Origin of the sequence: Candidatus Poriferisocius sp., from assembly GCF_965214065.1 — a bacterium.
Lineage (GTDB): Bacteria > Actinomycetota > Acidimicrobiia > Acidimicrobiales > Bin134 > Poriferisocius.
This window is the reverse complement of the sequence record NZ_CBDCAT010000028.1, coordinates 567,679-625,349: the sequence shown is the minus strand read 5'-3', so window position 1 is coordinate 625,349 and position 57,671 is coordinate 567,679. Positions and strand designations below refer to the sequence as shown.

Sequence of the window (57,671 nt, the reverse complement as noted above, 5' to 3'; positions counted from 1 at the left end):
CCCCCAAATCGGCCAGCATCATTGCCGCGAACGGCCCCGGCCCGATTCCGGCGATCTCCACCACGCGAATGCCATTGAGCGGTCCCATGCTGCCTCCTGAGCTCTCCACCGCTGGGACAGTACCCGCGTTTTATTCGAGCCGGTCAGCCCAAGAACACCCCTGTTCAGCCCCAGCCCAACTCGTCGAGTCGGTCGTCTTCGATGCCGAAGTGATGGGCCACTTCATGGATGACGGTAACGCAGACCTCCTCCACCACCTCGGCCTCGCTGTCGCACCCTTCGCAGATCGGCAGCCGGTAGATGTAGATGCGGTCGGGCAACACCATGCCGCCGGCGCCATAGTCGCCCCGATCGGTGAGCGGCACCCCGTCGTACAGCCCCCAAATGCCGGGGTCCTCACCCTCGTCCTCCACCAAGACCACCACGTTTTCCATCAACTCGGCCAGATCATCGGGAATCTCATCCAGCGCCCGTCCCACCAACTCCTCAAACCGCTCTCGCGATATCGCCAACATCGCCGCCATCCTCCCACGAACAGGTCAGGCCCACACCTGACGCACGCGGCCGATCTGTTAGATACACGACTCCGGATTTTCTTGTCTTACGGGGTGCAGAGGGATAGATTTGGGCTGCTTCCCCCTTGACCCGTTCAGACGGTAGGGAAAAGAACCATGCAAGCAGCCATTGCAACCCTCATAGGAGTGATGGGAACCGGGCTCATTACCGTGTTCATCCATTTCCTGCGGTCGATACCGGAACGCATTGACCGCCTTGAAGACAAATTCGAGGGCCACATCAGTCGCCTTGAAGACAAATTCGAGGGCCACATCAGTCGCCTTGAAGACAAATTCGAGGGCCACATCAGTCGCCTTGAAGACAAATTCGAGGGCCACATCAAGCGCCTTGAAGACAAGGTCGACGATCTCCGCGATGAGGTACACCAGGGGTTTCGGGAACAAGGCGAGCGCATAGCCCGCCTCGAGAACCCCCCAGACCCCGACGCCCCCGCAGAAGCCGCCTGACAAAACCCCAGCCTCGGTCCGCCAGACCCGGGGCCGCCTCCTGATGTTGTCATCGGCGTCGGTACCTTGGTGGGGTGAGCGTGTTGGAAGGGCTCTTGGATGGGCTGAATGAGCGGCAGCGGGCGGCGGTGGCCACACCAGGCACTCCGCTGTGCATCCGGGCAGGGGCGGGCACCGGCAAGACCAGGGTGCTCACCCGCAGAATTTCCCACCAGGCCAACATTGGGAACATCGACCCCGTGCGCACGCTGGCGCTCACGTTCACCCGCAAGGCAGCAGACGAGCTGCGAGACCGCCTGGCCGGGTTGGGCCTGCGGGATTCGGTGAGCGCGGGCACTTTCCATGGCGCAGCATTCGCCCAACTGCGTACCCGCTGGGCAGAGCGGCGTATTCAGCCCCCGGAGATCTTGCAGAACAAGCGGGGCCTGATAGCCCGGGTGGCCAAGCAGGCGGGCCTGAGGTTGGCCAAGGCCGAGGTGCAGGATGCGGTGACCGAGATCGAGTGGGCCAAGGCCCGCCGCATCACGCCAGACCAATATGGCGATGCGGCTGCCAGTCTCCGCCGATGGCCAGTCTTGGATCCCGCCGCGATCGTAGACCTCTACCAGCGTTACGAGAGCGAGAAGGCCAAACGACGGGTAGTGGACTTCGACGACCTGCTGATCTTGGCGCTGCGGGATATGACCGACGACCCTGACTATGCCGAGGCTCGCCGCTGGAGCTACCGGCACTTCTTCGTCGACGAGTTCCAGGATGTGAACCGGCTTCAGTTCGATCTGCTGCGGGCCTGGCTGGGCGACCGCAGCGATATGTGCGCGGTGGGCGACCCCAACCAGGCCATCTACAGCTGGAACGGCGCTGACTCCGACTACATCGAGAGGTTCGCCGACTGGTTCGCCGGAGCAGAAGTGCTCGACCTTTTGGACAACTACCGGTCCACTCCCCAGATTCTGGCCGCAGGCCGGGCCGTGCTGCCCCGGGGATCGGCCATGCTGATACCCCACAACCTGGACGGGCCCCGGCCGTCGGTGAGCACCCATGCCGACGACTTCGACGAGGCGGCGGCTATTGCCCGATCGCTACGCGACGCCAAGGGTCCCGAGACTGCATGGTCGTCAATGGCCGTTCTAGCCCGCACCAACGCCCAAACCGCCAAGCTGGCCACTGCTTTGGGCAAGTCGGGGATCCCCTATCGAGTGCGCATCGACGCCAACCTTACCGAGGACGACTCCGCAGTCGGCCCACCCAAAAGCTCCGACACCGTAGACGTGGCCACGTTCCACGCCGCCAAGGGGCTGGAGTGGCCCATCGTCCACTTGGCCGGCCTGGAGAAGGGCTTGGTGCCCATTAGCCGAGCCCAGACGCCGGCCGAGGTCGCCGAAGAACAGCGGCTGCTTTACGTGGCCATTACCCGAGCCGAACGCGAGCTCCACTGCCACTGGGCCGCCGAGCGCGCCTTCGGAGAACGCAAAGCATCCCGCTCCCCCTCCCCCTACCTGAACGCCATACTCAGCGCCGCCTAGAGATCGAAGGGGATTAGCACCACCACAACGGTGGTGTCGCAGTCTCGAAGCACCTGCTCCACGCGGTGGCCCAGGAAAGGCCGGTCGCCGACCCGGCGGAGGTTGGCGCCCATGACCACCAGATCAGCCTCTATGTCGCGGGCCAGATCCAATATCTCATCGGCTGGCGAGGTGCCGTCCTTGACCATTGTGCGGACTGTTGCCCCCAGTTCAATGGCGTGTATCTCGGCTTGGGCCACCATCTGCACTCCGACTATGGAGCCGCTGCGGGCAATCATGCGGCGGCTGAACAGCGACGGCAGGCCTGCGGGTTCGCTCCTGACGGTATTGATGTGGGTGAGGTGCAGTTCGGTGCCGAGTTGGGCGCTGAGGTTGAAAGCCACCTCTTGGGCCGCCCGCGACACCGGGCTGCCGGTGACCGGCACCACTGCCCGGCTGAACGCCCCCGGAAGTGGCCGATCCAGATTTCGGGCCCGGCGGACGACCACCACAGGGATAGGACTCTCTGACAACACCCCGTCTACCAGCGGCGAAACCACCTGGTGGGTGTCGGTGTAGTCCTGAGCCCCCAGCCCGATGACGCCGAACCCCAGTCGGCTTTCTTCAATGATGGCCCGCACCGGGTCGTCTCCGCGCACCCGCCGGTGCTCCAAGGAGCGGTCGTGCATCACATTGCGCAGCGGTGTGATATCCACTTCAGCGTCTCGATCGCCCACCGTGAGCACTGTCGCCCCGGCTTCAACCGGCCAGGCGAAATGTAGAACCTGGGCCGCAGCGATCGATTCCGGTCCTCCCTGGCTGGGCAAAAGGAGCCGGGAGGTTCTCACCACCAGGTTGCGGCTCAGCGCTTGCTCCCGGCCAAGCCGCTCCTGCTCATCAGGCGTGCCCTGCCAGTTGTTCACCACGCCCCGCAGGGTGGCCGAGGCGAACAGGGAGGTGAGCACCGGCACCAGCACGATCACCGAGAAGGCGGTGGGACTGAACACCCCAACGCTCAACCCCACCGTGGCGATGACGATCTCCAGCGTCCCCCGGGCGTTCAGTCCGGCCCCCAGGGCCAACCCGGCTCGGTGGGTGCGGCCGGCGAGGCGGGCGCCGCCGTAGGCCCCGGCAAACTTGAAGACGACAGCCACCGCGAGCACGATCAGTGCCCACCAGAAGGCCTCGGCGTTGTTCAACAGGCGGAGGTCCACCTGCAAGCCGGCAGTGGCAAAGAACACCGGCGCCAGCAGGGCGTTTGTAAGACCCTCTAGGTGGTGAATGACATCTTCGTGTTGGAATCGGGACCGGTGCAGCACTACACCGGCCACGAACGCTCCCAATACGGCTTCTACGCCTAGCCACTCGGTGGCCACCCCGAAGGCCAGCATGGTGACCATGCACACCGTCAGCGCGGCGGCAACGCTGCTTCCGGTGCGCCGCACTTGCCGCAACAGCGAGTCCACCAGCCGCTGGCCGACTGTAAGGGCCAGCACCCCGAAGGCCGCTATCCCTCCCAGCGTGGCCAACACCTGTCCGACTGACACTCCACCTGAGGTGGCAAGGCCGGTGAAAACGCCCAGCAGTATCCAGCCGACCACGTCGTTGGCCATGCCCGCGGCCACGGTGATCTGGCCAAAGTCCCGGCGCATCAGCCCCAGTTCGCTGAGGATCTTGGCCACCACCGCCAGAGACGACACGGCGAGCGCCAGGGCCACGAACAGCGTGAACGTGAGCCTCTCGGCATCCTCGCCCAAAAACAGGGATGGCATCAACATGCCAACCACAATGCCGCCTATCAGCGGCACTACCAGGCTGCCCGCGGTGACCAACAGCGCCGACCGCCCCAGCTTGGTGATCAGCCCCAAATCGGTCTCGAACCCGGTCACCACCAACAGCAGCGCCACCCCCACCCAGCTGACCGCGGCCAGATAGGCCCATTGGTCGCCCTGGCCGATCTCTGGCAAGAACCACTCGAAGCCCGACTTCCACACCACCCCGAACACCGACGGCCCCAGCACCAGACCGGCCAACAGCGCCCCCACCACCGAGGGCATCCCCACTCTTCTCATCACCAGACCGAAGAGATGGGAGACGGCCACCAGCACCAGGATGTTCACCCAAAAGACCAGCAAATCAAGGCCGTGGCCAGCCGGATCGGTCGCGGCCAGCGCCGACCACGCACCCATCACCCCTCAAACCCCCTAGCCGCCGACCACTTCCTCATGCGCCTCATCTGCTCCCGGCAGATTCGTCCCAGTCGAAATCCACCACCACCGGGGCATGGTCCGACGGCTTCTCCCCCTTGCGGGCGTTGCGGTCCATGAGCACCGTGGTCACCCGTTGGGCCAAGGGTACAGAAGCCATCACCATGTCGATGCGCATCCCCTGGCGCTTGTGGAACCGCCCCGCCTGATAGTCCCAGAAGGTATAGAGGCCGTCGTCGGGCCAGCGCTGGCGGAACACGTCTACCAGGCCCCAATCTGCCACCGCGCCGAACGCGTCGCGTTCGGGCTCGCTTACGTGGGTCAGACCCTCGAAAGCCGCGATTTCCCACACGTCGCTGTCGGCCGGGGCCACGTTGAAGTCCCCGGCCACCACCACCGGCGCCCCAGCATCGGCATTGGCCTCCAGATGCGACCGGAGCCGGCCCAGCCAGTCCAACTTGTAGTGGTAGTGGTCGTGACCAAGCTCCCTCCCATTGGGTATGTAAGCGCTGGCCACCCGCACACCGGCGCAGGTCGCCCACACAATGCGGGCGTCGGGGTCAGCCTCGCGGCCGTCGGCGAAGCCATTGGCGGGGTCGGCCAGACCCACCCGGCTCAAGACGGCCACACCGTTCCAGCGCCCCTGGCCGTGGTGAACCCACTCGTAGCCCATCGACTCAAAGGCCAAGCCGGGAAAGGCGTCGTCGGCCATCTTGGTCTCCTGGAGGCACAGCACATCGGGTTCGGCCAACTCCAGCCACCCCTGGACTCGGGGCATGCGGGCGTTCAGGGAGTTCACATTCCAAGTGGCCAACCGCACCATCGGTACCCTAGCCCTTCGCTTCTCCTTGGAGGCTATGCGGATGGGCGAGGTGGCGCACCGCATCTTCAGCAGTCCACTGGGGCTCAAGAGGCCTTTAGGTTCCCACGCGCGCACCCCCTTAGACTTTCCCCATGACCACTGACAATGAGCAGCTTGTGGGCCAGAACGCCTGGTTGGTCGACGAGATGCACCGCCAGTATCTGGCCGACCCCGCCTCGGTGAGCGAGAGCTGGCAGGACTTCTTCTCCGACTACCGCCCCGACCGAGCCCTCCCCACCCAGACCGCCCCGGCTGCCGGGCCTCAGACGGCACCCGATCCGCCAGAGAAATCAGAGCCCCTGCCCGGAGATCCGCTGCGGGGCGCGGCGGCCCGAATCGCCCGCAACATGGAGGCCAGTCTGGCCGTCCCAACCGCCACCAGCTTCCGGGAGGTCCCGGCCAGGCTTCTCGAAGTAAACCGCCAGATCATCAACGGCTATCTGGGGCGCACCGGCGGGCGCAAGGTGTCGTATACCCACTTGATCGCCTACGCGGTGGTGCAGGCAATCGCCCACCACATGCCGGTAATGAACTCCACGTTCGCAGACGCCGAAGGCGGCCCCCGGGTTGTGCGCCACCCACACGTCGGCCTGGGAATCGCCGTGGACGTGGAGAAATCCGACGGGTCCCGCTCCCTATTGGTGCCGTGCATCCCCGAGGCGGACACTCTCGACTTCCCCAGTTTCGTGGACCTCTACTACACCATGGTCCGCAAGGTGCGGGCCAACGATCTGAGCCCCGACGATTTCGCCGGCGTCACCGTCAGCATCACCAATCCCGGCACCCTTGGAACCTTGCAGTCGGTGCCCCGGCTCATGCCCGGCCAAGGGGTCATCGTCGGCCTGGGCACCATCGACTACCCAACCGCCTACCAAGCCGCCGACTCCCGCACCCTGGCCGACCTGGGAGTGTCGAAAGTGATAACCCTGTCGTCCACCTACGACCACCGCATCATCCAGGGCGCAGAGTCGGGCATGTTCCTCGGAGCAGTCCACGAACTGCTGCTGGGCAAGCACGACTTCTACGTCGACATATTTCGAGAAGTGGGAGTTCCCTATCACGCGGTGAGCTGGCGGCCCGACATCCTCCCCCTCAACCGGGAACAGGCCATGATCACCAAGCAGGTGCAGGTGAACGCGATCATCAACATGCACCGGATGCGGGGCCACCTCATCGCCGACCTCGACCCGCTGTCGGCCGCCGGGCCCGTGATGCACGCCGAGCTAGACCCCGCCACCTACGGTCTCACCATCTGGGACCTCGACCGAGAGTTCCTCACGACCGGGTTCGGCGGCATCGACTTGGGCCAGCCTGACGGCAAGATGCCGCTAGGCGACATCTTGCATGTGCTCCGCAATGCCTACTGCCGCACAGTGGGCGTGGAGTACATGCACATCCAAGAGCCCGATGAGAAGCGGTGGATCCAAAACGAGGTGGAGGGGATGGTGATGCCCCTGGCGCTCAACGAGAAGCTGCACATTCTTGATCGGCTGAACGCTGCCGAGGCGCTGGAGCGGTTCTTGGACACCAAGTATGTGGGCCAGAAGCGGTTCGGCATCGAGGGCGCCGAGAGCGCCATCGTGGTGCTGGACGCGGTGCTGGGCAAAGCCGCCGACCTGGGCATGGCTTCGGCGATCATGGGCATGGCTCACCGGGGACGGCTCAACGTGCTGGTCAACATCGTAGGCAAGGAGTACGGGCAGCTCTTCGGCGAATTCGAGGGGAATCTGGACGAGTCGTCCACCCAGGGGTCGGGCGACGTGAAATACCACTTGGGCATGACCTCGGAGTTCAACAGCATGGCGGGCAACCAGATACAGGTGGAACTGGCTGCCAATCCTTCCCACCTGGAGGCGGTAAACCCGGTGGTCGAGGGCATGGTCCGGGCCCGCTTGGACCACATCAGCCAAGACCACCCCGAGCACAGCCCGGTCAGCGGGTTGGTGAGGGGCCAGGCCGCGGGCGAGGACAACCGCTATCCAGTGCTGCCCCTACTCGTCCACGGCGACGCCGCCTTTGCCGGCCAGGGCGTGGTGAGCGAGACATTGAACCTGTCTTTGATCCAGGGCTACCGAACCGGGGGCACGATACACCTGGTCATCAACAACCAGGTCGGGTTCACCACCACCGCGGAGTCAGCGCGCTCCAGTTACTACTGCACCGACGTGGCCAAGATGATCCAAGCCCCCATCTTCCACGTCAACGGCGACGACCCAGAGGCCTGCGCCCGGGTGGCCAACTTGGCACTGGCCTACCGCAATCACTTCCACAAAGACGTGGTGATCGACATGTGGTGCTACCGCCGCCAAGGCCACAACGAGGCCGACGACCCCAGCTACACCCAACCGGAGATGTACCGGCGGATCGAGAGCCAACGCTCAGTGCGGAAGCTGTATGTGGAGTCGCTGGTGAAACGGGGGGACATCACCCTCGAGGAGGCTGAGCAGGCCTTGGACGGCTTCCGGGCCAAGCTCCAAGAGGCATTGGAGGGAACCCGAGACCAGGCCGACGCCAAAGGCCCGGGAGAGATTGCTGGAATCGAGACAGCAGGCAAAAGGGAACTCCATCTGTCAATCTCGGGCGGACTGTCGGACCCCACTCCCCTTGTGCCTCCGCCTGCGGACACAACCGTGTCGGAGAAGCAGATAAAGCGGGTGTTCGAAGCCCTGACATCGTTGCCCGAGGAGTTCGTGCTCCACCCCAAGCTGGCCCGCCAATTCGATGCCCGCGACGCCATGATGGCTCAGGGCATGGTGGACTGGGGGCTGGCCGAGGCGATGGCCTTCGGCACCCTGCTCGACGAGGGCACGTCGATCCGCCTGGCGGGCCAGGACTCTCGCCGGGGGACGTTCTCCCATCGCCACAGCACCCTGGTGTGCAACCAGACAGCCCGGGAGCACCGCCCACTGGCCGGGCTGGCCCGCGGTGGGGCCAAGCTGTGGGTGTACGACTCGCTGCTCTCGGAATACGCCGCTTTGGGCTTCGAATACGGATATTCGGTGGGCGACCCCGATGCGCTCGTTCTCTGGGAGGCCCAATTCGGGGATTTCGTGAATGGCGCCCAGATAATCATCGACCAATTCGTGATGTCGGCGGAGGACAAATGGGACCAGCGCTCGGGTCTGGTCATGCTGCTGCCCCACGGATTCGAAGGCCAAGGGCCTGAGCACTCCTCAGGGCGGATCGAGCGTTTCTTGCAGTCGGTGGCCGAGGACAACATCCGGGTGGCCAACCTGTCCACCTCGGCCCAGTACTTCCACCTGCTTCGGGACCAGGCCAAACGCCGGCCTCGCAACCCTCTCGTGCTGTTCACCCCCAAGTCGCTGCTTCGCCACCGGGATGCCCGTTCGCCGGTTTCAGAGCTCGCCGGGGCCCAGTTCTCACCGGTGCTAGGCGATCCCGGCGGACCCCCGCCCGACCAGGTGGCCGGTGTCGTGCTGGCCAGCGGAAAGATCTGCCACGAGGTGCTGGCCGAGCGCGACCGGGCTAGTGCCGCCGCTGCTGTGCTGCGGATCGAGCAGCTCTATCCCTGGCCAGCCAGCGCCTTAGCCGAGGCCCTCGCCTGCTATCCCAAGGCGAACAAGATCATCTGGCTCCAAGAGGAGCCGCAGAACATGGGGCCGTGGAACTACGTCAAGGGCCACATCCACGATGCATTGGGCGACCGATTTGAAATCCTCAGAGCCAGTCGCAGTGAGTCTTCCAGCCCTGCCACCGGCAGCGCCGCCGTACACGCCCAAGAACAATCTGAACTAGTTGCCCGGACGGTCGCGTTGGCGGACTCGAAAAGCTGACCTCGGACGGTTCAGCCAATATCCAGGTTGAGGAGGCGGGCGGCGTTGCCCCTCACCAGTTTGTGGACTACGTCGGCGGGCAGGTGGCCCATCATGTCCTCGGCCACCTTCTTGGTGTGGGGCCACGTAGTGTCGGTGTGGGGGTAATCGGTCTCGAAGGTGACGTTGTCCACCCCCACCTCGTCTAACGACTTCAACCCATGGTTGTCGCGGAAAAAGCAGCCGTAGATCTGGCGGTAGTAGTAGGTGGAAGGCGGCTCAGGAATCGCGTCCCTCACCCCGCCCCAGGCCCGGTGCTCCGACCAGACATCGTCGCAGCGCTCCAAGATATAGGGAATCCAACCGATCTGGCCCTCGGAATAGGCCAACTTCAGCTGTGGAAACCTCACCAGAACCCCGGAGAACAAGAAGTCGCTCATCGACGCGATGGCGTTGTTGAAGCTGAGCGAGGCCGCCACCGCCGGCGGGGCGTCGGGAGAGGCAGCGGGCATCACCGAGGAAGAGCCGATGTGCATACACACCGCGGTGTTGGTGTCCTGGCAGGCAGAGAAGAACGGATCCCAGTAGCCGGTGTGGATGCTGGGCAGGCCCAGATTGGGGGCGATCTCGCTGAAGCACACCGCGTGGCAGCCGCGGGCAGCGTTGCGCTCCACCTCGGCTTTGGCCAGCTCCACATCCCACAGCGGGATGATGGCCAGGGGGATGAGCGCTCCGTTGGAATCGCCGCACCACTCCTCGATCATGAAATCGTTGTAGGCCTGCACGCAGGCCAGGGCCAGTTCCTTGTCATCGGCCTCCAAGAAAGTCTGGCCGCAGAAGCGGGGAAACGTCGGGAACGACAGCGAGGCCTCCACATGGTTCATCTCCATATCTTCCACGCGGGCTTTGGGGTCATAGCACCCCGGTCGCATCTCATCGAAGGTGATGGGCACAGCTTCCATGTCGTCGCGGTCGAAACCCACCGCGGCTACATGGCGCTTGTTGGGGTAGACGAGGTCTTCGTAGAACCACACATCGCCCCACGGCCCGTCTTCCACATCCAGCTCGTAGGTGTACATCTTCGCACCGCCGATGTAGCTGATCGGCCCCACCCTGCGGCGCTCAACCCGCGGGCCTCGCTCCTTGAACCGCTCGGGCAGCCAGCTCTGCCACAGGTGCGCGGGCTCCACCAAGTGGTCGTCCACGCTGATGATCCTGGGAATCTCGGTGCGCACGGCCATGAGCCTACCGGCTGTCCGATTAGTCAGCCTCAGCGAGAGCGGCGGCAACCTCGGGAGGCAGGGAGGACTCAGAGATGCGGATGTGATGTTCTGCGGCCCACGCCACCGTGAGCTCGGCACTGCCTGTGTCAAGCAGCGTCTCCGCACCCAGACGGGGGTGATCCTGGTAATCGGCCCACCGGCCCCGAAGGCCGCGGGGAAACACCGTCCCCATCAGGGTGGCGCCCACCCGGGCCCAGGTCCCCAGTCCGGCATGGTTCTTGCCCACGTCGTGGAGGGCCGCAGCCACCCGTTGGGCATCGTCGGCCAGCGCGGGGCACTTGGCCGAGCGCAGGGCGTGGCTGCGATCAGCCGCTCTCATCTGCCGGTAAAGCTCCGTCTCGGCGTCGGTGAGCAACCCCATCAGCCAGGCTTCACCTGCGACGTCGGGACCTCGATCGACCAGCGATTGGAAAAAGCGCCTAGCCAGATGGGCCCACGAGCTCACCGGTTGAGCACCGCCCGAGGATGAGCAGCCCGATAGGCCTCCCACAGCTTCTCCTTGGAGACCATGGTGTAGACCTGCGTGGTGCTGATGGAGGCGTGGCCCAGGAGCTCCTGCACCGCCCTGATGTCAGCGCCATGGTCCAACATATGGGTGGCACACGAGTGGCGGAACACGTGGGGGGAGACTCTGGCGCCCAGCCCCACCTGCTGAGCCCTCTTCTTCACCATCCCCCAGGCCCCTTGCCGCGATAGGCGGCGTCCCCGTTGATTGAGCCATACCGCTTCTTGATCGTGCCGGGATGCCCAACGCTCGGGCTCCATCTCTCCCCGACCGGCGGGGACAAACCAGGCGGCCAATGCCTCATGAGCGCATCGGCCTAGCGGCAGGACCCGCTCCTTTTGACCCTTGCCCACAACCTGCACGATGGACTCGCCCATATCCACATCGTTCAGCGACATCCCCACTAGCTCGCTGATGCGCATGCCTGTGCCATAGAGAACCTCCAACATGGCCCGATCCCGGCGAGATACCCGATCGACACCGTTCACGGCGTCCAGAATGGCGTCCATTTCAGCCTCGCTGAGCGCCTTCGGCACACCGGTGGGCACCCTGGGGAGTTCTACATGGGAGCAGGGATCATCGTCCCTCAAACCATCCACCACTAGAAACTGGTGAAACGTCCGCACTGCGGTCATAGTCCGCTTCACCGATGCCGGAGCCATTCCCCGGCTTTGCAGATTGCGCAAATGCGCCAAGACGTCTTCCTCGCTAGCCGTTTCGGGACTACGACCCCGGGCAGCCAAGGCTTCGCAGTAGCCGCTCAGGTCTCGGCGGTAGGCCTCACAAGTACGGGGGGCACGACCCCTCTCTAGCACCAGCCAATCCAAGAATTCCTCAACCCCGCTCCCTGCGCTCACCGACGGCGGCACAGGATTCTCACCCCAGCCGCTCGCGGGCCAACATCAGGCCGACGATGGACTTGGCGTCGATCAGCTCGCCAGAGGCCACGAGATCGGGCACGTCAGCCAGCTTGATGCGCTCGATCGCCATGTGCTCCTCCTCGATGCCGTGGGGAAGGCGGTCGGTGTCGGCCAACTCGGTGGCCAGATAACAGTGGGTGACTTCGTCACAGAACCCCGGTGAGTTGTGGAAGACGGCCAGTAGCTCAAGATGGCCGGCTTGTTTGCCGATCTCCTCTCGCAGCTCCCGCCGCGCGGTGAATTCGGGGGGCTCATCGTGGCTGTCCAGCTTCCCGGCGGGGATTTCCAGCATCTCCCGATTCACCGCCGCTCGATACTGGCGGATCATGATGACCTCTTCGCCGTCGAGAGGCACAATCACCGCAGCTCCGGGATGGCGGATGATCTCCCGCTCATATATTGAACCGTCAGGTGCCCTGATCTCCGCAACACTCAGCGACACCACTCGCCCCTGCCACCCCTGGCGTTCTCCTATCGGGGTGAAACCGTTCCTATTGCCCACCGTCGCACTCCCTCTCAACGATGAGCGGCGGGCGAGGCGTCGGCCACCACCTCAACTTGCGCTGAGGCCTGCCCGTCATCAGGCCTCGAACTGGACAAGCCGCCCTGAACAACAGTCAAGCTGCTCTCCCGGCGGTCCAGCGCGGCGTTCACCAAGCCGCAGAATAGCGGGGCGGGCCGATCGGGGCGGCTCTTGAATTCGGGGTGGGCCTGGGTTCCCACCCACCAGGGATGGCTTTCCAGCTCAATAAACTCCACCAGGAGTCCGTCGGGCGACTCCCCGGCGAGCACGAAGTCGGTGCCCTCGAAGCGGCTGCGGAGCTTGGGATTGAACTCATAGCGGTGGCGGTGGCGCTCCGAGACCACTTCAGCGCCATATACCTCGGCAACCTTGGTACCCGGTCGGAGCTTGGCCATGCACGCCCCCAGGCGCATGGTGCCGCCCTTGTCGGTGATGCCGCGCTGGGATTCCATCAAGTCGATGACTGGCCACGGGGTGCGGGGGTCGAATTCGCTGGAATGCGCGTTGGCCAAGCCCAAAACGTTGCGGGCGTAGTCGATGGTCATCACTTGGAGGCCCAGACACAAGCCCAGGCAGGGAATGCGGTTTTCCCGAGCGTAGGAGGCAGCATTGATCTTGCCCTCTATTCCCCGCTCACCGAACCCGCCGGGGATCACAATGCCGTCCAGCCCGCTCATCAGGCTGTCGACCATCAGACCCTCCACGCTCTCGGCCTGAATCCAATCGATCTCCACCGACGCGCCTAGATGTATGGCCGCGTGGTTCAAGGCCTCCACCACCGACAGATAAGCGTCTTGAAGCGTCACGTATTTGCCTATGAGGCCGATGCGAACGGAGCGCTGGGCCCGGGAAATCCGCTGATTCAACATCTGCCAGTTGGTCAGATCAGGATCGGGAACGTCCAAGCGCAAGATGTCGCACACCACGCTGTCGAGGCCCTCGTTGTGGAGCACCAGGGGGATCTCATAGATGCTGTCAGCGTCGGCCGCGTTGACCACCGCCGATACGTCAACGTCGCACAGGCTGGAGATCTTGCGCTTCAACTCATCGGAGATGGGCGACTCGCTGCGGCATACGATGGCGTCGGGCTGAACACCCCGGCTGCGCAGCTCGGTGACCGAGTGCTGGGTGGGCTTGGTCTTCTGCTCGCCGGTCGGGCCGATGAAGGGCACCAGCGTGACGTGGACGTAGCAGACGTTGCCCCGCCCAACGTCTAGGCGCACCTGGCGGATGGCCTCCAGAAAAGGAAGGATCTCGATGTCGCCGACGGTGCCGCCGATCTCGGTGATCGCCACATCCACATCGTCGGACACCAGGCTGGAGATGCGGTTCTTGATCTCGTTGGTGACATGGGGTATCACCTGCACGGTCTTGCCCAGATACTCCCCTTGGCGCTCCGATGCGATGACCGAGGAGTAGATGGAGCCAGTAGTGGCGTTAGAAAGCTTGGTTAGGCTCTCGTCGATGAACCGCTCGTAGTGGCCTAGATCAAGATCGGTCTCTCCACCGTCATCGGTGACGAACACCTCGCCGTGCTCGAATGGGTTCATGGTGCCGGGGTCCACGTTGATGTACGGATCGAGCTTCTGCATGGTCACCCGTAGACCCCGCTGCTTGAGCAAACGGCCTAGGGATGCGGCCGTGAGCCCCTTACCCAATGAACTCGCCACACCGCCCGTGACAAAGATGTGTTTGGTCACGCCTCCTAAGCCTAGCGGGCATCTGCGACGACTAGTGGACCCAGAGAGCCGACTGGCTAAACCCTGCCGCTGCTTTGGGACATCTGTAGGAGTTCGGAAGCATGGCGGCGGGCGCTGGCGCTGTCGGGTGACCCGGACAGCATCCGGGACAGCTCAACTACCCGGTCCTCGCCTTCCAAAGGCACGGCCGACACGGTGGTGGAATCACCATCGTCGTGTTTGACAATGCTCACCTGTTGGTCGGCGCAGGCCGCTACTTGGGGCAAGTGGGTAACGACCAATATCTGGTGATCGGCAGTCAGACGGGAAAGCGCCCGGCCCACTGTCTGGGCAACTTGGCCCCCGATGCCGGCATCTACCTCGTCGAATACCAGCACCGGGGGGCCGGCGCTCACCACCAAGCGCAGGGCCAGCATGACCCGGGCCAGCTCTCCCCCTGATGCGGCCGACGTGAGAGGTAGGCCGGGGGCACCGCTGTTGGCGGCCAGCAGGATGTCCACGTCGTCGCCGGAGTCGCCGCCCACCTCTACGTGCACCTCAGCTCTAGCCATGGCCAGTTCTCTCAAGTGGGATGTCACCTCTTCGCCCAGCCCCTGGGCCGCCTGCCGCCGAGCTGCGCCCACTTGGGCACCGGCTTCAGCCACGGCCTCGTCGCGACGCTGATGCTCCCCGTCCAGGTCTTTGGCCAGACGGTCGAAGTCCTCCAGCTCCGCGAGGCGGGTAGAAAGATCTCGGTAGAACTCAATGACCTCGGCCACGGTCTCCCCATACTTGCGGCGAAGATCAACCAACAGCTCCCGTCGCTGGCGGATCTCGGCCAAACGGGCCGGATTCTCATCAATGGACTCGGCCGCCCGGCGCAATTCAGTCGACAGGTCGCCAACCTCGGCAACCAGGTTGACCAGCCGCTCATACTGGCTCGCCAGCGGCGGTCGGTTCTCCAGGGCTGCGGCCGCTTGGGCCAACCCAGCACCCACTGCGCCATCGGCGCCAAGAGAAACCGCAGCCCGTCGGGCCGCATCCCGGCTGGCCGCGGCATCGGCCAGCACCGCCTCCTCGGCCTTGAGCATCTCCTCCTCGTCGGGGTTATCCAGGCCAGCCTCATCTAGTTCGGTCAGCTGGAATCGACAGAGCTCTATCTCCCGAGCTCGGGAACGCTCATCGCCGCCCAGCTCAGCCCGTCTCCGATTCAGGTCGGCCAGCGCGGAACGCGCCTCCATGAGTGGCACCAAGTCCACATCGCCGTATCGATCCAGCGCTGCCCGCTGGTGGACACGGCGCAAAAGAGACTGGTGGGCGTGCTGGCCATGCAGATCCACCAGCTCTGCGCCCAGTTCAGCCAGGGTGGCGGCCGACGCCAGCCGACCATCGACGTAGGCCCGAGCCCGTCCGTCGGCAGGCACCACCCTCCGCAACACGACCTCCTCCCCCTGGTTGTCAAACCGGCCCTCGACTACTGCCTCATCGGAGCCAAACCGCACCAGTTCCGAGTCGGCACGGCCGCCCAAGAGCAGGTCAACCGCCGTTACCACCAGGGTCTTTCCCGCACCTGTTTCCCCGGTCAGCGCGGTCATGCCCGGACCCAGCACCAGATTGAGCCGTTCGATCACCCCCAGGTTCTCTACTGCGAGCTCAGACAGCATTTTCTCGGGTCCCAGTCAGCGGTCGGACAGGCCGAAGGAAGTCTTGAGCGCTTGATGGAACCCTCGTTGGCCAAGAGTGACTAGGCGTGCGGGCTTGTCGGAAACTGAGACGGTCAGGCAACCTCCATCCCCCAGCTCCCCCAGCGAGCGGCCGTCCACTGCTACCGCGGCCGAACGGTCGCCCAACACCTCGATGACCAACTCGCTAGACGGAAGCAGCACCAGGCTGCGGTCGAACAGCGTGTGAGGGGCCACCGGGGTCAAGATCACCGCGTGCATGGTCGGGGCCAAGATGGGTCCACCAGCCGACAAGGAGTAGGCCGTAGATCCGGTAGGAGTGGCGGCGATCAGCCCATCGGCGGCGTAGCTGGTGAAGAACTCCCCATCAATGTGAACGGCCAGATTGACGGTGCGCCCGCTGTCAACCTTCTCCACGATGGCCTCATTGAGGACGCTTACCTCCGTGCCGTTTCCCAGTCGACAGCGCAGCCGGATACGCTCTTCGATGACGTAGTCCCCGGCCAAAAACTGCTCTATTGCCTGTGGTGCGGTATCCGGCTGAATGCCGGTGAGGTAGCCCAAAGAGCCGTAGTTGACCCCTAAGACTGGCACGCCGTCATCGGCAACGGCAGTTACCGCCCGGAGCATGGAACCGTCTCCTCCCAAACTCACCGCCAAGTCCAACTTCTCTCCGATGCAGCCTTCGAGATGAGCGAGGTCGGAGCGGCCAACCGCTTCGGCGGGCTCGGGAGGCAAGCAGATTTGATGACTGTCGCCTTCCAATCGGTCAATGAGTTCGGCCGCGAGCTTGAGGGCTTCCGGCCGATCAGCGTGAACAAAGAGGGCGATTGCAGCCACGGAGTCAGGCTATTCGCCTCTGGGGACAACTTGGGCCACCAATTCGGCAGAATCCACTTCTGAAGGCGTACCGCCTCTCACCAGGTGCAAGAAGAATTCCACATTTCCCTGCGTACCCTTCAGCGCTGATGGGACGGCGGCTTGGAGGGCAAGGCCGGCCGCCGCTGCCGATTCCAGCACTCGGTCGAGCGCGACCCGCCATAGCTCGGGGTCGCTGATTACGCCCCGGCTTCGGCTGGCCTCTTGACGCCCCACTTCGAACTGGGGCTTTACCAGAACCACCACTGGAGCGTTCTGCGCCACCAGCTCGGTCAAGCAGTCCATGACCGAAGTCAAGGAGATGAAGGACACATCGGCAGTTACCAGGTCGAACGGTGCCCCGATTCCGTCCGAATCGACGTCGCGGACATCGGTTCGCTCATACAGTGTCACCCGGGGGTCGGCAGCCAAGCGCTCATGCATCTGGGCCCGGCCTACATCAACGGCAACAACACCCGCGGCTCCCCTCTGCAAAAGGCAGTCGGTGAATCCACCAGTGGATGCACCTACGTCACAGCACCCCAGTCCGGAGACATCCAGATTGAATGCTGCCAGCGCGCTCTCCAACTTCTCTCCGCCCCGGCTCACATAGCGGTCCGGAGGGCCCGAAAGTTCCAGGGCGTCGCCGGGCAGCACCAAACGGGCCGCCTTTTGCGCCACGGCTCCGTTCACCGTGACCCGACCCGAGGTCACCGCCTCCCGGGCCCGATCCCGGCTCGCCACTATGCCGCGGCGGACCAGCTCTGCGTCCAGCCTCCGGCGCGAGCCTTTCATCCCACCTATTCAAGCCCCATCTGATCGACCAAGGCGGCCAGATCGGGAGTACAATACTGCGGCTCTGGTGACACCGGCAGATCGTCGGCCCCGACCACCCCGCTCAGCACGAGCGCGAACTCGTATCCCAGAGCCCGGGCGAATAGTCCGTCGGAGTCGGGGCGGTCCCCCACCACCACGCCGGATTCGCCAATTCGGTCGCGCACGCAATCGACGATTGGCTGGTTGGGCTTGCCCGCCATTATGGGCACTGCCTCCGCGGCGGCCGCCACCGCGGCGAGAAGAGACCCGCCCCCCGGCTCCAGCCCGCGCTCGGTGGGGTAGCTGGGATCGTGGTTGGTACCGATCAGCCGAGCGCCGCCGCGCACAGCCCGCATGGCCCGGCTAAGGGTGTCGTAGTTGAAGCTGGGGTCCATGCCCACAACCACCGCGTCAGAAGGAGCCGAAGTGCAGACCTCAGCGCCCGCCGAATCCACCGCCTCGTCGATGCCCCGACCCCCTACCACCAGCACCCGCTCGCCAGGGTGGATGAGCTGGCCCGCGGCGGTGGCCGAGGTGATCACCGAGCCGGCGGCGTCGATCCCGCAGTCGGCCAGCTTGGCCTCCTGGTCAGCCACCGTCAGCGCGGACATGTTGGTGACGAACACCACTGGGGCGCCTGATCGTTGCAAGCGCTCGACGGCCCCAGCCGCACCGGGTACCGGGGTTCCTCCCACCCAGACCACCCCGTCCAGATCGAGCACCCAGCCCCGAGGGGCGGGTCGCCCGGACGAAGAACAGGCGTTGCTCAGGAGACTTCCCAGGTGGGCCGGGAATGCAGCAAGGCCTCAAGGTCGCCGGGGCCGGACTGCTCCTGGGCCATGGCGAGCTGCTTGCTGGCCTCGCCGGCGTACTCGGCCCGTTCCGCCGCCCGATAAACCCCGATCGGGGTGGGCTCGAAGGGGCCGGCCGAGAGCCGGGACAGGGCAAAGGCCAGGCTGGGATCTTGGCGAGTCTCGTCGTGAACCAACAGGGCCGATTCGCCGACGTCGGCCACGTCGACCACCTCGGCGCTCCCTTGGGGATTGATCCGCACGCCCTTCTCGTTGTCCTCGCCGAAGCGGATGGGCTTGCCGTGCTCGAGGGGGATGAGCATGGAGGCCCGCTTGTCCTTTTTGGTGATGGCCCCGAACGCACCGTCGTTGAACACGTTGCAGTTCTGGAACACCTCCACGAAGGAGGCGCCGGGAAAGTCGTGGGCCCGCCGGAACATGTCCATCATGTGCTGGCGGTCCATGTCGTGGGTGCGGGCCACGAAGCTGGCCTCGGCCCCGATGGCCACCGACACGGGGTTGAACGGCTCGTCGATGCTTCCCGCCGGAGTGGACTTGGTGACCTTGCCGATCTCGCTGGTGGGCGAGTACTGGCCCTTGGTCAGCCCGTAGATCTGGTTGTTGAACAACAAGATGTTGAGGTTCACATTGCGGCGAAGGGCGTGCAGCAGGTGATTACCGCCGATGGACAGCATGTCGCCGTCCCCGCCCACAACCCATACGTGCAGCTCGGGCCGAGCCATGGCCAAGCCGGTAGCCAGAGCAGGGGCCCGCCCGTGTATGCCGTGCATCCCGTAGGTGTTCATGTAGTAGGGGAACCGGGCGGCGCAGCCTATGCCTGAGACGAACACCGTGTCCTCGCGGCGCACACCTAGGTCGGGCATGAGCATTTGAACCGCGGTCAAAATGGAGTAATCCCCGCAGCCAGGACACCAGCGGACCTCTTGGTCGCTGGTCCAGTCGGCCTTGGTGGTGGTGGGCACGTCAGTCATCAAGGACTCCGTTGATGTGGCTGTGAAGTTCGGCGGCGGTAAAGGGTATCCCCTCCACCTTGGCCACCGATTGGGCATCGACCAAGAACTCGGCTCGGATGATGCGGCAGAACTGGCCCAGGTTCATCTCCGGGACCAGCACCTTGGGATAGCGGCGCACGATGTCGCCCAAGTCTCGAGGCAGTGGGTTCAGGTGGGTGACATGGGCATGGGCCACCTTGCGGCCTTGGGCCCGGGCCCTCATGACTGCACTGGTAATAGCCCCCCAGGTGGAGCCCCAGCCCAGCACCAGCAGATCGGCGTCGTCCACGTCGCCGTCCAACATGGTGAGGGGTATGTCGTTGGCGATGTGGGCAACTCGCTGCTCGCGCAGCTTCACCATGTATCCGTGGTTGTCGGCCTCGTAGTTGATGTTGCCGGTGCCGTCTTCCTTCTCGATGCCGCCGATGCGGTGAGTAAGGCCGGGAGTGCCAGGCACCGCCCACGGACGGGCCATGGTCTCGGGGTCGCGCAAATAGGGCCAGTACGCCTCGGCGCCATCGTCTTCAATGTGATTGGGCGCGGTGGCAAACTCCACCGTCAAGTCAGGCAGGGTCGACACGTCGGGCAGGAGCCATGGTTCGCTGCCGTTGGCCAGATAGCCGTCGGACAACAAGATCACCGGTGTGCGGTATTTGAGGGCGATGCGGGCCGCTTCGATAGCGGCGAAGAAGCACTGCGACGGGGAGTAGGCGGCCACAATGGGCACTGGCGACTCGCCGTGGCGCCCGTACATGGCCTGCATCAGGTCGGCGCTCTCGGTCTTGGTGGGCAGCCCGGTGGACGGCCCGCCCCGCTGGATGTTTATGACTAACAGGGGCAACTCGAGGCTAACGGCCAGCCCGATGGTCTCGCCTTTGAGGGCTACCCCCGGCCCGCTGGTGGTGGTGATCCCCAGATGCCCGCCAAAGGATGCTCCCAGCGCGGCGCACACCGCGGCGATCTCGTCCTCGGCCTGAAGGGTGCGTACTCCGAAGTTCTTGCGCTGGCTCAGCTCATGGAGGATGTCGCTGGCCGGGGTAATGGGGTACGACCCCAGAAACAGGGGAACCTTGGCCTGCTGGCTGGCCCCCACCAGGCCCCACGACAGCGCGGTGTTGCCGTTCACGTTGGTGTAGGTCCCCGGGGCCAGGGCGGCCGGCTTCACCTCATAGGTAAAGTCGAACAGCTCGGCGGTATCGCCGAATGCCATCCCGGCCTTGAACGCCGCTGTGTTGGCATCGGCGATGAGCTGCTGGCGCTTGAACTTCGCCGTAATCCAATCCAGGGTGGGCTGGGCTGGGCGGCTGTAGAGCCACGACAACAGTCCTAGCGCGAAGAAGTTCTTGGACCGCTCAGCGTCGCGGGGCTTCACCCCCAGGTCCTTGCAGACCTCCTTGGTGATGGTGGTCATCGGCACCTTGAAAAGGGTGTAGTTGTCCAGGCTGCCGTCTTCCAGCGGATCGCTGTCATAGCCGGCTTTGGCCAGGTTGCGCTCCACGAAGGCGTCCTGGTTGACGATCACCGTCCCGCCCATCTCCAGATGGGCCAGCTCCTTGCGAAGAGCTGCCGGGTTCATGGCCACCAAAACGCTGGGAGCATCTCCTGGCGTGGTGATGTTGTGGTCGGAGACCTGCACTTGGAAGGCCGACACGCCAGCCAGGGTCCCCTGCGGCGCCCGGATCTCAGCCGGGAACTCAGGCAGCGTGGCCAGGTCGTTGCCGAACAGCGCGCTGGCACTGGTGAAGCGGTCACCGGTCAGCTGCATCCCATCGCCGGAGTCGCCCGCAAAGCGAACCACTAACCGGTTCAGCTCGCGCGTCCCGACGGTACGCGGCACGGTGTCTGTCACGGAATCCTCCTTGATCCCTTGATGGCCACTCGCTGACGCGGTGCCGGAATCCGAGGTTACCTAGTGGTGAACCTCAAGTGGCACATCCTCGGCAGTTGGGATGGCTATTGAGGACTTCAGGCGACGGTTACCGAGTCGGAGAGGTAGACATCTTGGATGGCGTTGAGGAGCTCTACGCCCTCGGCGAGGGGGCGTTGGAAGGCTTTGCGGCCGCTGATGAGGCCAAGGCCGCCGGCCCGTTTGTTGATGACCGCGGTGCGCACTGCTTCGGCCAGATCGCTGGCCCCCGACGACGCACCTCCGGAGTTGATGAGGCCAATGCGCCCCATGTAGCAGTTGGCCACCTGCCAGCGGGTTAGGTCGATCGGGTGGTCGGTGGTCAGTTCGTCGTACACCAGAGGGTGAGTCTTGCCGAACCCGAGGGCGGTGTAGCCGCCGTTGTTCTCGGGGAGCTTCTGCTTGATGATGTCGGCCTCAATGGTCACCCCGATGTGGTTGGCCTGGGCGGTGAGGTCGGCCGCCGCGTGGTAGTCGGTGCCGCCCACCTTGAAGCCGGAGTTCCGCAGGTAGCACCACAAAACGGTGAACATCCCGCACTCATGGGCCCGGTGGAAGGCCTCGGCCACCTCCTGGATCTGACGGGTGGACTCTTCGGAGCCGAAGTAGATGGTGGCCCCTACACCGGCCGCACCGAGATCGTAGGCCTGCTCCACCGACCCGAACATCACCTGGTCGAACTTGTTGGGAAATGTGAGGAGCTCGTTGTGGTTGAGCTTGACGATGTAAGGGATGCGGTGGGCGAAGCTCCGGGAGGTGGCTCCCAGCACGCCGAATGTGGAGGCCACGGCGTTGCAGCCCCCTTCCACGGCCAGCTCTACAATCCCCGCGGGGTCGAAGTAGCGGGGATTGGGAGCAAAAGAGGCCGCCCCTGAGTGCTCGATACCCTGGTCCACCGGCAGGATGGAGACGTAACCGGTACCTCCTAGCCGACCGTGGTCGAACAGCGACTGAAGGTTGCGCAGTACCTGAGGAGACCGGTCGGTGCTGGCCATTACCCGGTCCACGAAATCGGGTCCGGGCAGGCTCAATTCCTCCCGGGGAATGGTCTTGGATTCATGTGACAAGAGCGATTCGGCCTCGTCGCCCAGTAGTCCTTCAAAGTCCACGATCTGCCTCTCCTTCGAGCCAAGTGCCGGTCTTCCTCACGATAGCGGCGCGCCAAAACCTTCGGGGGCATTACCCGGGAGTATTCGCTACCGAAGAGAAGCCAGCCTCTCGACCACGTCCACGTAGAGCTCATCCTGGTCTTTCAACCAGCCGAACAGCTCCCTCGCCCTAGGGATTTCGCCAGCCTGTTCGCACAGATCGGCCAGGGCGTAGGCCTGACGTAAATGGTGCTCTTTGGCCCGCCTAGGACGCTGGAAATTTGCCGACAGTAATTGAACCGCCTCGGTGTAGTCACCGCGATCGCCCAGGGCGCCGGCAGCCACTATTCTCCCCTCGGCTAGTATCGCAGCGCTCGCACCAGAGGCCTTCAGCTCAGCCCACAGCCCGTCGACGTCGGCCCATCGGTGCTGGGCCCGGTGGCAGTCGGCCAGAACCGGGTGGAGGTCGATGCGACCGGTGAGCTCTCGGAAAGCCTCCAACTCCCGGGCGGCCAATTCCCAGCGGCCCAGGCGGTAGAGGGTCAAGCCGGTCAGCTCTCTTACTTCGGGCACCTTGGGGGCATCCTTGGCCATCCCGTCCAAAGCCCTCCACGCTTTGTGGTAATCACCTTGCTCATAGGCCACCTCGGCTCGCTCCAGCCTCTGGCGGTATCGAGGACCGTCTCTGCGCCCCACCGCATCTTCCAGTTGCTGGGCTTTGGGTGACGGGCCGCCCTCGGGCAATGGAGCTCGCCTTCGCCCCCGTTGTTGCTTGCTGGGTGGGTTTTCGGGTTCTTCGCTCAGGTTGCCTCGCTGAACGGCTTCCTTAGCCTCGGCGCGAAGTTGCTGAGTTCTAGCTTGGCGAGCCTCTCGCCGCTCGGCCCGCAATCGGGCCTCTTCAGCCTCCTCCGCCCTTTCTTCGACAACCTCTGGTGGTGCTTTTTCCTCGGGTTCTAGGGGCGGCTCCACCACCTTGGCCGCACCCTTGCGGGCCACAGATCCCATTCCCCGCGGCCCCTTGGGTGGAGGCGACTCGTCCCTTCCCCTGCCTTGAGGTCCCCGGCGATCGGATCTTCCCCTGCCCGGAGGCCCTCTGCGATCAGAGTCCCGCCGATCAGACCTACCCCGCCCATCAGAGTCCCGCCCATCAGACCCTCGATTCGCCGTCCTTCGGCCTCTCGGAGGGCCGCCTTTGCCCTTGCTCTGATGGGTCCGCTGCTGAGGAGGCCTCCTGCGATTGGGAGGCTTGCGGGCAGACCCTCCTCCAGAAGACACCGCCTGAGTCTACCGAGACGGCTGCCGTTAACTGCGGGTAAACGAAAGCGGGGAGCCATATGGCTCCCCGCTTTGGCGAAATCCGGCGGCGACCTACTCTCCCAGGGCGTCTCCGCCCAAGTACCATCGGCGCTGGTGGGCTTAACTTCCGTGTTCGGAATGGGAACGGGTGTGACCCCACCGCCATCGCCACCGAAACCTTTATGTTCTTGTCAATGAGGCGTTGCTTCAAGAACTCCACAGCGAGCACGAACACCCAATTCGACATCGAGTTATTGATGTAGAACCAAGCCCTCGGCCGATTAGTACCGGTCAGCTGAACATGTCGCCATGCGTACACTTCCGGCCTATCAACGTGGTGTTCTGCCACGGGCCTTACCCGGTTTACCCGGTGGGTGATCTCATCTTGGAACAGGCTTCCCACTTAGATGCTTTCAGCGGTTATCCTTTCCGCAGGTCGCTAACCAGCCATGCCCTTGGCAGGACAACTGGCACACGAGAGCTGCGTCCGTCCCGGTCCTCTCGTACTAGGGACAGCCTTCCTCAAATCACCTTCGGCTACAGAGGATAGGGACCGAACTGTCTCACGACGTTCTAAACCCAGCTCGCGTACCGCTTTAATGGGCGAACAGCCCAACCCTTGGGACCTGCTTCAGCCCCAGGATGCGATGAGCCGACATCGAGGTGCCAAACCTTCCCGTCGATATGGACTCTTGGGGAAGATGAGCCTGTTATCCCCGGGGTACCTTTTATCCGTTGAGCGACGGCGCTTCCACACGCAACCGCCGGATCACTATGCCCAACTTTCGTTTCTGCTCGACCCGTCGGTCTCGCAGTCAAGCTCCCTTGTGCCATTACACTCGACGCCTGATTGCCAACCAGGCTGAGGGAACCTTTGGGCGCCTCCGTTACTCTTTGGGAGGCGACCGCCCCAGTCAAACTACCCACCTGACACTGTCCTCAACCCGGATAACGGGCCTAAGTTAGATGCCCAGCATATGCAGAGTGGTATTTCAAGGTTGACTCCACACAAACTAGCGTCCATGCTTCCAAGTCTCCCACCTATCCTGCACAACACATACCAAACACCAATATCAAGCTGTAGTAAAGGTCCACGGGGTCTTTCCGTCCTTCTGTAGCTAACGAGCATCTTTACTCGTACTTCAATTTCGCTGGGTCTATGGTTGAGACAGTGGGAAAGTCGTTACGCCATTCGTGCAGGTCGGAACTTACCCGACAAGGAATTTCGCTACCTTAGGACCGTTATAGTTACGGCCGCCGTTTACTGGGGCTTAGGTTCAGAGCTTTGCCTTACGGCTAACCCCTCCCCGTAACCTTCCAGCACCGGGCAGGCGTCACAGCGTATACAGCGTCTTACGACTTCGCACGCTGCTGTGTTTTTAGTAAACAGTCGCTTTCCCCTGGTTTGTGCCACCCGATCAAGCTCCGGGCGCGAAGCCCATCACTTTACTGGGGTCATCCTTATCCCAAAGTTACGGATGTAATTTGCCGAGTTCCTTAACCATAGTTCTCCCAATCGCCTTGGTATTCTCTACCTGCCCACCTGTGTTGGTTTGGGGTACGGGCGCTGTGAAAGCTCGCTAGCGGCTTTTCTTGGCAGTACAGGATCAGTGACTTCACCTCATGCGGTTCGGTATCACGCCTCAGGCTTTATGGGGACCGGACTTACCTGGGCCCCACCCTACACGCTTACCCCAGGAACTACCGTCGCCTGGGTTCACCTACCTCTCTGCGTCCCCGCGTTGCTGGCCGCTCCGGTGTGGGTCGGTTTCTCCTGTCCCTTTGCGGGACAGGCATCCCCTTAGCAACACCGGTTAAGCCTGGACGCGTTCACAGCGGTACCGGAATATCAACCGGTTGTGCATCGACTACGCCTGTCGGCCTCGCCTTAGCTCCCGACTCACCCTGGGAGGATTAGCCTTCCCCAGGAACCCTTGGGCTTTCGGCGGAAAGGTTTCTCACCCCTCTCTCGCTACTCATACCAACATTCTCACTCGGACTCGGTCCACGTCAGCTCACGCTGCCGCTTCACTCCAAGCCCGACGCTCCGCTACCACTCCTGCCTAATGGCAGAAATCCGCAACTTCGGTTTCTAGCTTTAGCCCCGTTACATTGTCCGCGCAGGATCACTCGACCAGTGAGCTGTTACGCACTCTTTCAAGGGTGGCTGCTTCTAAGCCAACCTCTTGGCTGTCTGTGCAATCCCACATCGTTTACCACTTAGCTAGAAATTAGGGACCTTAGTTGGCGGTCTGGGCTGTTTCCCTTTCGACCCCGAAGCTCATCCCCCGGGGTCTCACTGCTGTGCTCTAGAACCATGGCATTCGGAGTTTGGCTGAGTTCGGTAAGCTTGTCGGCCCCCTAGCCCATCCAGTGCTCTACCTCCATGGTTGAACGCACAACGCTGCACCTAAATGCATTTCGCGGAGAACCAGCTATCTCCGGGTTTGTTTGGCCTTTCACCCCTATCCACAGGTCATCCGCCCAGTTTTCAACCTAGGTCGGTTCGCGCCTCCACGGAGTCTTACCCCCGCTTCACACTGCCCATGGATAGATCACCCGGCTTCGGGTCTACGGCATGCGACTGTACGCCCATTTAAGACTCGCTTTCGCTCCGACTCCCCTTCACAGGTTAATCTTGCCACATACCGTAACTCGTTGGCTCATTCTTCAAAAGGCACGCCATCGCGATCTCAGATTGACGATCCGAAGATCATCGGGTTGAGACGACGCTCTGACTGCTTGTAAACCAACGGTTTCAGGTACTATTTCACTCCCCTCCCGGGGTACTTTTCACCTTTCCCTCACGGTACTAGTTCACTATCGGTTGCCTACATATACTTAGCCTTACGAGGTGGTCCTCGCAGATTCACGCCGAATTACACGGCAACGGCGCTACTCGGGGACACTCAGCGAAGTGTGCAGCAGTTTCGTGTACGGGGCTCTTACCCCCTGCGGCTCGCCTTTCCAGAACGATTCCACTACCACGCACATTTGTAACTTCGTGGAGGATCTGGTGCTCCTCCTCTGAGGCCCCACAACACCGAACCGGCAACGCCACCAGGCTATTCCACCGGCACGGTTTAGGCTATTCCCATTTCGCTCGCCGCTACTAAGGGAATCGCGGTTGCTTTCCTTTCCTACAGGTTACTTAGATGTTTCAGTTCACCTGGTTCCCTCTACCGGTGCTATGTGTTCACACCGGAGTGATACCCCTTTACAGGTATCAGGTTTCCCCATTCGGACATCCCCGGATCGAAGCTCAGTCGGCAGCTCCCCGAGGCTTATCGCAGCCTCTCACGTCCTTCATCGGTCGTAGGCACCAAGGCATCCACCGTTGGCTCTTCGTAGCTTGGAAGATTCATACATCGAAGAACTCTAATTTCGATCAGATGCTCGTGCTCGCTATGCAGTTCTCAAAGAGCACAGGAGGATGCTGAACAAGAAATAAACCGTTCAGGCAGAGCCTCGAGCGTGAAAATCACGCTCCCTCAAAACGGAAGAGAGGACAAGAGAAACCAGTGCATCAACTGGGAGTGTCCGAACTTAATTCCACCATTTGGTGGTATCAAGTGGAAACGGAACTCCTTAGAAAGGAGGTGATCCAGCCGCACCTTCCGGTACGGCTACCTTGTTACGACTTCACCCCAATCGCCAACCCCACCTTCGGCAGCTCCCCCTCAAAAGAGTTAGGCCACTGACTTCGGGTGTTGCCGACTTTCGTGGTGTGACGGGCGGTGTGTACAAGGCCCGGGAACGTATTCACCCCGGCGTTGCTGATCCGGGATTACTAGCGACTCCGACTTCATGGAGTCGAGTTGCAGACTCCAATCCGAACTGAGACCGGTTTTAAGGGATTCGCTTCACCTCGCGGTGTCGCTGCCCGTTGTGCCGGCCATTGTAGCATGTTTGCAGCCCTGGATATAAGGGGCATGATGACTTGACGTCGTCCCCACCTTCCTCCGAGTTGACCCCGGCGGTCTCCTACGAGTCCCCACCATTACGTGCTGGCAACATAGGACGAGGGTTGCGCTCGTTGCGGGACTTAACCCAACATCTCACGACACGAGCTGACGACAGCCATGCACCACCTGTGTACGGCCCCGAAGGACACCATATCTCTATGGCTTTTCCGTACATGTCAAACCCAGGTAAGGTTCTTCGCGTTGCCTCGAATTAAGCAACATGCTCCGCCGCTTGTGCGGGCCCCCGTCAATTCCTTTGAGTTTTAGCCTTGCGGCCGTACTCCCCAGGCGGGGCACTTAATGCGTTAGCTACGGCACGGAACCCGTTGATAAGGCCCCACACCTAGTGCCCAACGTTTACGGCGTGGACTACCAGGGTATCTAATCCTGTTTGCTACCCACGCTTTCGCTCCTCAGCGTCAGTACCGGCCCAGAGTGCTGCCTTCGCCGTCGGTGTTCCTCCTGATATCTGCGCATTTCACCGCTACACCAGGAATTCCACACTCCTCTACCGGACTCTAGTCATAGCAGTATCGGATGCAATCTTAGGGTTGAGCCCTAACCTTTCACATCTGACTTACCAAACCGCCTACGAGCTCTTTACGCCCAATAATTCCGGACAACGCTCGCCCCCTACGTGTTACCGCGGCTGCTGGCACGTAGTTGGCCGGGGCTTCTTCTGCAGGTACCGTCAATTTCGTCCCTGCTGAAAGGGGTTTACAACCCGAGAGCCTTCATCCCCCACGCGGCGTTGCTGCGTCAGGCTTTCGCCCATTGCGCAAGATTCCCCACTGCTGCCTCCCGCAGGAGTCTGGGCCGTGTCTCAGTCCCAGTGTGGCTGATCGTCCTCTCAGACCAGCTACCCGTCGATGCCTTGGTGAGCCGTTACCTCACCAACTAGCTGATAGGCCGCGAGACCCTCCCGAAGCGCCGGAGCATTTCCTCTGCCGATCATGCGATCAGCGGAGGGTATCTGGTATTAGCCACAGTTTCCCGTGGTTGTCCCAGTCTTCGGGGCAGGTTCCTCACGTGTTACGCACCCGTTCGCCACTTGGTCATTGCCCGAAGGCGACCTCGTTCGACTTGCATGTGTTAGGCACGCCGCCAGCGTTCGTCCTGAGCCAGGATCAAACTCTCCGTCAATATCTCCAGCAGCTCCTCCCCGAGGGGTTTCGCCGCCTTTGATCATGTGCTCGTCTCACTAATTACCTCGGCGAGACGAAGCGATTCCGGAAAGTCAAAAGGGCCGAAACCCTTCCTGACTGATATTCCTTGGAATTGTGTTAGGTCGACGACTTGAACGCGAGGTGCGCCAAGACGTCGCCCGCACTGGCTTATCCGTCCTCTCTTCCGTTTTCAAGGAGCGTGAGGCGGTGACCCTGACGGGAGAACCGCATCGGTCCAGACAAGCCAAACCGTGCTCTGCCGCTGCGGGCAGCCCGAGAGCTACCCGTTTCAGAGGCGGGTTGTAACGCTACCGGCGCTGACCAGCAACGTCAACTCATCCAGGGGATTCGTTTCCCCTCACTCGCAGCAGGTGGTGGCGGCGCTTACCCCGCCGAAGCAGCAGGTAGCGGCCATGCAGCAGGCGGTCGACAGCAACGGTCGGGTCTTCGCCGGAAACCCGCACGTTGTTCACATACACCGAGCCCTCGGACAACCCCCGGCGGGCATCGCCTTTGGAGGTGGCCAGCCCGGTTTTGGCCAGCATCTCAACTAGGTCGAAGCTGTTCGAGCCGGCGTCGAACCCACCGCCGCCAGCAAGGGAGATGTCTGAGGTGGGCACCTCCTCGGCGACCGTCTCAAGAGCGGCCTCGTCCATGTCGTCCACCGGAGAGCCGAACAGGATTCGAGCGGCTTCAGCAGCAGCAGCAGCCGCGCCTGGGCCGTGCACCAGTGAGGTGACCTCATTGGCCAGGGTCCGCTGGGCATCCCGGCGTCCGGGGTCGCCCTGGTGGGCCTCTACCACTTCGGCGATATCCCCCACCGGCAGCATGGTGAACTGGAGCAGGCTGCGCTCCACATCCTCGTCGGGTACCTGCACGAAGTACTGGTGGAAGCGGTAGGGGCTGGTGCGATTTGGGTCCAGCCACACTGCCCCCTCCGCGGTCTTGCCGAACTTGGCCCCGTCAGACCGGGTGAGCAACGGCCAAGTGAGGCCGTGGGCCTGGACCCCGGAGCGGCGGCGAATGAGATCCACACCAGCGGTGATGTTGCCCCACTGGTCGGAGCCGCCGATTTGGAGCTCGCATTGATGGTGTGAGTGCAGCCACCAGAAGTCGTAGGCCTGCAAGAGCATATAGGTGAACTCGGTGTAGGAGATTCCGCTCTCGCTCTCCATGCGGCTGCGCACCGAGTGCTTGGCCGCCATCTGGTTCACGGTGGCGTGCTTGCCGGTGTCTCGCAAGAACTCGATGAGGGTGAGGTCGCGGGTCCAATCGTAGTTGTTGACCAGCTCGGCGTCGCCGTCGAAGTCCAGGAGTCTTTCCAGTTGGACTCTTATTCCAGAAAGGTTGGCCGCCAGCGTGTCATCGTCCAAGAGATTGCGCTCATCGGAACGACCGCTGGGGTCACCCACCATTCCGGTGGCCCCGCCGACCAACGCGATGGGCCGGTGGCCGGCCTCCTGGAACCGCCGCAACACCAATACTCCGATGAGGTTGCCCAAATGCAGGGAACTGGCCGTAGGGTCGATGCCGTGGTACACCCCGATCGGACTGTCGTTCAGCCGCCGCGCCAGCAGTTCTCGATCGGTGGTGTCGTGTACCAGGCCGCGAGATTCGAGTTCTTCGAGCACCGGGCACAGGCTACGGGAGTCAGCGGCAAAGGGAGAATGAATACGTGACCGGCAGACAACTCGGCCTGACTATCGGCATCTCAGTAATAGTGCTGTTCGCCGTGTTCTGGGTCGGGGCCACGATCTGGTTCTTCGGCGACGGCAACCCCGACCGCCTCGAAGACCGGGAGTGGGTAGCCGACGCTGAGGCCCGATGCGCCGAAGCCCGAGACGTGCTGGACCGCCTCCCCCAGGCCCGCGAAGCAGCGAGCACGGAAGAACGGGCTGGCCAGATCGAAGCCTCGACCGCAGTGCTGGCCGATATGACAGCCGACTTGGCCGCCTTCGCCCCCGGGGGCGAAGACGGAGAGCTTGTGGGGTTGTGGCTGAGGAGCTGGGAGACCTACATCGGCGACCGCCTGGCCCACGCCGAGGCCCTCCGGGCCGGAGAAGACCGCCAGTTCAGAGTGAGTGTGGAGCGGGGAGAAGGGGTTGACGCCTTGTTGGACGCCTTCGCCGACCGCAACCGGATGCCCTCCTGTGGCGACCCGCTGGACATCGGCTAGCAGCGACGAGGCGCGACGCACATGCCGGGCTACAGCCGCAAGCGACCCCCGGGCCTGAGTTCGTTCCTCTTGGGGTCCACCACCATGCCAGTTGACTCCAGCGCCGTGAGTCCCAGCAACGGCTCAGAGCCGGTATCGCCGAACAGGATGCACCCGCCCACCACCTCATCCATGAACTCGATTTGTGCCACGCCGTAATCAAATTCACATTCGCTGCCGTCGGCCAGCCAGTAGGTCCGCCTTCCCTGCTGCTCAATGCCGATGGCCTCTGCCTGTGCTCGGGGCATGACGCAATCCATAGCTCCGGTGTCCACCAGAAACCGCCCTTGCCAAGCCCTGTCAGGCTCACGCGGGTTCCGTACTGTTGCAGATACGTATGTCTCGCCCATGGCCGACTCCCTTCGCTCCGACCCCATCAGCAGGGCCGAAAACCAAGTATAGGCCGACCCTTGTCGGATGTATCAATATGAGAGGTATCCAAATTATTCGAAATATAATTTAGATTGACCTCGAGAATGCCAACCGCTGGGCGCCCAGTTCGGCCAGGCGAAACAAGCCGGGATCGCTGGTCAATTCAGTCAGGGCGTCTAGGGGTACCCATCGCATATCTCTAGACTCGTGGTTTGGCTTCGGCTTAGCGTCGGCGGGGGCCCGCACCAAGAACCGGACGTCGTAGTGCAGGTGGGTGTCTTCACCGGGGGGATCCACCTCGTGTATGTCCAGATGCAAGGGCTGAGGCCAGATGCGCAGCCCGTAGATTCCGGTTTCCTCGGTTGCCTCCCGCAGCGCCACTGCGGCCAGGTTGGCATCGCCATCGGCGTGACCTCCGGGCTGAAGCCAGCGGCCCAGCTTGGCGTGGAGCATTAGCAGCGTTTTGGCACCCGCGCTATCCACGACAAGCGCCGAGCCGGTGAGGTGTCCGGGTCGGCAGGTTCGCTGGCAGGCGTCGGGGTAGCTGTCGATTAGCGTTCGGTAGCGGTCCCCCAGATCATCGTGGAACCTGGCCAGAAGCTCTCGAGCCACGGCCAGGTCTTTGCTGGAGGCCAATTCAGCATCTTCACTGCTCACCCAGGCCATATCTGCTCTTCTTCAGCCCTTGCGGGATAGATCGGGACAACCGGGAACGTACCAGCGCCATGGAAGGTCGGTACCGGCGCTGAGGCCTATGCGAACCGAGCGGCCCGGATCAGCAGGGGGCGCAGTGCCGTCATCGAGCAGCTCAATCCCCGAATCGGCGGTCACCAGATCGGCGCCGTTGCCCGCGCCGTCGATGCCCAAAGCGGCGGTGAGCTTGGCCGGCCCGCTGCACAGATCCCGGTCGCGGCGGGCCTTCGGCCGCCGCTCTCTCATCTGGTCGAGGCCAACCAGCGGGGTCAGCGCCCGCAACAGCACCGCTGCACACTCTCCTTCGACCCCGCACACCACGTTGGCGCACCAGTGCATCCCGTAGGTGAAGTACACGTACAGCTTCCCCGGCGGCCCGAACATGACCTCGGTGCGGGGGGTCATCCCCCGATAGCCGTGGCTGCCCGGGTCGTCGGCGCCGCCATAGGCCTCCACCTCCACGATCCGACCCCGGCACCCCCCGGCCACCAGCACCTTGTTCAGCAGGTCCGGGGCCACTTCCCTCGGGTCACGGGCATAAAAGTCCCGCTCCAGTGTCACGGTCGAGCACCTTAGAGCAGCCCGCTCACGATCTCTGCTACCCGCATTCCCACGCCCGGCGCAGTCTGCACTCCGGTGCCACCTAGGCCGGCGCACCAGATGAATGTGGGATCTTGCCGGTGGGGCCGGATGACCGGCTGGCGGTTCGGTGCGAAGACGCGGAGGCCCACATACCAGGACCAAAAAACAGGGCACACATCAATCTGATATGAGAGTTTTTTCTGGTTGATTTTCGATCAGAGGAACTCTTGGCTTTCATTCAGACGAGGTCGAACCTTTCAATTGGCCGTGGACAACAGTTACAATCGGCCGATGAGCGCTGCTCTGTTCTACCCGCGCCACGTTCGTAGTCGGCTGATTGAGGCTCTCGAGGATTCTCCTGCGGACGGATCGAGGGCTTCTCGGGCAACTGACTGAGACCTTCGTTTACACCGAACTGCGACGCCAGGCGAGCGGGCATCACCAGAACCTGCGGTTCTTCCACTTCCGGGACAAGGACGGCGCCGAGGTGGACATCGTGATCAAGGGGCGTGGCGGCCTCGTCGCCGGAGTCGAGGTCAAGGCCGGCTCCACGGTCACCAATTCGGATTTCGGTGGACTGCGCAAACTCGCAGCAGCCACCGGCGAGCGTTTCGCCGCCGGGGTCGTGCTCTACGACGGCGAGATCAGCGCCGGCTTCGGTCACCGCCTCCGGGCCGTCCCGATCCGCAGGCTGTGGGAGACAGCGTGAGGGTCTCGTCGGGTTCGGTGTCGGTGTCGTCGGCGACGGGCAGGGTGATTTCCAGTTCGGTGTCGCCGGGGTTGAGGGTGAATTGCTGGTGTGGAAGGTGGGAAGTAGAACTCGGCCTGCTTGTCAGAACCGGGTAGCGTCGGCGTCGAGTTGGGCGCGGAAGCGTTTGATCTGTGCGGCTACGGCGTGGGGGCCAGCGCCGCCGGGGGTGGTGCGGCGGGTGACGGGGACACCGGGGGCCAGCAGGGCTGCGGCGGTCTCCCCCAGGCGGGGGTCGGCCCGAACCAGATCGGCCAGCGAAGCCGCGCCTTCTAGCGAGCGGCGCACGAGATCGCCGACGATGGCGTGGGCGTCGCGGAAAGGCACGCCGTCGGCCACCAGGTGCTCGGCCAGATCTGTGGCGGCCGAGGTGGGGGCGTCGGCGGCCGCGGCCATGGCATCGGTGTTGAAGCTGATGGTTGCCATCAGCCCGGTCATAGCCCTCACGCCGAGGCGCACTTGATCTACCGCGTCGAACAGGGGTTCCTTGTCTTCTTGGAGGTCGCGGTTGTAGGCCAGCGGCAGGCCTTTGAGAGTGGCCAGCAGACCGGTGAGGTTGCCGATGATCCGGCCAGCCTTGCCTCGAGCCAACTCGGCGATGTCGGGGTTCTTCTTTTGGGGCAGCATGGAACTGCCGGTGGCGTAGGCGTCGTCTAGGGTGGCGAAGCCGGCCTCCTCTGAGGTCCAGAACACGATCTCCTCGCCGAGCCGGGACAGGTGTATTGCCACCATGGCCGATGCGAACAGGCTCTCGGCTGCGAAGTCCCGGTCGGACACTGCGTCCATGGAGTTCTCGAACCGGGCGGCGAAGCCCATATCGGAGGCAGTCATGTCGGGATCCAAGGGAAGCGAAGACCCGGCCACCGCGCCCGCCCCCAGCGGGCTCACGTCCAGCCGGGTGCGGGCGTCGGCCAGCCGGTCCACATCCCGGGACAGCGCCCAGCCGTGGGCCAGCAGGTGGTGGGCCAAAAGCACCGGCTGGGCCCGCTGGAGGTGGGTGTACCCCGGCAGGTAGGCATCGCCGGCGGAGGCGGCCCGGTCCAACAGCACCTGTTGGAGGGCGATCACGTCGGCGGCCATGGCGGCCAGCTCCCGCTTGGCGAACAGGCGCAGGGCCGTAGCCACCTGGTCGTTGCGGCTGCGCCCGGTGTGGAGCTTGGCCCCGGCCGCTCCGGCTAGCTCGGTTACCCGGCGTTCGATGGCGGTGTGGATGTCCTCGTCGCTGGGCGCGAATTCGAAGTCGCCAGAGGCCAGCTCGGTCTCAGTCTGGTGCAGCGCGGCCAGCACGACGTCTACCTCTGAGTCGGAGAGCAGCCCGACGCGGCCCAACATGCGCACATGGGCCCGCGAGCCGGCGACGTCGTCGGGCGCCAGCCTCACGTCGAAGCCGATGCTGGCGGTATAGGCCATCAGTTCCTCGGCGGGATCGCCTTCGAACCTCCCGTGCCAGAGCGTGCTCATGACGGGCCTGCCCGCTGGGCCAGGGTGCGCAGCCGCAGGGCGTGGAGCTTGATGAACCCCTCGGCGTCGGCCTGTTCATAGGCGCCCTGGTCCTCTTCGAAGGTGACCACCGCCTCGTCGAAGAGGCTGTCGTCGGAACGCCGCCCGGTCACGGTCACGTTGCCCCGGTAGAGCTTGAGCCGCACGGTGCCGTTCACCCGCACCTGGGAATGGTCGATGGCGGTTTGGAGCATGAGGCGCTCGGGGCTCCACCAGTAGCCGTTGTAGATCAGCTGGGCGTAGCGGGGCATCAGCTCGTCTTTGAGGTGGGCCACCTCCCGGTCGAGGGTGAGGCTCTCCATGGCCCGGTGGGCCTTGAGCATGATGGTGCCGCCGGGGGTCTCATAGCAGCCCCGCGACTTCATGCCCACGTAGCGGTTCTCCACCAGATCTAGGCGGCCGATGCCGTTGGCCCCGCCGATGCGGTTCAGCTCGGCCAACACGGAAGCCGGGCTGAGGGGCTGGCCGTCGATGGCCACGATGTCGCCGCCCTGGAAGCCGAGCTCGATCTCGGTCGGGGTGTCGGGGGCGCTCTCGGGCGATGTCGACCAGCGCCACATATCCTCGGGAGGCTCGAACCACGGGTCTTCCAGCGGGCCGCCCTCATAGGAGATGTGAAGCAGGTTGGCGTCCATTGAGAACGGGGAGCCGCCCTCCCGCTCAGCTTCGATGGGGATGCCGTGCTCGGCGGCGTAGGCCACCAGCTTCTCCCGGGAGCCCAAGTCCCAGATGCGCCACGGGGCCACCACCGAGATGTCGGGGTTGAGGGCATAGGCCCCCAGCTCGAAGCGCACCTGGTCGTTGCCCTTGCCGGTGGCGCCGTGGGACACCGCGTCGGCGCCCGCCTCGGCGGCGATCTCCACCAGCCGCTTGGCGATGAGCGGGCGGGCGATGGATGTGCCCAGCAGGTACTCCCCCTCGTAGATGGCGTTGGCCCGGAACATGGGATACACGAAGTCGGCGGTGAACTCCTCGCGCAGGTCTTCGATGTAGATCTCCTCCACGCCCATGGCCTCGGCTTTGGCCCGGGCCGGTTCCAGCTCCTCGCCCTGGCCCAGGTCGGCGGTGAAGGTGACCACCTCGCAGTCGTAGGTGTCCTGCAACCAGCGCAGGATTACCGAGGTGTCCAGCCCGCCGGAGTAGGCCAGCACGACTTTGCTCAAGTTCTGGTTCACGAGTTCTCCTCCAACGGGGCAGGTTCCCCATATTCGTTGAGTCCGGCGAGCGTGCAGAAGAAGTCGGCCACCCGATGGCCGCCTGTGTCTTCTGTGGCCACCACCAGCACGGTGTCGTCACCGGCGACGGTACCCAGCACGCCGTCCACCGCCGAGCGGTCGATGGCCGAGCCCACGACGTGGGCCGATCCCGGCGGGGTGTTGAGCACGATCAGGTTCTGGGAGAAGCCCACGGCCACCACCCACTCCCCCAGCACCCGCCGGAGATGGTCGTCAGGGGCGACCTGCTCGGTAGGCAGCTCGGGGATGGCGTATACCGATCCGCCTCCGGTGGGGACCTTGACCGCGCCCAAATCGTCGAGGTCGCGCGACACGGTGGCCTGGGTGGCGGCCACCCCCTCGGCGGACAGCAACTGCACCAGGTGATCTTGGCTGGACACCGACTCCTGCTTCAGGATCTGGGCTATCCGATGCTGGCGCTGGTTCTTTCCCAGCCTCATGTCGCCCCCAACAAGAACGCGAGCAGGCCGCGGGCGGCGTGCATCCGGTTTTCGGCCTGCTGCCATATCAGGCTCTGGGGGCCGTAGAGCACATCTTCGGTTGCTTCGAGGCCAGGGTGGGCGGGAAGGCAGTGCAGGAAGACGGCGCCGGGGACGGCCCGGGCCATCAGCTTCTCGTCCACGGTGTAGCGGGCGAAGGCGGCCATTTTCTCGTCGGTCTCGGCCTCTTGGCCCATGGAGACCCACACATCGGTATACACCAGATGGGCGCCGTCCACCGCGGTCTCGGGATCTTCCACCACATGGGCTTGTTGCCCGCTGTTGGAGATGCGGCTGAGGTCTGCGGCGTCGAATCGGTATCCGGCAGGGCTGGCGATGACGAACTCCGCCCCGGCAAGGCCAGCGGCGATGGCCAGCGACCGGGCAACGTTGTTGGGATCGCCCACATAGGCGATGCGCCGGCCGCTGATCTCCCCGAAGACCTGCTTCACAGTCAATATGTCGGCCAAAGCCTGCAAGGGGTGGGCCTGGTCGCTCAACATGTTGACCACCGGCACCGGGCTGACCGCGGCCATGCGCTCAACCACAGTGTGGTCGAACACCCGGGCGCCGATGGCCGCGTGATAGCAGGCCAAAGTCCTGGTGATGTCCTCGGCCGACTCCCGCTGGTCGATGCCCACCTCGGCGCCGGCGATGGACACCGGGTGGCCGCCGAGCTGCACCACGGCCATCTCCATGGAGTGGCGGGTGCGGGCCGAGGGCTTCTCGAACAGCAAGGCCATGCCCTTGCCCTCCAACACCCGCGAAGGGGCAAGGTCGGCGGAAAGCTCCAACACCGTGGCCAGCTCGGCCGCAGTGAGGTCATCGACCTCCAGCAGGTGGCGGACCGGATTCATGGCTTCAACGCCTTGTCGAGGACGGCGACGCCGTGGGCGATCTCGTCGTCGCTGATGATCAGGGGCGGGGCGATGCGCAACGAGGTCGCACCCGCGGTGCCCAGCACCAAGCCTTCGGCCATCCCCGCGCTCACTACCTCGGCGGCGGGCCGCTCTCCGGCCAGCTCCACGCCCAGCAACAGGCCCCGGCCCCGCACGCTGGCTACTCCGTCGAGCGCCTCCACGGCCGCCCGCATCGCCCCTCCGGCTCGAGCGGCCTTGGCAGGCAGGTCGATCTCCTCCATCACCTCTAGGGTGGCCTTGGCCGCCGACGCCGCCAGAGGCTGGCCGCCAAAGGTGGTGGCGTGGTCGCCCGGTTTGAAGGCCGCAGCCACCTCTGCCCTGGCCCAACAGGCCCCGATGGGCATGCCGTTGCCCAGCGCCTTGGCCATGGTCACCACATCGGGCTCAACGCCGTCGTGATGGTGGGCAAACCAGCGCCCGGTGCGGGCCAGCCCGGTTTGCACCTCATCGAGCATGAACAGCAATCCCCTTTCGTCGCACAGCTCGCGCACCGCTTGCAGATAGCCGTCGGAGGGCACGTTTATGCCCCCCTCGCCTTGGATGGGCTCCAACAGCACCGCAGCAGTGGTGTCGTCGATGGCCTTCTCCAACTCGGCGATGTCATCCCAGGGGACGTGGCGAAAGCCTTCGGGCAGGGGCTGGAAGGCCTCGTGCTTCTCGGCTTGGCCGGTGGCGTGCAGGGTGGCCAGGGTCCGGCCGTGGAACGACCGGCCGGCGCTTATCACCGTGTAGCGGCCATGACCGGCCCATTTGCGGGCCAGCTTGATGGCGCACTCGTTGGACTCAGCGCCGCTGTTGGCGAAGAACACCTGGCCGGGCGGGCCGCCGACAAGGCGGTCGATGGTGCGGGCCACGTGCATCTGGGGGTCGGTGGCGTACAGGTTGGACACATGGCACAGCGTGCGGGCCTGCTCGGCGACGGCCTCGGCCACCCGGGGATGGGCGTGGCCCAGGCTGCACACCGCGATGCCGCTGAGGAAGTCCAGGTAGCGGGTGCCGTCGCGGTCCCACAGCCAGCACCCCTGGCCCCGCACGAACATGACCGACGGCGGGCCATAAGTGGGCATAAGCGGACAGGGCCCGGCGTCAGAGCCCACCGCGTCGGTGTGGGTGGTCATGGAGAGATCTCCTGTTCTTGATCGGAATCGGGGCAGACCATGGTGCCCACCCCGGCATCGGTGAACAGCTCCAGAAGAAGCACGTGCGGGGTGGTGCCGTTCACCATGTGGGCTGAGGCCACCCCGTGGCGCACGGCGTGGACGGCGGCCTCGACCTTGGGAATCATGCCTCCGGCCAAAGCCCCGGTGCCGACCATCTCGTCGAGAGCCGAGGGAGTGGTGGCACTGATTAGGGTGGACGGGTCGTCGGGATCGGCCAAGAGCCCCTCCACGTCGGTGAGGAACACCGCCTTGGCCGCGTCCAGTGCTCCGGCCAGGATTCCGGCCACGGTGTCGGCGTTGATGTTGAGGGCCTGGCCGGTGGCGTCGGCGCCGATGGTGGACACGACCGGAATGAGGCTCTCGTCCAACAGCCGGTCGATGATGGCCGTGTTGACCGTGTCCACCGTCCCGACATAGCCCAGCTCTGGGTTGTCGGCCCGAGCCTGGATCAAGCCGGCGTCCTCCCCGGACACGCCCACCGCCAAAGGGCCGTGCACGTTGATGGCTGAGACGATGTCGCGGTTTACCCGTCCCACCAGCACCATGCGGGCGATGTCGAGGGTCTCGGCGTCGGTGACCCGCAGCCCGTCCACAAAGCGTGGCTCCAACCCGAGCCGTCCCATCATCTCGCCGATCTGGGGGCCGCCGCCGTGAACCACGATGGGCCGGATGCCCACCGAGTGCATGAGCACGATGTCGGCTGCGAACCTGGCCAGGTGGTCGCGGTCCATGGCGCTGCCGCCGTACTTCACCACCACGGTGGAGCCGGAGAATCGCTGGATGTAGGGCAGGGCCTGGGTAAGCACCGCGGCGGTGGCTTCAGGGGTGAGGCTCATGACGTCCCCATGTTCTCGTCGATGTAGGCGTGGGTGAGGTCGGTGGTGATGATCCGGGCCTGCCCGTCGCCCATGCCCAGATCGACGTGCAGGTCGAGGCGGCGGCCGGTCATGTACTCAGCCAGCTCGGGGGGGTGGGTGGGCTCACCGTGGTCGTACACCACATGGGGTCCGTAGGCGATTGTCAGCTTGGTGTTGTCGAAGGCCACCCCGGCGGCGCCCATCTCCGAGGCGATGCGGCCCCAGTATGGGTCTTGGCCGTACCAGGAGCATTTCACAAGCTGGCAGTTGGCCGTGTCCCGAGCGGCTTTGGCCGCCTCGGCGTCGGAGGCTGCCCCGGTGACCCGCAGGAAGACCGTCTTGGTGGAGCCCTCGGCGTCGTCGGCCATCTGGAGAGCCAGGCTCTCACAGGACGCGGCCACCGCCTGGGTGAGAGCATCGGGATCGACCGGCCCGGCCTGGCCATTGGCCAGGATCAGCACGGTGTCGTTGGTGGACTCGGCGCCGTCCACAGTGAGGGTGTTGAACGTGCCGGCCACCCCCTCCCGCAACGCCTGTTGCAGGGTGTGGGGGTCGGCGGCCGCGTCGGTGACCAGCACCGCCAACATGGTGGCCATGTTGGGCTCGAGCATGGCCGCTCCCTTGGCCATGCCCCCCACGGAGAAGCCGTCGCCGGCGACGAGCACCTGTTTGGGCACGGTGTCGGTGGTCATGATGGCCTCGGCTGCATGGGGGCCGGCGTCAGGGGTGAGCGTTTGAGCGGCCGCAGCTATGCCGGCCGTGACTTTGTCCATAGGCAGGACGTAGCCGATCAGCCCGGTGGAGCAGACCAACACCTGCTCGGGGGCAATTCCCAGGGAGGCGGCGGTTTCCTCGCACATCTGGCGGGCGTCGGCCATGCCTTGCGTCCCCGTGGCGGCGTTGGCGTTGCCGCTGTTAAGGACCACCGCGGCGGCCCTTCCCCCAGTTGTGGCCAAGTGCTCTTGGCACACCAGTACCGGGGCCGCGGTCATCTTGTTGGAGGTGAACACCCCGGCCGCGCTGACCGTCGAGCCATCAGCGGTGGCCACCAGGGCCAAGTCGGGCTTACCGCTGGGCTTGATGCCGCAGGTCACCCCCGCGGCTAGGAATCCTGCGACGTCGGTCACGCTCATGGATACACCCCCAGTGCGGTCAGCCCGGCGGTCTCGTCCAGCCCGCTGACGAGGTTGGCGCACTGCACTGCTTGCCCAGCCGCCCCCTTCACCAGATTGTCGATGGCGCACAACGCCACCACGGTTTGGGTACGGGCGTCGTAGCGGACGGTGAGATGGGCGGCGTTGGAACCCAGCGTGGCCTTGGTTGACGGAGGGCGTTCAGACACGACGATGAACGGCTCATCGGCGTAGGACTCGGCCAGCGCACCGAGCAGCGAGTCGGTGGATGCCTCCCCTGCTGGCTTGGCGTAGCAAGTGGCCAATATGCCCCGGTTCATCGGAGCCAGGTGGGGGGTGAACAGCACCGACGCCCCGGCGGCCTGCTCTATTTCGGGGGTGTGGCGGTGGTTGAGGAGCCCGTAGGCGGTGAAGTCCTCGTCCACCGCGCAGAACGTGGTGTGGGCCTTGGGAGGCCGTCCTGCACCGGATACCCCGCTGGCCGCGTCCACGATCACCCCATCGGTTTCTATGAGCCCCATGCGGACCAGCGGGGCCACTGCCAGCGCGGCGGCGGTGGGATAGCAGCCGGGAACGGCCACGGCCGCGGCACCGGCCAGCTCATCCCTGAACAGCTCGGGCAATCCGTAGGCGAACTGCCCGAGCAACTCGGGCGCCTGGTGCGGCTCCCCATACCACTGCTGGTATTGCCCAGCGTCGGTCAGTCGGAAATCGGCGGCCAGATCGATAGTAGCCTTGTCCCGAGCCAAGATTTCGCCAGCCAGCGCCATGGACTGGCCATGGGGAAGGGCCAGAAACGCTAGGCCCACATCGTCCAACAGCGTGGGGTCGTACTTCACGAACTCCTGTTCGGTGCCGATGGCAGCCAAGTGAGGATAAAGATCGGCAACTGGTTGCCCTGCCTGGGTATCGCCGGTTACGAAGCGCACGTCGAAGCCGTCGTGGTGAGCCAGCAACCGCATCAACTCCGCACCCACAAACCCCGACGCCCCAATGATCCCCACAGGAATCTTCTGTCCCATGGGACCAATTATGCATATTTATGAATAAGTATTCAAGTCAATTGCGGCGGTACGTCACCCACGAAGTGAGGCGTTGTGGGTGGTGGTGACGGCTTCTATGCAGGATTGGCGGGCGGCGGCGACTTCGGCGTCGTTGAGGGTGCGGTCGGCGGCCTCGAAGCGGAGGGTGAAGGCCAGGCTGCGGCGGCCCTCGCCTAGTTGGTCGGAGCGGAACACGTCGAACAGGGCCACCGAGGCCAGCAGCTCACCTCCGGCTTGGGCGATGGTGGACGAAACCTCGTCGGCGGACACTTCGTCGGGGACAGTGAAGGCCAAGTCGATGTCGCTGGACGGGTAGCGGCTGGGGGCTCGATAGGGCGCCAGCCCCCGGTCAGCGTTCAGCAGCGCCCCGAGGTTGACCTCCAACCAGGCCACCCGCTCGCCGATCTCATAAGCATCGAGCGCTTGTGGATCGATCTCGCCCAAGGACCCCACTGGCTGGCCATCGGCCAATACCTGCCCGGACCGTCCAGGATGCAGGCCGTCTACTGGGCCGTTGACCACACCTGGATTGGCAACAGCCAGGTTGCGGGCCAAGCGGCGCCACAGCGTGGTGACCGCAGTGGCCTCTTGGCCGGCCAAGATCACGGCCAGGTGCTCGTGCTCATCGGGGAGATCGCCTCCCCCGCCAGGGTTCACCCGCCCGATCTCGAACAGAGACACTCCGGTGGTGCGCCGGGCCGCGTTGTAGGCCACCGCCTTGAGCAGGCCGGGGCGCAGCGAGGTTCGCATGATCGATTCCTCGGCAACCAGCGGATTGGCAACGGTGATGCCGTCGCCGCCGAGACCAGCTCGAGCCAGATCGCCGGGGGCCAGGAAGGGCAGGGGCATGGCCTCGGTGATCCCCATGCCGGTGAGCAGCGCGCGGATGCGGCGGCGGTCTTGCTGTTGGGATGTAAGGGCACCAGCCTGCTCGGTAACCGGCACGGTGCGGGCGATCCGGGAGTAGCCGTGCATCCGGCCTACTTCCTCGATCACGTCGATCTCGGTGGCCGAATCGCGCCGCCACGACGGGATGGCGACATCAAATTCCCGGTCGCCCTCTCCTGCATCGCAGGCGAAACCAATCGGCTCCAGCAGGGCGGTCATCTCTTCGGTGTCCAATTCTGTGCCCAAGATAGAGTTCACCCGCTGAGGGCGAACTCGAACGGTGATCGATCCAGGTCGGTTGCCGGCAGTGTCGATAGTGCCGGGGGCGGTGGTGGACCCGAGGGCGCCAGCCAGCTCAGCGAAGCGGTCCAGCGCTATGGGGATGATGTCGGGATCGGCCCCCCGCTCGAAGCGGGCTGATGCCTCGCTGCGCAGGCCTAAACGGCGGGCGGTTCGGGCGATGGTCATGGGGTCCCACCAGGCTGCTTCCAGCAGCACCGAGCGGGTGTCAGCCGAGATCTCAGTGGAAGCTCCGCCCATGACGCCGGCCAGGCCGATGGACTCGTCGTCGCGGTTGACGATCACCCCGTCGGCCTCAGTCAGAGTGCGCTCCACCCCGTCGAGGGTGGTCATCTGCTCGCCAGGACGGGCCATGCGCACCCCCAGCTCCCCGCCGGGCACCAAATCCAGATCGTAGGTGTGGTTGGGCTGGCCCAGCTCGAACATCACGTAGTTGGACAGGTCGACCACTGCGTTGATGGGGCGCTGGCCCACGGCCAGCAGCCGGTTGGCCAACCAGCGGGGCGACGCACCCGACGGCACGTTGTCCAGCACCCGCACCCCGAAGCGACCGCACAGGTCGGGGGCGGCGATGCTCACCGATGCCCGCTCGGCCGCAGGCTGGCCGGCTTCATCGACTCGGGGGGCGGCCACCGAGAAGGGCACTCCGAGGCGGGCGGCCAGGTCTCGGGCCACACCCATCACCGACATGGCGTCGGGCCGGTTGGGGTTCACCTCCAAGTCGAACAGCACGTCGGGGTGGATCCCCAGTGCCTCGGCCAGGGGAACGCCCAGCGTCAGGCCCTGCTCCAAGATCAGGATGCCCTCGTGGTCGTCGCCCATGGCGATCTCAGCCCCCGAGCACAGCATCCCGTTGCTCCATTCGCCCCGCATCTTGCGGCGGGCAATCTCCATGCCGTTGGGCATGGTGGTGCCCACGGTGGCCAGCGGCACCCGGTCGCCCACCGCCATGTTGAAGGCTCCGCAGCACACCTGGAGGGCCTCGCCGTCGCCCGCGTCCACGTCCACCAATTGGATGCGGTCGGCGTCGGGATGGGGACGGGTGGCCAGCACCTCGGCCACCACTATGCCCTCCAGACCTCGCCCAGTGTGGCTCATCTCCTCAACGGCCAGTCCCAAGTCGGACAGAGTCTCGGCCAGGTCTTCAGGGTCGCCGTCTATGTCGGGGGCGAATTCACGCAACCAGCTCAGCAAGACCTTCATCGCGCCGTCGCCTCAAGAATCAGGGTGCGGCCCATCAGAACTGCTCCAGGAAGCGGACGTCGTTGGTCCACAGCTCGCGCAGGTCGTCGATGCCGAACCGGATGAGCGCCAGGCGGTCGATGCCGAAGCCGAAGGCGAATCCCTGCCACTGCTCAGGGTCGATGCCGCAGGCCTTGAGCACGTTGGGGTGGACCATGCCGCACCCTCCGAGCTCCAGCCAGGTGCCGTCGGGGCGCTGGATGTCGAATTCGGCCGATGGCTCGGTGAACGGGAAGTAGGAGGGCCGCAGCCGAGAGGTGAACCCAGGGCCGAAGTAGGCGGCGGTGAACGCCTCGATGGTCCCCGCCAAGTCACCCAAGGTGGTGTCGCGGTCTACCACCAGGCCCTCGATCTGGTGGAACACCGGCATGTGGGTGGCATCGGCGGTGTCCTGGCGGAAGCAACGGCCGGGGGCCACCACATAGATGGGGGGCTTCTGGTTCTCCATCACCCGGGCCTGCACCGGTGAGGTGTGGGTGCGCAGCAGGGTGCTGCCCGGCTCGCCGTAGTCCACATACAGCGTGTCGTACATGTCCCGGGCCGGATGCCCTAAGGGGAAGTTCAGGGCGCCGAAGTTGTACCACTCGCTCTCGATTTCGGGGCCTTCGGCCACCCGATAGCCCATGCCCACGAACACGTCCTCGAGTTCCTGCCAGGTCTGGGTGATGACGTGGAGATGGCCGTTTGCAGGCTGTTCGGTTACCTCGGTGAGGTCGAGCCGCTCGGCGGCCAGCTTCTCGGCTCGGGCGGCGGCCGCTAGTTCGGCTTCGCGACTGGCCAAGACCTCGTCGATGGCCGACTTGGCCGCGTTCAGTGCCTGGCCTGCCTCCCGTCGGGCCTCGGGATCGAGGCCGCCGAGGGCTTTGCGGGCCGCCACCAGCGGTGAGCGCTTGCCGCTCACCGTGGTCCGCACCTTGCTCAGTTCATCAAGGGTGGTCGCGGCCGCCGCCTGCCGTTGGGCCTCGACCACCAATTGCTCTGGCTCAGCCATCGGACTCCACTATGGCAACCCCCGCCCATCAACACCGCATCAAATACGCACGGTAGGTCTGCCGATTCTGCTTCAGAGCCGAGTCGGATTCAGGGTAATTTTCCCCCTAAGGTTCAGCCATGGCTACAGGAGATTTGCTGGTTCGCGGGGGAACGGTGGTAGACGGCACCGGCGCAGCCTCGTTCGAGGCAGATGTGCGGGTGCGCTCGGGGAGGATTGCCGAAATGGGGCCGGGGCTGCGGCCCGACGGCGAGCCGGAGATCGACGCCGGCGGTGCTCTGGTGACGCCGGGGTTCATCGAGCCCCACACCCACTACGACGGCTCCCTGTGGTGGGACCCCCATATCGACCCCATGCCGTCGCACGGCACCACCAGCGTGGTGCTGGCCAACTGCGGGCTGGGCTTGGCCCCGCTGCGGGAGGCCGACAGAGGCCAGCTCATCGAGCTGATGTGCTTCATTGAGGACCTGCCCACCGACGCCTTCGAAACGGCCATCCCCTGGACGTGGGAGACATGGCCCGAGTACCAGGCTGCCAATGACGAGCACCCCACCGCGCTCAACGTGGCTGCCTTCTTCCCCCACCAGACCCTGCGGATGTGGGTCATGGGCGCCGAGGCTTGGGAACGAGCCGCCACCGAGGCCGAGCGGGCCGAGATGGCCCAAGTGCTCGATGAAGGGCTGGCCGCCGGGGCCTTCGGACTCTCTACTTCGCTGATGGACTTGGACCGACACAACCGGCTGGTTCCCAGCCGCATGGCCGACGACCAAGAGTGGGGCGACTTGCTCGATGTGGTGGCCGCCCATCCCGGCGCCACCTTTCAATTCGTGCCTCGGGCCTTCGAGTTCGAGCACTTCCCCGGCGACATGGAGCGCATGGCGGCGCTGTGTAGGGATCGGGGCGTCCGAGCCAACTGGGGCGGCTTCTTCGCCCAGGAGAATCGGGCCAAAGAACGCGGGATATCCCTGGATCTGGTCGACCGGTTAAACGCCGAGGGCTCGCAGATCGCCACCCTGTACTCGGTGAGACCCGGCTATGTGAACCTGCACTTCGAGCGGTCGATCATGTGGAGCGGGGTGGAGGCGTGGCACGAGCTGTGCAACGTCGACGGCGACGAGGCCAAGATGGCCATGCTGCGCGATGAGGCTTGGCGGGAGCGGGCCCGACTCGACTGGGACGCCTGCACCTACACCCTGGCCCCCATCAACCGCCCCCACATGATCCTCTTGGCCTCAGATGAGCCCCGCAACGCCGAGTGGACCGGGCGCTCAATCGCCGATTTGGCCGACGCCCGGGGTGTACACCTGTCGGACGCGGTGGCCGATTGGCTGTTGCACAACAACATGGGCACCCACCTCAAGACCCAGCCCCAGCCCGTGGCCTACGAGACCTTGGCCGAGATGGCCCGGTCGCCGCACACAGTGAACGGGGCTTCGGACGCCGGCGCCCACATTCAGATGTTCGTCGGGGCCGGTGATGCCACCTTCTTCCTCACCGAAATGGTGCGCGAGCAGGGTCTGCTTTCGGTTGAGGAGGCGGTGTACTCGGTGACCGGCAAGCAGGCAGCCTTCTTCGGGCTGCAAGGCCGAGGCATTGTGGCCGAGGGAGCAGCGGCCGACTTGGCCGTTTTCGCCCTAGACGAGATCGACCTGGGCGACGAGGTGCGGGTAAACGACCTCCCCACGGGCAGCTGGCGCTACAGCCGCAAGCCGGCCGGCTATAGGGCCACGGTGGTCAACGGCGTTCCCACATGGGCTGATGGCGATCCCACCGCCGCGCTGCCCGGCCGATTCCTCCGCAACGCGGCCGCGGGCTAGCTGTCTTCCCGCTCGGCGATTTGGCTGATCTCGGCCAGGTAGATAGCTCGGGTGGCGAGCACCTCGCGGGCCTCGTGGGCCATGTCGTCGTAGAAGTGCTCGCGGTAAGTGCTGTCGGTGACCGTTGACACTGCGAACTGAAGGGCAGATAGAACGGCGATGAAGCCCGACACGCCCAACAGCTCCCAGGTGAGCGCCAGTTCGTGGCCGAGAAAGCCGAACCGGGCTAGCGGGTCCACCGCATCCGACGCCACCCACGACACGATGGTGGCCTCCCGCACGGTCAAAAGGCCGAAGGCCACATAGAACACGCCGACGACCAGGCCAACGAGCACCACTCTCACCGCCTGAGCGACGAACATGAGCAGGCCGATGTTCACCCGATCAACCCGGCCGAGGGGCGGAATCTGGGAGACGGCGACACCAGCCGGAGGCTTGGCCGGGGCCAGCGGCGAATTGCAACCGTTGATCAGGTCGCAGGCTTGATCCCAAGTCTCGAAACGGGCCAAGCCCACCAACTCAGACGGGATGCGCGCCGCCACCGAGCCGAGGCTGACCATGCCGATAACCCCCAACACAATGGCGTAGTAGGGCCAAGAGAAGTCGTGGGCCACCTGCCAGACCTCGGCGTTCAAGAACAAGAAGGCGCTGAACAGCAACAGCAGCGGCAGGATGCGGCCCACCAGTCGGCCGATCAGGGCAATCTGGCTCCCGGAATATGCCCCGGCCCAAACAATCATCGGGAACAGGCCGAAGCTCACCACCAAGTACGCCCCGGCGAGGAGCAAGAGATTGATCAGCGCTAGGCCTGCGGTATCGGACACCCGGTCTTCAGAGAACAGGGCGGGGAGCACAGGGGGCACCAGCACGAACACCGCCAGTTCTACGGCCCCCACCCGGTCGGGAAGCTGAAACACCCGACGACCCCTCAATCGGTTGACCGCCGCCACTGCGCCAAGGGCAATGGCCGCGCCCGCCCAGAACACGCCGAATTGCGCCCAACCGTCGAACCGGTCGCCGAAGGAGGCGAATATCTCTACCAGGAAAACCAGCGACAAGAACGGCACGGCCCGGGTGAACACGTCGGTGCTGGCCCGGTAGTCGTGGATTACGTGGGGAACACCCCGCCGGATGAACCAGCGTTCAACAGCCTCGCGGCGAGAGGTCATCGCCCCCGCCGCCCGTCAGTCCCCTTCGGGAACGGTGGGCACCTCTACGCCGGGGCCGTAGTAGATGAACAGGTTGGCGATCAGATCGTCGAGGCCGTCTCGGGTACCGCCTTTGGCCAAATCGACGGTGATGATGTTGCTGTTCACATGGATGGCGTCGATCCCGCCCCTCTCGAACAGGCGGCGGGCCAGCTCATCCACCGGCCTCTCTCCGGGAATGTCCCGTCCGGCGGCATAATGCTCATGGCCAGTACCGGTGATGCTCCGGTTGATCTCATAGCGGACCACCCCCGGACGACTCGTCGCCCTCTCCACAACAGTCACCGGCTGTCCCATACGCCCCGAGATCGTACCCGCTTATCGCGACCAGACGGTCAATCAAAGCCCTGCCCCTATCAGGGGGCTCGCAGGGAACTCCATGTCCGCTCGGTTTCAGAGTTCTCGAAGCGGGCCGCGCAAGATCGACCGTCCGGAGTGGCCTGCTTCGCCGTCGCGGGGCTCGATGCTGATGTCGAGGACAAAGAAGGCCTGCGGGTCATAGCCAGCAGGCACCTCGAGTCTGCCGGGCTCTTCTGGATCCACCAGGCCGATAGAGACGAGGTCGGCGACGTTGCCCTCCTCGTCGGGCTGGATCAGCCAGGCTTCCAGGTCTGCGCCGGCCTCAGGAGAAGGCAGCGAAGCGTCCACGATTTCGATGCTGTGGCCGTCGTCTTCGGCGATCAGCTCGGCACCGGCCCGGGCAAAGGCGCCCAACTCGTCGAAGCCGTCGGGATCGTAGGCGAGTTCGGCAGAGGCGATGACACGGGCAGGATCGTCTCCTGTGAGGGTGACCGCTGCCGCTATCCCGCCGGCTACGAGTACCAGTGCCGCAGCAGCACTGAGCATGATCCGCCGAGCTTTTCGTCGCCGAAACTCCAGTGAGACGACGGCGCCCGGGGCGTCCGCACCCGCCTGCACGGCCGATTCGATGCCTTCCCAGACGTCTTCGGGGGGGCTGATCAACTCCAACTCCGAGGCGTCGAGATCTCGAAGCATGGCATCGATGTCCGAGTCTGTCCGGCCGGTGCGCTCTTCATCCATGAACCGACTCCAACTGTCTTCGAATCTGGAGGAGACCACGGCGCAGATCGCTTTTGACCGTGCCAATCGGCACCGACAGGCGCTCGGCGATCTGGCTGTGGGTGAGATCGTCGAAATAGTGCATCGCGATCACCCGGCGAGGACGGTCGGGCAAACAGCGCAGGGCCTCTGCCACCATCATCCGGTCGCCTGTCCTGTCGACCTGCGCTTCGACCGCTATTTCCTCGAAATCAGCTTCAGAACGGCGTTTCTCGTGCCGCTGCTCGGCGCGGATATTGTCGATGATCCGGTTCTTGGCAATGGCGATCAGCCACCCGGCGAGGGTGCCCTTCTGCGGCTTGTACTGCCCTCGATTTCGCAGCGCGCTGATGAACACCTCTTGAGTGACATCTTTTGCCCGGCTCTCGTCAAGAGACCTAAGGCAAAAGGTGTAGACAAGTGCGCCGTACAGCTCGTAGGCATCTCGGAGAGCATCTTCGTCTCCCCTGGCAAATGCCTGCTCAACGCTGTCAGCCGACTGGCTCGCGGGGCTGGGCACACCCAGAGCATAGTGACTGCTCACAATTCCGCTGTCAGCCCTATGCCTAAAACGCCGGCCTGAGTGGGGGCTCACAGCGGACGGGCGTTTGAGGGGATTTGCAAGAGATGCACGCCCGCCCGCTGAGGCCGAAACTCCTACTCCGGTGCAGGAGGGAGCAGGACCTGGTCGATTACGTGGATGACGCCGTTGGAGGCCTCGATGTCGGCGGTGACCACGGTGGCGTCGTTCACCATCACCGCGCCGTTGTCAATGGTGATGTCCACATCAGGCCCGGCAACGGTGGCCACGCTCTGGCCGTCAAGGGTCAACACCAACTCAGCCGGCGCCGCCAGCGGCAAAACGTGATACGTCAAAACCCCAGTCAGCAGATCAACATCGGCCAACAACTCCTCAGCCGACATGCCCAGCGCCGACAGCGCCCCAGCAAAAGCCTCCTCAGTAGGGGCGAACACCGTGAACGGGCCCTCCCCGCTCAAAACCTCCACCAAACCGGCAGCCTGAACCGCAGCCACCAAGGTCGGAAAAGACCCCGACTCCACCGCCACCTCAACAACCGTCCCCGGCCCCACCGCAACCTCAGTCCCCGCGGGAGCGGGAGCCTCGGTAGGAGCCGGAGCCTCAGTGGGAGCCGGAGCCTCGGTAGGAGCCGGAGCCTCGGTGGGAGCGGGAGCCGGCGCCTGCGTCGCTGCCGGGGGTTCGGCACTGTCATCATCATTGCCGCATCCCATTGCGACCAGCGAGACAACCAGCAGGACTGCCAACAGTGGTGAGAGCTTTCTGAGCATGATCTTCTCCGTGCTTTGGGGACTTCACCTCTAACTACGGAATGAACAGCGGTTTTGGATGCACTCAACCCCGAACGGGGTCGGACCCGACGGGCTTTCGACGGCAGTGCGGCGACAGCCACTCTGTCTTGGAGGCGCCGTGAGACAATAGGAGTAATGCACGAAGCCCCCGCTTACCGTCTTCGCCTAATAATCGCGGCCGTCGCTGTTGCTGTGTTGCTGTCAGGCTGCGCCGCAGCCGACCAAGAGGTACAGACCGCTGGGGGCACTCCCACTTCGTTGCCCACTCCAACCGCCACCTCTTCACCCCCAGTCCCGCCAGCAACACCTCAAACCACGCCAAGCCCGACACCGGCCCCCACCGCGCAGACGAATCCAAGCCCGACACCGGCCCCCACCGCGCAGACGAATCCAAGCCCGACGGCGGCAGCCACCCATCCACCCACACCAAACCCGACGGCGGCAGCCACCCATCCACCCACACCAAACCCGACGGCGGCAGCCACCCATCCACCCACACCAAACCCGACGGCGGCAGCCACCCATCCACCCACACCAAGCCCGACGCCAACTCTCGCGCCCACGCCTGCCCCGCGACCCATTCCAACTCCGCAGGCGACTCCCAGCCCAGCGCCGACTGCACCGCCCAACCAAGGTTGGATCACTTTGGCCGAGTTGCTCACTCAGGTCGCGGTCACCGATGAACAGCCTGAGGGATACGACCGAGACGACTGGAAGCACTGGGTCGATGCCGATGGCGACGGGCTCGACACGCGCCAAGAAGTTCTATCCGACGAAACCCTGGTAGACCCGGTGGTGGCCAACGGGCGAATCCGAGAAGGCCAGTGGCTCAGCTACTACGACGATCAGGAATTCACCGTCGCCCGACAGCTAGACGTCGATCACGTCGTGGCCCTCGCCGAGGCCCATCAGTCTGGGGGCTGGGCCTGGGGCGCCCTGACCCGGCAGCTCTACGCCAACGATCTGAGCTTTCCCAACCATCTAATCGCCGTTTCCGCCGGCTCGAACAGGAGCAAGGGCGCCCGGGACCCGGCCGAGTGGCTGCCTCCCGACCCAGAGGCCCTGTGTACCTACCTGGCTTGGTGGACCACCATCAAATTCCGCTGGGAGTTAACCATGGACCAGTTTGAATACGACACCATCGCCCACCACGCCACCAACGACTGCGCCGACACCCAAATCGACCTGACCGCCGCCCAATCAGGAATCATCCGAACCGACTTCGCCGGCTAAACACCCTAAGTTGGCAGCAAGGCGCGGCACTGCCGACTGGATTCTCAGAAGGGCAGGGCCGCGTCGGGGCCGGGGCTGGTGCGGAGGTGGGACCAGCCGAGGTTGTCCATGAAGGCCCAGGAGCGGCGGTGAAGGGGGGTGGGGCCTTGGGCGATTAGGGCGGCTTTGTGGCGAGGGCAGGGGTAACCCTTGTTGTTCTCGAAGTTGTAGTCGGGGTAGGCACCGGCTGCGGCCCGCAATAGGCGGTCGCGGGTGACCTTGGCCAGGATGGACGCAGCCGCAATGGACAGACAGGTAGCGTCGCCTTTGACAAGCGTTTGGGTTCTGCCGTTGCCCACGAAATCCCATCGGCCGTCCACCAGCACGGCGTCGGGTTCAAGGCCCAGCCCGTCCAGGGCGCGGCGGGCTGCCAGGCGCTGGGCTGCCGACATGCCGAGTTGATCGCACTCGTCGTTACTGGCATGGCCCGCGGCCCATGCCGCGCACCAATCGGCAACGCGGTCGAAGAGCCCCTCCCGCTCGGCCTCGGTCAACAGCTTGGAGTCCCGCACCCGGTACACCCGCCGATCGGTGGGCAGCACGGCAGCCACCAGGGTGAGGGGGCCGGCCCACGCTCCCTTACCCACCTCGTCCATGCCCACGACCACCTCGCAGCCATCGGCCCACAGCCGTCGCTCGAACGCCAAGGTGGGGGCAGCCATCTTCAGCGCGGCCCGCATCTCCCCAACGTAGCTAGCTAGATGAGGCCAACTGAGGCAATCGCCGACGCGGAATCGTTGGATATGTCATCGCGGCTTGGCATCCTGTGCCGGTGGCCTATCCAGCCTCCCGATTTCCCGCTCTCAAGCCCACCAAGGTGCTGCGCTTGCTCCATCAGATCGGATACCGGGAAGTTCCGGGTAGGGGTAAGGGGTCGCATACCATGATGAAGGCAGCAGGTAAGAAGACGATCCTCGTGCCCATGCACAAAGGCAAGGAAGTTGCGCCCGCACATCTGCGGAAGATGCTCGTGGAAGATGCGGCGCTGACTGATGCGGAAATCGACGCGCTACTCTAATGCAACGGGAGTTGAGAGAGGATCCATGTTCAGGATACAGGTCTACCGGAACAAGGACCAGGGCTGTGCTTGGCTCGCCGAGGGCGATGTCGGCGATTGTGCCTACTACGACGGTGCCGACACGCTAGCGGAGCTGAAGGCCCAGATCGCCGACTTCTGGGCTGGTGAGGACGTCGCCTTGGAAGTCGTTCTGGTCACTGACCCGGATGCAGACGGGATCCCGATAGAAGCGCCTCTCCTGTTAGTTGATCACTAGACCAGTCTTGGTCCAGGGCTGGTGCTCTGACTGTGACCGACCCCTCATCAGGGCGGGGGTGCAGCTCCCATAGCAGGGCAGGGCGGGCACCGTGCCAGCGGACGGCATAAGACACCGGGCCGAACCGGGTGGGCAGGTCGTAGACGGCCAAAGGGCCTCCCTGCCATGCGGTTCGGAAGCCGGGGACCAGATCGAGGGTTTCTCCGTGGTCGGCTACCAACTCGGCGCGGATGCCCTTTGCAGGCGGGTCAGCTTGGCGGAGGTTCAAGCCGCGGAGGTCTTCGGCGGCTCGGTTCTGGCCCGCCGCTTGCAGAAGGCGCTCAATGGACTCGACGGGTACGGCTGCTCCGATTCGGGCCGCAGCCTCGACGGCCTCGCCCACCGGCTCGGCGTGGCGGGTGGCAACCTCAAAATCGTGGGTCAGGTCGTGGTGCGCGGCGAAGGCTGCCAGCCGCTCGGCTGGGGCCTCGGTGGTCCAGCGGGCGGCGATCTCGTCCAAGGCCAGTTCGGCGTCGCTGTGGTAGCCGTGGTGGTCGAGGCGCACGGCCAGCTCGCTTAGCTCAGAGACATCGGCCGTCTCCATGCGCCCGGTGCGGCCCAGCCAGCGTCGTCGATTCCGGTCGATACGGCGGGCCAAGCCTTCGTCGGGAACCTCAATCCGGGCACCCCGGTCTAGATGGGCCTGCCAGCCGCGCACCACCGCATCGGCATCGGGCAGATCAGATGGCGGCGGGGGTGTGCCCCGGCTAAGCGAAGCGGTCACCGCCAGCCGAGCGGTATGGGGTAGCGGCCATACCAGCGCGGCCACGTCGCGGCCCTTGCCTTCCAGTCTCGGGGTGCCCGCGCTTGTGCTGGTCTCCGCGCTGAACACCGCTTCCACCGCGTCGCCGCCGACTGCGGCAGTCGCCGGGGGGCGGTCCCATGCCAGTACTGTCTGCCCGCCGACTGCGATCCCGGCTTGGCCGACCGACAGCGCCGACCCCGGGGCGTTTATCACCAGCGCCGCTGCAAAAGCAGTGGCGGCATCATTGCCCACCTCTACCACCGCGACCGCCGGTCCCCCGCCGGCGGCCACCGCCCAAACACGCTGCACCGCATCCCCGTCGGGAACCTTCATGCGGGTCTCCACTACCGCGCTGGCCCCGGCGTCGCTTTGGCGCACGGCTGCCTCCTGCGATGCCTGGTGCCACCGGTCTGAAGCTCCCACCCACCAGTCCAGCGTCCAATCTCCGGCACCAGGCTGCACCAAGCCGCGGGCGTCCACCTCCCCCCACCCAGGGGCACCCAGAACGTCCAACGGCCTGCTCATCGAGAAGAGCGTCTGAAGAACAACGGCCCGCTCATCGAGAAGAACGTCTGACGAATTGCCACACTCGGCGCAGCCGGGGCTCCTTGGAATCCGCATTCTCCGGCCACAACCGGCGAAATCGCGACGCCCTGGCCGCCTCCGGCTCGGGGCGGGCCTGGCGCCCCATAAGCACCATCGACGCCTCAGCCGCAGTCCGTCTGCCTTTGACCACAGCGTGCACCTCGGCGCTGATGGGCATCTCCACGCCGTGCTCGGCCGCCAGCTCCGCCACCACCCCCACGGTGAACACTCCCTCGGCCACCTGGTCCATCTCAGCCAGGATCTCCTTGAGCTTGCGGCCCTGTCCGAGCTGCTCACCCACATGGCGGTTTCGACTCTGGGGGCTCATGCAAGTGGCCAGAAGGTCGCCCATCCCGGCCAGCCCGGCAAAGGTGTCGGCCCGACCGCCCATTGCAGTGCCTAAACGTCCCATCTCCGCCAGACCCCGGGTGATCACCGCTGCTCTGGTGTTGTCACCGGCGCCGAGTCCGTCGACCATGCCTGAGGCCAAAGCGATCACGTTCTTCAGAGTGCCGCCCAGCTCGCAGCCGATCACGTCGTCGTTGGTATAGACCCGGAAGAGGTCGGTGGTCAGCACTTGTTGGAGGGCAGATGCCACTGTGTCGTCGGCCATGGCGATCACCGAAGTGGCGGCGTGTCCAGCCAGGATCTCCTTGGCCAGATTGGGGCCGGTAAGCGCACCCGTGGGATGGGCGGGGGCCACCTGGTTGACTATCTCGGTCATGCGCAGCCGGGTGCCGCGTTCCAGCCCCTTGGTCAGGCTCACCACCGGCACCCAGGGCCGCAGATGAGCAGCCGCCATCTCCATTACCGGTCGAAATGCCGACGACGGGACCCCCATAACCACCACCTCCGCCTCGGCCACGGCCTGTTCCAACTCGGTGGTGGCCCGCAGGCGGGGATGCAGCTCATAGCCAGCCAGATAGCGGGGATTGGCATGGTCCTCGTTGACCGCGGCGACCGTTTTGCGGTCCCTGCACCACAAGACGGTGGGCTCGTTGTGCGCGGCGAGGTGGGCGACGGTGGTTCCCCACGACCCTCCCCCGATGACGGCAACCCGGTTCGACACTGGCACCGAGCGTAGACGGGACGATGCAGCAGATATGCACCGGTACCGCGTATAGGCCGACGCAGTGGATGGCCGTAGACTCCCGCGGGTGAGCCCTAAGCCGACGGTGGCGGTGTTGATCCCGGTGAAGGCCTTCGCGGAGGCCAAACACCGGCTGGCGCCTGCGCTCGGGGCCGCGCAACGGGCTGATTTGGCCCGCAACATGGCTGCCCACGTTGTGCAGTCGGCCTCACCTCTCCAAGTGGCGGTGGTGTGCGACGACCGCGAGGTGCGTGACTGGGCCGTCTCTGTGGGAGCGGAGGTGGTGTGGCGCCCGGGCACCGGGCTGAACGGTGCGGTTCGCAGCGGGGTCGCCCATCTGCGCGACGCCGGGTACGACCGGGTGATAGTGGCCCATGGAGACCTGCCGCTAGCCGGGCCTCTGGCCCCATTGGGCGACTGGCCGGGCATCACCTTGGTTCCCGACCGCCGCAACGACGGCACCAACGTGATCGCCTTGCCCAGTGACTGCCCGTTTGAGTTCTCCTACGGCAAGGGCTCCTTTGCCCGTCACCTTGAGGAGGCGCAGCGGCTGAGATGCAGTCTGAGGGTCCTGCGCGACCCGTCGCTCGGGTTGGACATCGACCTTCCCGATGATTTGGACGAACTGGCCGTGATGGCGTGAAGTCGCAAGACTTGGCCTTGCCTGAGCGGGCGCTGGCCATCGGAGCCCATCCCGACGACATCGAGCTGAACGCCGGCGCCACACTGGCCAAGTGGGCGGCCCAGGGATGCGAGGTGAGCCTGCTGGTGTGTACCGACGGATCCAAGGGAACCTGGGACCCAGATGCCGACCTGGAAAAGCTGGTGGCCGTGCGCCAAGACGAGCAGCGGGAGTCGGCCCGGCGTCTGGGCTTGGTCGGCGAGGTGGTGTTCTTGGGCTGGGTCGACGGAGAACTGGAGTCTGGGCCCGAACCCCGCCGACAGGTGGCCTCGTGGATCAGGACACTGCGCCCCGACGTGGTGCTGGGCCACGACCCGTGGCGCCGGTGGCGACTGCACCCCGATCACCGCCACGCCGGGTGGCTGACCGTCGACGGAATCGTGGCCGCCCGCGACCCCCACTTCTTCCCCGAGCTGGGCCTGGCCCCCCACCGCCCCGACGCTCTGCTGCTGTTTGAAGCCGACGACCCCGACCACGCCGAGGACACCGCCGGTTTTGAGGGAGCAGTGGCAACCGCGCTGGAGGCATTCGCCAGCCAGTACGAAACCACCCTGGATCTGCCTCCCGAGCCCGGCGACGCCGATTTGGCTCGCCTGCGCACCTGGGTGGCCGACAGGCTGGCCGAGGCCGGGGCGGATGCCGGACTGGCCTCGGCGGAGCTGTTCAAGCTCATCGACGACCTCTGAGATCTGCTAAGGAGTTCCCATGCTGCAAGACCAGAAGATCCTCATCACCGGCATGACCGGCCAGATCGCCTTCCCGATGGCGGCTTACTTGGCCGAGCAGAACGAAGTGTGGGGCATAGCCCGTTTCAGCGCCGAGGGCAGCCGGGAAATGGTGGAGGCGGCCGGGATCCACACCGAGGTGGCGGACATGGGCGACGGGGACTTCTCCATGCTGCCCGACGATTTCGACTACCTGGTCCACATGGCGGCCTTCCAGGGGCAGGGCCTGGACTACGACTGGGCCATCCAGGTGAACGCCGAGGGCACCGGCCTGCTCATGGCCCACTGCCAAAAGGCCAAGGCCGCGCTCATCGCCTCCACCTGCTCGGTGTACCACCCCCACCCCGACCCTTGGCACCTCTACACCGAGACCGATCGCATCGGCGACTGCCATGCGGTCCACGCCCCCACCTACTCGATGTCGAAGATCGGCGGGGAGGCGGTGGCCCGGACCATGGCCCGAGCACTCAACCTGCCCACCACCATCGCCCGCATCAACGCCAGCTACGGGCCCAACGGCGGGCTGCCGGTGTACCACATGGACTGGCTGATGAGCGACCTGCCGATCCGGCTGCGGGCACCGGCCCCGTCGCCCTACTCCCCCATCCACCAAGACGACATGAACGCCCAA

At 64.6% G+C, this 57,671-nt stretch carries 53 protein-coding genes and 3 rRNA genes (2 of these 56 only partly in view); 12 read left to right on the top strand and 44 right to left on the bottom strand.

Translation table 11 applies throughout. The annotated features are described in order from the left end of the window. Together ACOOGG_RS14310 and ACOOGG_RS14305 are read right to left on the bottom strand one after the other, a co-directional pair. Positions 1-88, bottom strand: partial view of a CaiB/BaiF CoA transferase family protein gene (locus tag ACOOGG_RS14310; protein ID WP_420436204.1) — the beginning only. 1,049 nt of this gene lie to the left of the window's left edge; the window shows 88 of its 1,137 coding nt (coding positions 1-88); it begins with the start codon at positions 86-88; the stop codon falls past the left edge of the window. Between the two features lie 76 nt (positions 89-164). Continuing rightward, a complete protein-coding gene (locus ACOOGG_RS14305) occupies positions 165-515 on the bottom strand; it encodes a metallopeptidase family protein (protein WP_420436202.1) in 351 nt (116 codons plus the stop codon). Between the two features lie 156 nt (positions 516-671). On the opposite strand from ACOOGG_RS14305, the gene ACOOGG_RS14300 reads away from it, so the two are divergent. Further along, positions 672-1,022 carry a hypothetical protein gene (locus tag ACOOGG_RS14300; RefSeq protein WP_420436200.1) on the top strand — a complete coding sequence of 117 codons (351 nt, stop codon included), beginning with the start codon at positions 672-674 and terminating at the stop codon, positions 1,020-1,022. Between the two features lie 74 nt (positions 1,023-1,096). After that, complete coding sequence (locus ACOOGG_RS14295) at positions 1,097-2,545, top strand: ATP-dependent helicase (RefSeq protein WP_420436198.1); 1,449 nt, start codon at positions 1,097-1,099, stop codon at positions 2,543-2,545. Here ACOOGG_RS14295 and ACOOGG_RS14290 read toward each other — a convergent pair. Together ACOOGG_RS14290 and ACOOGG_RS14285 are read right to left on the bottom strand one after the other, a co-directional pair. After that, positions 2,542-4,713, bottom strand: coding sequence for a cation:proton antiporter (locus ACOOGG_RS14290; protein ID WP_420437611.1), 2,172 nt, complete (start codon positions 4,711-4,713; stop codon positions 2,542-2,544). The two genes, ACOOGG_RS14295 and ACOOGG_RS14290, sit on opposite strands and share 4 nt — an antisense overlap. A 43-nt stretch (positions 4,714-4,756) precedes the next feature. Then, entirely contained in the window at positions 4,757-5,554 is a 798-nt protein-coding gene (locus ACOOGG_RS14285; protein ID WP_420436196.1) for an exodeoxyribonuclease III, read from the bottom strand. A gap of 131 nt (positions 5,555-5,685) precedes the next feature. On the opposite strand from ACOOGG_RS14285, the gene ACOOGG_RS14280 reads away from it, so the two are divergent. Next, the gene (locus ACOOGG_RS14280) at positions 5,686-9,387 is read left to right on the top strand and encodes a multifunctional oxoglutarate decarboxylase/oxoglutarate dehydrogenase thiamine pyrophosphate-binding subunit/dihydrolipoyllysine-residue succinyltransferase subunit (RefSeq protein WP_420436194.1); all 3,702 of its coding nucleotides are present in this window, start codon (positions 5,686-5,688) and stop codon (positions 9,385-9,387) included. An 11-nt stretch (positions 9,388-9,398) separates the two neighbouring features. Here ACOOGG_RS14280 and ACOOGG_RS14275 read toward each other — a convergent pair whose 3' ends face one another. From ACOOGG_RS14275 to tyrS, 17 genes are all read right to left on the bottom strand, one after another. Next, entirely contained in the window at positions 9,399-10,607 is a 1,209-nt protein-coding gene (locus ACOOGG_RS14275; protein ID WP_420436192.1) for an amidohydrolase family protein, read from the bottom strand. Positions 10,608-10,626: 19 nt separating this feature from the next. Next, the gene (locus ACOOGG_RS14270; protein WP_420436190.1) at positions 10,627-11,010 is read right to left on the bottom strand and encodes a hypothetical protein; all 384 of its coding nucleotides are present in this window, start codon (positions 11,008-11,010) and stop codon (positions 10,627-10,629) included. Positions 11,011-11,090: 80 nt separating this feature from the next. Continuing rightward, positions 11,091-12,011: a site-specific tyrosine recombinase gene (locus ACOOGG_RS14265; RefSeq protein WP_420436188.1), complete on the bottom strand. Its 921-nt coding sequence runs from the start codon at positions 12,009-12,011 to the stop codon at positions 11,091-11,093. A 19-nt stretch (positions 12,012-12,030) separates the two neighbouring features. Then, positions 12,031-12,576 carry an NUDIX hydrolase gene (locus ACOOGG_RS14260; RefSeq protein ID WP_420436186.1) on the bottom strand — a complete coding sequence of 182 codons (546 nt, stop codon included), beginning with the start codon at positions 12,574-12,576 and terminating at the stop codon, positions 12,031-12,033. A 14-nt stretch (positions 12,577-12,590) separates the two neighbouring features. Next, positions 12,591-14,297: a CTP synthase gene (locus ACOOGG_RS14255; protein WP_420436184.1), complete on the bottom strand. Its 1,707-nt coding sequence runs from the start codon at positions 14,295-14,297 to the stop codon at positions 12,591-12,593. 56 nt (positions 14,298-14,353) lie between these two features. Further along, complete coding sequence (recN, locus tag ACOOGG_RS14250; protein ID WP_420436182.1) at positions 14,354-15,940, bottom strand: DNA repair protein RecN; 1,587 nt, start codon at positions 15,938-15,940, stop codon at positions 14,354-14,356. Positions 15,941-15,955: 15 nt separating this feature from the next. Next, positions 15,956-16,798, bottom strand: coding sequence for an NAD(+)/NADH kinase (locus ACOOGG_RS14245; protein ID WP_420436180.1), 843 nt, complete (start codon positions 16,796-16,798; stop codon positions 15,956-15,958). A gap of 9 nt (positions 16,799-16,807) precedes the next feature. After that, positions 16,808-17,611, bottom strand: coding sequence for a TlyA family RNA methyltransferase (locus ACOOGG_RS14240; RefSeq protein ID WP_420436178.1), 804 nt, complete (start codon positions 17,609-17,611; stop codon positions 16,808-16,810). Positions 17,612-17,616: 5 nt separating this feature from the next. Beyond that, positions 17,617-18,354, bottom strand: coding sequence for an HAD-IIA family hydrolase (locus tag ACOOGG_RS14235; RefSeq protein ID WP_420436176.1), 738 nt, complete (start codon positions 18,352-18,354; stop codon positions 17,617-17,619). Positions 18,355-18,398: 44 nt separating this feature from the next. Next, positions 18,399-19,415: a 2-oxoacid:ferredoxin oxidoreductase subunit beta gene (locus ACOOGG_RS14230; RefSeq protein ID WP_420436174.1), complete on the bottom strand. Its 1,017-nt coding sequence runs from the start codon at positions 19,413-19,415 to the stop codon at positions 18,399-18,401. Next, positions 19,408-21,285, bottom strand: a complete 1,878-nt coding sequence (locus ACOOGG_RS14225; RefSeq protein WP_420436172.1) for a 2-oxoacid:acceptor oxidoreductase subunit alpha — start codon at positions 21,283-21,285, stop codon at positions 19,408-19,410. Before ACOOGG_RS14225 ends, ACOOGG_RS14230 begins: the two co-directional genes overlap by 8 nt. Before the next feature lie 116 nt (positions 21,286-21,401). Then, entirely contained in the window at positions 21,402-22,451 is a 1,050-nt protein-coding gene (locus ACOOGG_RS14220) for a class I fructose-bisphosphate aldolase (RefSeq protein ID WP_420436170.1), read from the bottom strand. Between the two features lie 87 nt (positions 22,452-22,538). Further along, a complete protein-coding gene (locus ACOOGG_RS14215; protein ID WP_420436168.1) occupies positions 22,539-23,435 on the bottom strand; it encodes a tetratricopeptide repeat protein in 897 nt (298 codons plus the stop codon). A 350-nt stretch (positions 23,436-23,785) separates the two neighbouring features. After that, a 5S ribosomal RNA gene (gene rrf, locus ACOOGG_RS14210) occupies positions 23,786-23,902 on the bottom strand. 85 nt (positions 23,903-23,987) lie between these two features. Then, positions 23,988-27,084: ribosomal RNA gene (locus tag ACOOGG_RS14205) — 23S ribosomal RNA — on the bottom strand. A 234-nt stretch (positions 27,085-27,318) separates the two neighbouring features. Further along, a 16S ribosomal RNA gene (locus ACOOGG_RS14200) occupies positions 27,319-28,834 on the bottom strand. Together the 16S, 23S and 5S rRNA genes form the textbook arrangement of a ribosomal RNA operon. A gap of 358 nt (positions 28,835-29,192) precedes the next feature. Next, positions 29,193-30,488 carry a tyrosine--tRNA ligase gene (gene tyrS / locus ACOOGG_RS14195; protein ID WP_420436166.1) on the bottom strand — a complete coding sequence of 432 codons (1,296 nt, stop codon included), beginning with the start codon at positions 30,486-30,488 and terminating at the stop codon, positions 29,193-29,195. A gap of 44 nt (positions 30,489-30,532) precedes the next feature. On the opposite strand from tyrS, the gene ACOOGG_RS14190 reads away from it, so the two are divergent. Beyond that, positions 30,533-31,033, top strand: a complete 501-nt coding sequence (locus ACOOGG_RS14190; protein ID WP_420436164.1) for a hypothetical protein — start codon at positions 30,533-30,535, stop codon at positions 31,031-31,033. Between the two features lie 29 nt (positions 31,034-31,062). On the opposite strand, the gene ACOOGG_RS14185 is transcribed toward ACOOGG_RS14190, so the two are convergent. From ACOOGG_RS14185 to ACOOGG_RS14170, 4 genes are all read right to left on the bottom strand, one after another. Continuing rightward, positions 31,063-31,422 carry a clan AA aspartic protease gene (locus ACOOGG_RS14185; protein WP_420436162.1) on the bottom strand — a complete coding sequence of 120 codons (360 nt, stop codon included), beginning with the start codon at positions 31,420-31,422 and terminating at the stop codon, positions 31,063-31,065. Between the two features lie 109 nt (positions 31,423-31,531). Next, positions 31,532-32,101 (bottom strand): NUDIX hydrolase, encoded by a 570-nt coding sequence (locus ACOOGG_RS14180; RefSeq protein WP_420436161.1) that lies wholly within the window; start codon positions 32,099-32,101, stop codon positions 31,532-31,534. 21 nt (positions 32,102-32,122) lie between these two features. Then, positions 32,123-32,692, bottom strand: a complete 570-nt coding sequence (locus tag ACOOGG_RS14175) for a DNA-3-methyladenine glycosylase (protein WP_420437609.1) — start codon at positions 32,690-32,692, stop codon at positions 32,123-32,125. Positions 32,693-32,709: 17 nt separating this feature from the next. Further along, a complete protein-coding gene (locus ACOOGG_RS14170; protein WP_420436159.1) occupies positions 32,710-32,895 on the bottom strand; it encodes an FAD-dependent oxidoreductase in 186 nt (61 codons plus the stop codon). A gap of 161 nt (positions 32,896-33,056) precedes the next feature. Here ACOOGG_RS14170 and ACOOGG_RS14165 point away from each other — a divergent pair, with 161 nt between their 5' ends. Beyond that, the gene (locus ACOOGG_RS14165; protein ID WP_420436157.1) at positions 33,057-33,428 is read left to right on the top strand and encodes a DUF4143 domain-containing protein; all 372 of its coding nucleotides are present in this window, start codon (positions 33,057-33,059) and stop codon (positions 33,426-33,428) included. Between the two features lie 123 nt (positions 33,429-33,551). On the opposite strand, the gene argH is transcribed toward ACOOGG_RS14165, so the two are convergent. From argH to pheS, 10 genes are read right to left on the bottom strand one after another with little or no spacing between them, the layout of a single operon-like run. Beyond that, a complete protein-coding gene (gene argH / locus ACOOGG_RS14160) occupies positions 33,552-34,928 on the bottom strand; it encodes an argininosuccinate lyase (protein WP_420436155.1) in 1,377 nt (458 codons plus the stop codon). Then, a complete protein-coding gene (locus ACOOGG_RS14155) occupies positions 34,925-36,142 on the bottom strand; it encodes an argininosuccinate synthase (RefSeq protein WP_420436153.1) in 1,218 nt (405 codons plus the stop codon). Before ACOOGG_RS14155 ends, argH begins: the two co-directional genes overlap by 4 nt. Then, positions 36,139-36,642 carry an arginine repressor gene (argR, locus tag ACOOGG_RS14150; RefSeq protein WP_420436151.1) on the bottom strand — a complete coding sequence of 168 codons (504 nt, stop codon included), beginning with the start codon at positions 36,640-36,642 and terminating at the stop codon, positions 36,139-36,141. Before argR ends, ACOOGG_RS14155 begins: the two co-directional genes overlap by 4 nt. After that, the gene (gene argF / locus ACOOGG_RS14145) at positions 36,639-37,538 is read right to left on the bottom strand and encodes an ornithine carbamoyltransferase (protein ID WP_420436149.1); all 900 of its coding nucleotides are present in this window, start codon (positions 37,536-37,538) and stop codon (positions 36,639-36,641) included. Before argF ends, argR begins: the two co-directional genes overlap by 4 nt. Beyond that, the gene (locus ACOOGG_RS14140; RefSeq protein WP_420436147.1) at positions 37,535-38,719 is read right to left on the bottom strand and encodes an acetylornithine transaminase; all 1,185 of its coding nucleotides are present in this window, start codon (positions 38,717-38,719) and stop codon (positions 37,535-37,537) included. The genes argF and ACOOGG_RS14140 overlap by 4 nt, the downstream gene beginning before the upstream one ends. Continuing rightward, the gene (argB, locus tag ACOOGG_RS14135; protein ID WP_420436145.1) at positions 38,716-39,597 is read right to left on the bottom strand and encodes an acetylglutamate kinase; all 882 of its coding nucleotides are present in this window, start codon (positions 39,595-39,597) and stop codon (positions 38,716-38,718) included. Before argB ends, ACOOGG_RS14140 begins: the two co-directional genes overlap by 4 nt. Beyond that, complete coding sequence (gene argJ / locus ACOOGG_RS14130) at positions 39,594-40,751, bottom strand: bifunctional glutamate N-acetyltransferase/amino-acid acetyltransferase ArgJ (protein WP_420436143.1); 1,158 nt, start codon at positions 40,749-40,751, stop codon at positions 39,594-39,596. The genes argB and argJ overlap by 4 nt, the downstream gene beginning before the upstream one ends. Beyond that, positions 40,748-41,773: an N-acetyl-gamma-glutamyl-phosphate reductase gene (argC, locus tag ACOOGG_RS14125; protein ID WP_420436141.1), complete on the bottom strand. Its 1,026-nt coding sequence runs from the start codon at positions 41,771-41,773 to the stop codon at positions 40,748-40,750. Before argC ends, argJ begins: the two co-directional genes overlap by 4 nt. A 54-nt stretch (positions 41,774-41,827) precedes the next feature. Continuing rightward, on the bottom strand, positions 41,828-44,185 hold the full coding sequence (pheT, locus tag ACOOGG_RS14120; protein WP_420436139.1) for a phenylalanine--tRNA ligase subunit beta: 2,358 nt from the start codon (positions 44,183-44,185) through the stop codon (positions 41,828-41,830). A 34-nt stretch (positions 44,186-44,219) separates the two neighbouring features. Next, positions 44,220-45,215 (bottom strand): phenylalanine--tRNA ligase subunit alpha, encoded by a 996-nt coding sequence (pheS, locus tag ACOOGG_RS14115; protein ID WP_420436137.1) that lies wholly within the window; start codon positions 45,213-45,215, stop codon positions 44,220-44,222. Between the two features lie 119 nt (positions 45,216-45,334). Between pheS and ACOOGG_RS14110 the strand changes: the two genes are divergently transcribed. Then, the gene (locus tag ACOOGG_RS14110; protein WP_420436135.1) at positions 45,335-47,032 is read left to right on the top strand and encodes an N-acyl-D-amino-acid deacylase family protein; all 1,698 of its coding nucleotides are present in this window, start codon (positions 45,335-45,337) and stop codon (positions 47,030-47,032) included. On the opposite strand, the gene ACOOGG_RS14105 is transcribed toward ACOOGG_RS14110, so the two are convergent. The 6 genes from ACOOGG_RS14105 to ACOOGG_RS14080 form a co-directional block, all read right to left on the bottom strand. Continuing rightward, entirely contained in the window at positions 47,029-48,201 is a 1,173-nt protein-coding gene (locus tag ACOOGG_RS14105; RefSeq protein WP_420436133.1) for a hypothetical protein, read from the bottom strand. The genes ACOOGG_RS14110 and ACOOGG_RS14105 overlap by 4 nt on opposite strands. A gap of 15 nt (positions 48,202-48,216) precedes the next feature. Then, complete coding sequence (locus ACOOGG_RS14100; protein ID WP_420436131.1) at positions 48,217-48,537, bottom strand: hypothetical protein; 321 nt, start codon at positions 48,535-48,537, stop codon at positions 48,217-48,219. A gap of 96 nt (positions 48,538-48,633) precedes the next feature. Beyond that, positions 48,634-49,281 (bottom strand): anti-sigma factor, encoded by a 648-nt coding sequence (locus ACOOGG_RS14095; protein ID WP_420436129.1) that lies wholly within the window; start codon positions 49,279-49,281, stop codon positions 48,634-48,636. Next, on the bottom strand, positions 49,274-49,819 hold the full coding sequence (locus ACOOGG_RS14090; protein WP_420436127.1) for an RNA polymerase sigma factor: 546 nt from the start codon (positions 49,817-49,819) through the stop codon (positions 49,274-49,276). The genes ACOOGG_RS14095 and ACOOGG_RS14090 overlap by 8 nt, the downstream gene beginning before the upstream one ends. A gap of 137 nt (positions 49,820-49,956) precedes the next feature. Continuing rightward, positions 49,957-50,607, bottom strand: a complete 651-nt coding sequence (locus ACOOGG_RS14085; RefSeq protein WP_420436125.1) for a fasciclin domain-containing protein — start codon at positions 50,605-50,607, stop codon at positions 49,957-49,959. Between the two features lie 329 nt (positions 50,608-50,936). Next, a complete protein-coding gene (locus ACOOGG_RS14080) occupies positions 50,937-51,149 on the bottom strand; it encodes a hypothetical protein (RefSeq protein WP_420436123.1) in 213 nt (70 codons plus the stop codon). A gap of 124 nt (positions 51,150-51,273) precedes the next feature. Between ACOOGG_RS14080 and ACOOGG_RS14075 the strand changes: the two genes are divergently transcribed. After that, complete coding sequence (locus ACOOGG_RS14075; protein WP_420436121.1) at positions 51,274-51,861, top strand: HNH endonuclease; 588 nt, start codon at positions 51,274-51,276, stop codon at positions 51,859-51,861. A gap of 44 nt (positions 51,862-51,905) precedes the next feature. Here the strand turns inward: ACOOGG_RS14075 and ACOOGG_RS14070 are convergent, their stop codons facing one another. After that, a complete protein-coding gene (locus ACOOGG_RS14070; RefSeq protein ID WP_420436119.1) occupies positions 51,906-52,580 on the bottom strand; it encodes a ribonuclease HII in 675 nt (224 codons plus the stop codon). Positions 52,581-52,672: 92 nt separating this feature from the next. On the opposite strand from ACOOGG_RS14070, the gene ACOOGG_RS14065 reads away from it, so the two are divergent. Both ACOOGG_RS14065 and ACOOGG_RS14060 read left to right on the top strand, forming a co-directional pair. Next, positions 52,673-52,918 carry a type II toxin-antitoxin system HicA family toxin gene (locus ACOOGG_RS14065; protein ID WP_420436117.1) on the top strand — a complete coding sequence of 82 codons (246 nt, stop codon included), beginning with the start codon at positions 52,673-52,675 and terminating at the stop codon, positions 52,916-52,918. 25 nt (positions 52,919-52,943) lie between these two features. Then, positions 52,944-53,174 (top strand): hypothetical protein, encoded by a 231-nt coding sequence (locus ACOOGG_RS14060; RefSeq protein ID WP_420436115.1) that lies wholly within the window; start codon positions 52,944-52,946, stop codon positions 53,172-53,174. On the opposite strand, the gene ACOOGG_RS14055 is transcribed toward ACOOGG_RS14060, so the two are convergent. Together ACOOGG_RS14055 and ACOOGG_RS14050 are read right to left on the bottom strand one after the other, a co-directional pair. Then, complete coding sequence (locus ACOOGG_RS14055; RefSeq protein WP_420436113.1) at positions 53,113-54,483, bottom strand: hypothetical protein; 1,371 nt, start codon at positions 54,481-54,483, stop codon at positions 53,113-53,115. The genes ACOOGG_RS14060 and ACOOGG_RS14055 overlap by 62 nt on opposite strands. Positions 54,484-54,514: 31 nt before the next feature. Further along, a complete protein-coding gene (locus ACOOGG_RS14050) occupies positions 54,515-55,612 on the bottom strand; it encodes an NAD(P)H-dependent glycerol-3-phosphate dehydrogenase (RefSeq protein ID WP_420436111.1) in 1,098 nt (365 codons plus the stop codon). An 88-nt stretch (positions 55,613-55,700) separates the two neighbouring features. Here ACOOGG_RS14050 and cofC point away from each other — a divergent pair, with 88 nt between their 5' ends. The 3 genes in view from cofC to ACOOGG_RS14035 are tightly spaced (at most 19 nt apart) and all read left to right on the top strand, a layout consistent with a single transcriptional unit that may run on beyond the window. Next, positions 55,701-56,276 carry a 2-phospho-L-lactate guanylyltransferase gene (cofC, locus tag ACOOGG_RS14045; RefSeq protein WP_420436109.1) on the top strand — a complete coding sequence of 192 codons (576 nt, stop codon included), beginning with the start codon at positions 55,701-55,703 and terminating at the stop codon, positions 56,274-56,276. After that, positions 56,273-57,001, top strand: coding sequence for a PIG-L deacetylase family protein (locus ACOOGG_RS14040; RefSeq protein WP_420436107.1), 729 nt, complete (start codon positions 56,273-56,275; stop codon positions 56,999-57,001). The genes cofC and ACOOGG_RS14040 overlap by 4 nt, the downstream gene beginning before the upstream one ends. Positions 57,002-57,020: 19 nt before the next feature. Next, positions 57,021-57,671 carry the 5' portion of an NAD-dependent epimerase/dehydratase family protein gene (locus ACOOGG_RS14035; RefSeq protein WP_420436105.1) on the top strand. Its footprint extends 321 nt past the window's final position, so the window shows 651 of its 972 coding nt (coding positions 1-651); its start codon is at positions 57,021-57,023; its stop codon lies off the right edge, out of view.

Bases quoted from the DNA above. Each gene is read 5' to 3' on its own strand.
- ACOOGG_RS14270 (WP_420436190.1), bottom strand. From the start codon at position 11,010: ATGGGGTTGCTCACCGACGCCGAGACGGAGCTTTACCGGCAGATGAGA.
- ACOOGG_RS14055 (WP_420436113.1), bottom strand. From the start codon at position 54,483: ATGAGCAGGCCGTTGGACGTTCTGGGTGCCCCTGGGTGGGGGGAGGTG.
- ACOOGG_RS14215 (WP_420436168.1), bottom strand. From the start codon at position 23,435: ATGGGATCTGTGGCCCGCAAGGGTGCGGCCAAGGTGGTGGAGCCGCCC.
- ACOOGG_RS14100 (WP_420436131.1), bottom strand. From the start codon at position 48,537: ATGGGACAGCCGGTGACTGTTGTGGAGAGGGCGACGAGTCGTCCGGGG.
- argJ (WP_420436143.1), bottom strand. From the start codon at position 40,751: ATGAGCGTGACCGACGTCGCAGGATTCCTAGCCGCGGGGGTGACCTGC.
- argH (WP_420436155.1), bottom strand. From the start codon at position 34,928: ATGAGCACGCTCTGGCACGGGAGGTTCGAAGGCGATCCCGCCGAGGAA.
- ACOOGG_RS14280 (WP_420436194.1), top strand. From the start codon at position 5,686: ATGACCACTGACAATGAGCAGCTTGTGGGCCAGAACGCCTGGTTGGTC.
- ACOOGG_RS14110 (WP_420436135.1), top strand. From the start codon at position 45,335: ATGGCTACAGGAGATTTGCTGGTTCGCGGGGGAACGGTGGTAGACGGC.
- argC (WP_420436141.1), bottom strand. From the start codon at position 41,773: ATGGGACAGAAGATTCCTGTGGGGATCATTGGGGCGTCGGGGTTTGTG.
- ACOOGG_RS14185 (WP_420436162.1), bottom strand. From the start codon at position 31,422: ATGGGCGAGACATACGTATCTGCAACAGTACGGAACCCGCGTGAGCCT.
- pheS (WP_420436137.1), bottom strand. From the start codon at position 45,215: ATGGCTGAGCCAGAGCAATTGGTGGTCGAGGCCCAACGGCAGGCGGCG.
- ACOOGG_RS14240 (WP_420436178.1), bottom strand. From the start codon at position 17,611: ATGAAAGGCTCGCGCCGGAGGCTGGACGCAGAGCTGGTCCGCCGCGGC.
- argB (WP_420436145.1), bottom strand. From the start codon at position 39,597: ATGAGCCTCACCCCTGAAGCCACCGCCGCGGTGCTTACCCAGGCCCTG.
- ACOOGG_RS14095 (WP_420436129.1), bottom strand. From the start codon at position 49,281: ATGGATGAAGAGCGCACCGGCCGGACAGACTCGGACATCGATGCCATG.
- ACOOGG_RS14275 (WP_420436192.1), bottom strand. From the start codon at position 10,607: ATGGCCGTGCGCACCGAGATTCCCAGGATCATCAGCGTGGACGACCAC.
- ACOOGG_RS14230 (WP_420436174.1), bottom strand. From the start codon at position 19,415: ATGACTGACGTGCCCACCACCACCAAGGCCGACTGGACCAGCGACCAA.
- ACOOGG_RS14070 (WP_420436119.1), bottom strand. From the start codon at position 52,580: ATGCGGGCCGCGCTGAAGATGGCTGCCCCCACCTTGGCGTTCGAGCGA.
- ACOOGG_RS14105 (WP_420436133.1), bottom strand. From the start codon at position 48,201: ATGACCTCTCGCCGCGAGGCTGTTGAACGCTGGTTCATCCGGCGGGGT.
- ACOOGG_RS14085 (WP_420436125.1), bottom strand. From the start codon at position 50,607: ATGCTCAGAAAGCTCTCACCACTGTTGGCAGTCCTGCTGGTTGTCTCG.
- ACOOGG_RS14300 (WP_420436200.1), top strand. From the start codon at position 672: ATGCAAGCAGCCATTGCAACCCTCATAGGAGTGATGGGAACCGGGCTC.
- argF (WP_420436149.1), bottom strand. From the start codon at position 37,538: ATGAATCCGGTCCGCCACCTGCTGGAGGTCGATGACCTCACTGCGGCC.
- argR (WP_420436151.1), bottom strand. From the start codon at position 36,642: ATGAGGCTGGGAAAGAACCAGCGCCAGCATCGGATAGCCCAGATCCTG.
- ACOOGG_RS14305 (WP_420436202.1), bottom strand. From the start codon at position 515: ATGTTGGCGATATCGCGAGAGCGGTTTGAGGAGTTGGTGGGACGGGCG.
- recN (WP_420436182.1), bottom strand. From the start codon at position 15,940: ATGCTGTCTGAGCTCGCAGTAGAGAACCTGGGGGTGATCGAACGGCTC.
- ACOOGG_RS14060 (WP_420436115.1), top strand. From the start codon at position 52,944: ATGTTCAGGATACAGGTCTACCGGAACAAGGACCAGGGCTGTGCTTGG.
- pheT (WP_420436139.1), bottom strand. From the start codon at position 44,185: ATGAAGGTCTTGCTGAGCTGGTTGCGTGAATTCGCCCCCGACATAGAC.
- ACOOGG_RS14290 (WP_420437611.1), bottom strand. From the start codon at position 4,713: ATGGGTGCGTGGTCGGCGCTGGCCGCGACCGATCCGGCTGGCCACGGC.
- ACOOGG_RS14140 (WP_420436147.1), bottom strand. From the start codon at position 38,719: ATGACCACCCACACCGACGCGGTGGGCTCTGACGCCGGGCCCTGTCCG.
- ACOOGG_RS14285 (WP_420436196.1), bottom strand. From the start codon at position 5,554: ATGGTGCGGTTGGCCACTTGGAATGTGAACTCCCTGAACGCCCGCATG.